49 protein-coding genes and 1 pseudogene are annotated in these 57671 nt (G+C 62.1%); 36 read left to right on the top strand and 14 right to left on the bottom strand.

Annotated features, from left to right (window positions below):
* Positions 1-36: 36 nt before the first annotated feature.
* Positions 37-1512: a TadE/TadG family type IV pilus assembly protein gene (locus tag NP503_RS15980; protein ID WP_127269219.1), complete on the top strand. Its 1476-nt coding sequence runs from the start codon at positions 37-39 to the stop codon at positions 1510-1512.
* Positions 1513-1867: 355 nt separating this feature from the next.
* On the top strand, positions 1868-3136 hold the full coding sequence (locus tag NP503_RS15975; protein ID WP_127269218.1) for a cyclopropane-fatty-acyl-phospholipid synthase family protein: 1269 nt from the start codon (positions 1868-1870) through the stop codon (positions 3134-3136).
* 1 nt (position 3137) lies between these two features.
* On the opposite strand, the gene NP503_RS15970 is transcribed toward NP503_RS15975, so the two are convergent.
* Both NP503_RS15970 and acs read right to left on the bottom strand, forming a co-directional pair.
* On the bottom strand, positions 3138-3881 hold the full coding sequence (locus tag NP503_RS15970) for an MOSC domain-containing protein (protein WP_127272273.1): 744 nt from the start codon (positions 3879-3881) through the stop codon (positions 3138-3140).
* Positions 3881-5836, bottom strand: coding sequence for an acetate--CoA ligase (acs, locus tag NP503_RS15965; protein WP_127268243.1), 1956 nt, complete (start codon positions 5834-5836; stop codon positions 3881-3883). Before acs ends, NP503_RS15970 begins: the two co-directional genes overlap by 1 nt.
* Before the next feature lie 302 nt (positions 5837-6138).
* Between acs and NP503_RS15960 the strand changes: the two genes are divergently transcribed.
* On the top strand, positions 6139-6411 hold the full coding sequence (locus tag NP503_RS15960) for an usg protein (RefSeq protein ID WP_013529022.1): 273 nt from the start codon (positions 6139-6141) through the stop codon (positions 6409-6411).
* A gap of 307 nt (positions 6412-6718) precedes the next feature.
* Here NP503_RS15960 and NP503_RS15955 read toward each other — a convergent pair whose 3' ends face one another.
* Both NP503_RS15955 and NP503_RS15950 read right to left on the bottom strand, forming a co-directional pair.
* A complete protein-coding gene (locus NP503_RS15955; RefSeq protein WP_127268244.1) occupies positions 6719-7753 on the bottom strand; it encodes an aldo/keto reductase in 1035 nt (344 codons plus the stop codon).
* A gap of 52 nt (positions 7754-7805) precedes the next feature.
* Positions 7806-8987 (bottom strand): MFS transporter, encoded by a 1182-nt coding sequence (locus NP503_RS15950; RefSeq protein ID WP_127268245.1) that lies wholly within the window; start codon positions 8985-8987, stop codon positions 7806-7808.
* Positions 8988-9106: 119 nt separating this feature from the next.
* Between NP503_RS15950 and NP503_RS15945 the strand changes: the two genes are divergently transcribed.
* Positions 9107-10015 (top strand): LysR substrate-binding domain-containing protein, encoded by a 909-nt coding sequence (locus tag NP503_RS15945; RefSeq protein ID WP_127268246.1) that lies wholly within the window; start codon positions 9107-9109, stop codon positions 10013-10015.
* A gap of 44 nt (positions 10016-10059) precedes the next feature.
* Here NP503_RS15945 and NP503_RS15940 read toward each other — a convergent pair whose 3' ends face one another.
* The 3 genes from NP503_RS15940 to NP503_RS15930 form a co-directional block, all read right to left on the bottom strand.
* Complete coding sequence (locus tag NP503_RS15940; protein ID WP_127268247.1) at positions 10060-11109, bottom strand: aldo/keto reductase; 1050 nt, start codon at positions 11107-11109, stop codon at positions 10060-10062.
* A 177-nt stretch (positions 11110-11286) separates the two neighbouring features.
* Complete coding sequence (locus NP503_RS15935; RefSeq protein WP_127268248.1) at positions 11287-11541, bottom strand: type II toxin-antitoxin system Phd/YefM family antitoxin; 255 nt, start codon at positions 11539-11541, stop codon at positions 11287-11289.
* A gap of 439 nt (positions 11542-11980) precedes the next feature.
* Positions 11981-12643: a YggS family pyridoxal phosphate-dependent enzyme gene (locus tag NP503_RS15930; RefSeq protein ID WP_127273581.1), complete on the bottom strand. Its 663-nt coding sequence runs from the start codon at positions 12641-12643 to the stop codon at positions 11981-11983.
* A 155-nt stretch (positions 12644-12798) separates the two neighbouring features.
* Between NP503_RS15930 and leuS the strand changes: the two genes are divergently transcribed.
* From leuS to NP503_RS15915, 3 genes are all read left to right on the top strand, one after another.
* A complete protein-coding gene (gene leuS / locus NP503_RS15925) occupies positions 12799-15423 on the top strand; it encodes a leucine--tRNA ligase (protein WP_127269445.1) in 2625 nt (874 codons plus the stop codon).
* Positions 15410-15988 (top strand): LPS assembly lipoprotein LptE, encoded by a 579-nt coding sequence (gene lptE / locus NP503_RS15920; RefSeq protein WP_127269446.1) that lies wholly within the window; start codon positions 15410-15412, stop codon positions 15986-15988. The genes leuS and lptE overlap by 14 nt, the downstream gene beginning before the upstream one ends.
* Before the next feature lie 310 nt (positions 15989-16298).
* Positions 16299-18983, top strand: coding sequence for a DNA translocase FtsK (locus NP503_RS15915; protein WP_127270487.1), 2685 nt, complete (start codon positions 16299-16301; stop codon positions 18981-18983).
* A gap of 71 nt (positions 18984-19054) precedes the next feature.
* Here the strand turns inward: NP503_RS15915 and fsa are convergent, their stop codons facing one another.
* The gene (gene fsa, locus NP503_RS15910) at positions 19055-19711 is read right to left on the bottom strand and encodes a fructose-6-phosphate aldolase (RefSeq protein WP_127270489.1); all 657 of its coding nucleotides are present in this window, start codon (positions 19709-19711) and stop codon (positions 19055-19057) included.
* Between the two features lie 90 nt (positions 19712-19801).
* Between fsa and NP503_RS15905 the strand changes: the two genes are divergently transcribed.
* Positions 19802-21985 (top strand): primosomal protein N', encoded by a 2184-nt coding sequence (locus NP503_RS15905; protein ID WP_127267280.1) that lies wholly within the window; start codon positions 19802-19804, stop codon positions 21983-21985.
* Positions 21986-22009: 24 nt separating this feature from the next.
* Here the strand turns inward: NP503_RS15905 and NP503_RS15900 are convergent, their stop codons facing one another.
* A complete protein-coding gene (locus tag NP503_RS15900) occupies positions 22010-22276 on the bottom strand; it encodes a type II toxin-antitoxin system Phd/YefM family antitoxin (RefSeq protein WP_236382932.1) in 267 nt (88 codons plus the stop codon).
* A 69-nt stretch (positions 22277-22345) separates the two neighbouring features.
* On the opposite strand from NP503_RS15900, the gene NP503_RS15895 reads away from it, so the two are divergent.
* From NP503_RS15895 to lepB, 8 genes are all read left to right on the top strand, one after another.
* Positions 22346-23041 (top strand): aspartate/glutamate racemase family protein, encoded by a 696-nt coding sequence (locus tag NP503_RS15895; RefSeq protein ID WP_127267281.1) that lies wholly within the window; start codon positions 22346-22348, stop codon positions 23039-23041.
* Between the two features lie 95 nt (positions 23042-23136).
* Entirely contained in the window at positions 23137-23532 is a 396-nt protein-coding gene (locus NP503_RS15890; protein WP_127267282.1) for a DUF4345 family protein, read from the top strand.
* Positions 23533-23778: 246 nt separating this feature from the next.
* Positions 23779-24339 (top strand): F0F1 ATP synthase subunit delta, encoded by a 561-nt coding sequence (locus NP503_RS15885; protein WP_023762496.1) that lies wholly within the window; start codon positions 23779-23781, stop codon positions 24337-24339.
* Positions 24339-25868 carry a F0F1 ATP synthase subunit alpha gene (gene atpA, locus NP503_RS15880; RefSeq protein ID WP_127267283.1) on the top strand — a complete coding sequence of 510 codons (1530 nt, stop codon included), beginning with the start codon at positions 24339-24341 and terminating at the stop codon, positions 25866-25868. The genes NP503_RS15885 and atpA overlap by 1 nt, the downstream gene beginning before the upstream one ends.
* 31 nt (positions 25869-25899) lie before the next feature.
* Positions 25900-26784, top strand: a complete 885-nt coding sequence (locus tag NP503_RS15875) for a F0F1 ATP synthase subunit gamma (RefSeq protein ID WP_127267284.1) — start codon at positions 25900-25902, stop codon at positions 26782-26784.
* 70 nt (positions 26785-26854) lie between these two features.
* A complete protein-coding gene (gene atpD / locus NP503_RS15870) occupies positions 26855-28450 on the top strand; it encodes a F0F1 ATP synthase subunit beta (RefSeq protein ID WP_164748765.1) in 1596 nt (531 codons plus the stop codon).
* A gap of 113 nt (positions 28451-28563) precedes the next feature.
* Positions 28564-28971: a F0F1 ATP synthase subunit epsilon gene (locus NP503_RS15865; RefSeq protein WP_127267285.1), complete on the top strand. Its 408-nt coding sequence runs from the start codon at positions 28564-28566 to the stop codon at positions 28969-28971.
* A 326-nt stretch (positions 28972-29297) separates the two neighbouring features.
* A complete protein-coding gene (gene lepB / locus NP503_RS15860) occupies positions 29298-30044 on the top strand; it encodes a signal peptidase I (protein ID WP_127270502.1) in 747 nt (248 codons plus the stop codon).
* Positions 30045-30089: 45 nt separating this feature from the next.
* Here the strand turns inward: lepB and NP503_RS15855 are convergent, their stop codons facing one another.
* On the bottom strand, positions 30090-31619 hold the full coding sequence (locus NP503_RS15855; protein WP_127267286.1) for a mannitol dehydrogenase family protein: 1530 nt from the start codon (positions 31617-31619) through the stop codon (positions 30090-30092).
* A 142-nt stretch (positions 31620-31761) separates the two neighbouring features.
* Here NP503_RS15855 and uxaC point away from each other — a divergent pair, with 142 nt between their 5' ends.
* From uxaC to NP503_RS15815, 8 genes are all read left to right on the top strand, one after another.
* Complete coding sequence (gene uxaC, locus NP503_RS15850) at positions 31762-33174, top strand: glucuronate isomerase (protein WP_164748766.1); 1413 nt, start codon at positions 31762-31764, stop codon at positions 33172-33174.
* An 87-nt stretch (positions 33175-33261) separates the two neighbouring features.
* Positions 33262-34188: a TRAP transporter substrate-binding protein gene (locus NP503_RS15845; protein ID WP_372958886.1), complete on the top strand. Its 927-nt coding sequence runs from the start codon at positions 33262-33264 to the stop codon at positions 34186-34188.
* 100 nt (positions 34189-34288) lie between these two features.
* The gene (locus NP503_RS15840) at positions 34289-34819 is read left to right on the top strand and encodes a TRAP transporter small permease (protein ID WP_127269376.1); all 531 of its coding nucleotides are present in this window, start codon (positions 34289-34291) and stop codon (positions 34817-34819) included.
* A gap of 4 nt (positions 34820-34823) precedes the next feature.
* Positions 34824-36104, top strand: a complete 1281-nt coding sequence (locus tag NP503_RS15835; RefSeq protein ID WP_127269374.1) for a TRAP transporter large permease — start codon at positions 34824-34826, stop codon at positions 36102-36104.
* 7 nt (positions 36105-36111) lie between these two features.
* Entirely contained in the window at positions 36112-36888 is a 777-nt protein-coding gene (locus NP503_RS15830; RefSeq protein ID WP_127269375.1) for a FadR/GntR family transcriptional regulator, read from the top strand.
* A gap of 22 nt (positions 36889-36910) precedes the next feature.
* The gene (gene kduI, locus NP503_RS15825) at positions 36911-37762 is read left to right on the top strand and encodes a 5-dehydro-4-deoxy-D-glucuronate isomerase (protein ID WP_127270496.1); all 852 of its coding nucleotides are present in this window, start codon (positions 36911-36913) and stop codon (positions 37760-37762) included.
* Positions 37759-38517, top strand: coding sequence for a 2-dehydro-3-deoxy-D-gluconate 5-dehydrogenase KduD (gene kduD / locus NP503_RS15820; protein ID WP_127271817.1), 759 nt, complete (start codon positions 37759-37761; stop codon positions 38515-38517). Before kduI ends, kduD begins: the two co-directional genes overlap by 4 nt.
* Before the next feature lie 67 nt (positions 38518-38584).
* Positions 38585-38920 (top strand): cupin domain-containing protein, encoded by a 336-nt coding sequence (locus NP503_RS15815; RefSeq protein WP_127270498.1) that lies wholly within the window; start codon positions 38585-38587, stop codon positions 38918-38920.
* 189 nt (positions 38921-39109) lie between these two features.
* Here the strand turns inward: NP503_RS15815 and NP503_RS15810 are convergent, their stop codons facing one another.
* Complete coding sequence (locus tag NP503_RS15810) at positions 39110-40531, bottom strand: coniferyl aldehyde dehydrogenase (protein ID WP_127266898.1); 1422 nt, start codon at positions 40529-40531, stop codon at positions 39110-39112.
* Positions 40532-40648: 117 nt separating this feature from the next.
* On the opposite strand from NP503_RS15810, the gene NP503_RS15805 reads away from it, so the two are divergent.
* Together NP503_RS15805 and NP503_RS15800 are read left to right on the top strand one after the other, a co-directional pair.
* Positions 40649-41587: a sulfotransferase gene (locus tag NP503_RS15805; protein ID WP_236382929.1), complete on the top strand. Its 939-nt coding sequence runs from the start codon at positions 40649-40651 to the stop codon at positions 41585-41587.
* A pseudogene (locus tag NP503_RS15800) lies at positions 41587-42757 on the top strand (RQC domain-containing protein). The gene NP503_RS15805 and the pseudogene NP503_RS15800 overlap by 1 nt, the downstream one beginning before the upstream one ends.
* A 260-nt stretch (positions 42758-43017) precedes the next feature.
* Here the strand turns inward: NP503_RS15800 and NP503_RS15795 are convergent.
* Positions 43018-43914 (bottom strand): LysR family transcriptional regulator, encoded by an 897-nt coding sequence (locus NP503_RS15795; RefSeq protein WP_127266896.1) that lies wholly within the window; start codon positions 43912-43914, stop codon positions 43018-43020.
* 277 nt (positions 43915-44191) lie between these two features.
* Here NP503_RS15795 and NP503_RS15790 point away from each other — a divergent pair, with 277 nt between their 5' ends.
* Both NP503_RS15790 and NP503_RS15785 read left to right on the top strand, forming a co-directional pair.
* Positions 44192-44926: an SDR family NAD(P)-dependent oxidoreductase gene (locus NP503_RS15790; protein ID WP_127266895.1), complete on the top strand. Its 735-nt coding sequence runs from the start codon at positions 44192-44194 to the stop codon at positions 44924-44926.
* A 73-nt stretch (positions 44927-44999) separates the two neighbouring features.
* Positions 45000-45599, top strand: coding sequence for an NADPH-dependent F420 reductase (locus NP503_RS15785; protein ID WP_127266894.1), 600 nt, complete (start codon positions 45000-45002; stop codon positions 45597-45599).
* 89 nt (positions 45600-45688) lie between these two features.
* Here the strand turns inward: NP503_RS15785 and NP503_RS15780 are convergent, their stop codons facing one another.
* Together NP503_RS15780 and NP503_RS15775 are read right to left on the bottom strand one after the other, a co-directional pair.
* A complete protein-coding gene (locus NP503_RS15780; protein WP_164748768.1) occupies positions 45689-45982 on the bottom strand; it encodes a hypothetical protein in 294 nt (97 codons plus the stop codon).
* Positions 45983-46317: 335 nt separating this feature from the next.
* Positions 46318-48399 carry a sensor histidine kinase gene (locus NP503_RS15775; RefSeq protein WP_127266893.1) on the bottom strand — a complete coding sequence of 694 codons (2082 nt, stop codon included), beginning with the start codon at positions 48397-48399 and terminating at the stop codon, positions 46318-46320.
* 43 nt (positions 48400-48442) lie between these two features.
* On the opposite strand from NP503_RS15775, the gene NP503_RS15770 reads away from it, so the two are divergent.
* The 8 genes from NP503_RS15770 (at position 48443) to NP503_RS15730 (ending at position 56637) form a co-directional block, all read left to right on the top strand.
* Positions 48443-49120 carry a response regulator transcription factor gene (locus tag NP503_RS15770; RefSeq protein ID WP_236382927.1) on the top strand — a complete coding sequence of 226 codons (678 nt, stop codon included), beginning with the start codon at positions 48443-48445 and terminating at the stop codon, positions 49118-49120.
* Positions 49121-49402: 282 nt separating this feature from the next.
* Positions 49403-50902, top strand: coding sequence for a collagen-like protein (locus NP503_RS33300; RefSeq protein ID WP_127266891.1), 1500 nt, complete (start codon positions 49403-49405; stop codon positions 50900-50902).
* A 41-nt stretch (positions 50903-50943) separates the two neighbouring features.
* Entirely contained in the window at positions 50944-51789 is an 846-nt protein-coding gene (locus tag NP503_RS15755; RefSeq protein ID WP_306254310.1) for a DUF6065 family protein, read from the top strand.
* Positions 51770-52504 (top strand): L,D-transpeptidase, encoded by a 735-nt coding sequence (locus tag NP503_RS15750; RefSeq protein WP_127266890.1) that lies wholly within the window; start codon positions 51770-51772, stop codon positions 52502-52504. Before NP503_RS15755 ends, NP503_RS15750 begins: the two co-directional genes overlap by 20 nt.
* A 412-nt stretch (positions 52505-52916) precedes the next feature.
* The gene (locus NP503_RS15745) at positions 52917-53351 is read left to right on the top strand and encodes a hypothetical protein (RefSeq protein WP_127266889.1); all 435 of its coding nucleotides are present in this window, start codon (positions 52917-52919) and stop codon (positions 53349-53351) included.
* A gap of 71 nt (positions 53352-53422) precedes the next feature.
* Positions 53423-54025 carry a DUF3011 domain-containing protein gene (locus tag NP503_RS15740; RefSeq protein WP_127266888.1) on the top strand — a complete coding sequence of 201 codons (603 nt, stop codon included), beginning with the start codon at positions 53423-53425 and terminating at the stop codon, positions 54023-54025.
* 990 nt (positions 54026-55015) lie between these two features.
* The gene (locus tag NP503_RS15735; protein WP_127270500.1) at positions 55016-55972 is read left to right on the top strand and encodes a DUF1403 family protein; all 957 of its coding nucleotides are present in this window, start codon (positions 55016-55018) and stop codon (positions 55970-55972) included.
* Between the two features lie 2 nt (positions 55973-55974).
* On the top strand, positions 55975-56637 hold the full coding sequence (locus NP503_RS15730; protein ID WP_063169436.1) for an SMC-Scp complex subunit ScpB: 663 nt from the start codon (positions 55975-55977) through the stop codon (positions 56635-56637).
* The last annotated feature ends 1034 nt before the right edge of the window (positions 56638-57671 follow it).

Genomic DNA, 57671 nt, shown 5'->3' with positions numbered 1-57671 from the left:
CGCGGCGACGAGGCCGAGGCGAGTGGAGGCTGTAGGATGCGGAATTACGGGGGTCTTGTTCACGCGGTCGGCGGCTTCGCCAGGGATCGCGGTGGAAATTTCGCGGTCCTGTTCGGCCTTAGCGCCTCGGTCTTGGCGCTGGCAGCGGGCTTCTCGGTCAACGTATCGCAGCTCTACAATGCCAGATCGAGCCTCCAGAGCGTGGTCGACGCCGCGGTCACGTCGACGGCACGCGACCTGACGACCGGCGCCACCAACGAAGCCGATGCCGACACATCGGTGCAGGCCTTTCTCGACGCCAACAGCCAAGCAGGCATTCTGCAGGCCGACCAGATCGTGCTCGACAGGTTGATCGTCGACAGGACTGCCAAGACGGTTCAGGCCGACGCCCATATCGATGTCGCGCTGTACTTTCCGATTTTCGGCACGGGCGACATGAAACGCGTCACCGCTTCCACAACGGCGCTCTATTCGGACAAGACCGTCGAAGTGGCGATGATGCTGGACATAACGGGATCGATGGCCAAGCGCGGCAAGGTCGACAAGATCGGCGATCTGAAAGCTGCTGCAAAAAATGCTGTTCTGACGATGCTGCAGAAGCAGGATCCGCAGAACCCCCGCATCCGCGTAGCGATTGTGCCTTATGCATCTGGCGTCAACGCCGGCAAGCTGGCGGAAAACATCTATGCCGAGAAGCAAGGCAGCTCTGAGCTCCCACCCGTCGCCGGCAGTCCGCTTCTCGTCGCCAAGACAGGCAAAAATCTGCTGCCGTCCTTCAGCGACTACATCTCCATTGTCGGCGCGGCGATGCCACGCCCCGACAATTGCGCCACCGAGCGCAAGGACAAGAACGGCAACGCAGATATGAGCGCCGACGGCCCAGGCACTGTTCGCACCGACAGGAACGGCAAGAAATACTATGCCCTGGTCAACCGGGACGATCATCTCGGCGGAGGTATGAACAGGTGCCCTGGTGCGGAGGTGATCCCGCTGACCGCCGACTCCGATGCATTGCTTGAATCGATCGAGGACTTCCAGGCCGATGGCTACACGGCCGGCGCGATCGCCATTCAGTGGACCTATTATATGCTGTCGCCGCAATGGCGCACTGCAATCAGGAACGCCGGTCTCGGCAAAGGCGCCTCGGATGCCGATCCGAAGAAGATCGCCAAGGTCGCGATCCTGATGACCGATGGCCAGTTCAATACCGCCTTCGCCGGGGCTGGGGACAGGTACAATAGCCAGGGCAACCTTGCGCGCGGCAACGCCGAAACGCTGTGCGAAAATATGAAAAATGATGGCATCGAGATTTTCACCATTGGCTTCGATCTGGACGACAAGGACATGTCGGCAACCGAGCGGGATCAGGCAAAGGCGGTGCTGAAGGACTGTTCGTCGAAGGATACCTCCGCCGCCAAGAGGCATTTCTTCGACGTGTCCACCGGAGCCGAATTGGACGACGCCTTTCAGGAGATCATTCGCAACACCGAAAAGGTCGCATTGACCCAGTAGTCCGCAAACGGAAAAGGCCGCCGCTTCTTTCGAAGCCGGCGGCCTTCCGTGTTTCCGTCCGTGGCGCGGCCTTGGCGGCGACCTATCGGGTCACCCGCCGCGCATTTCGCGCCTTAACGGGAAGACTGCTTCCCGAAAGTGCAATCCGCTGAGGCCACGTTCTGGAAAACGAAATCACTCGACATCGGATCACCTCCTTTCGATTTGTTGAACACATACTGATGATGGGGTGCATTGCAGCAAAAGACAAGGTGCAGGTCTGAAATTAGCCAACGGGGGGCTTGGTGCGAGCCGCTTGCGATTGCCAGGCCGGCCGGGCAAACTTCTGCCTGGGGCCAGCATTCGGAGGAGTCGCATGGAGGCAGCCGAAAAGGCCGCTCGCATCGTTCGAACGGTGATCGAAACATTGAAACCGGGGTTTGCCGTCAGGCTATGGACCGGGGAGCGGATCGGCCCCGCCACGGGTCCGGTGCTCACCATCAACGACCAGGACATCGTCTGGCAGATCGTGAAGCGGCCGTCCCTGTCGACGCTGATCGAGATGTGGATTTCCAAGACGATCAACATCGAAGACGGGACGATTTTCGACTTTTATGCCCTGCCGTCGCAAGGCAAGCTCAGAACCAAGCTCAAATCGCTGCCGAAAATGGCGATCCTGGGCGACCTGCCTTCCGTGCTTTTGGCGCGCAAGCAGATGACGGCGCGGACCGATCTGTCGGGGCGCAATCCCTATGTCAGCGGTTCGAGCCAGGAGGCGATCCAGCATCACTACGACATTTCGAACGCCTTCTACCGGCTCTTCCTCGACGAGCGCATGGTCTACAGCTGCGGCTACTTCAAGGATTTCGCCAACAGCATCGACCAGGCGCAGATCGACAAGCTCGACCATATCTGTCGCAAGCTCCGGCTGAAGCCTGGCGAACGACTGCTCGACATCGGCTGTGGCTGGGGAGCGATGCTCATCCATGCCGCGAAGAACTATGGTGTTATCGGCCACGGTGTCTCGCTGTCGCAGGCGCAGACCGATCTTGCCCGCGAACGCATCCGCGCCGAAGGGCTGGAGGACCGCATCACCATCGAGATCAAATCCTATGCCGAACTCACCGGCTCGTTCGACAAGATCTCGTCGATCGGCATGTTCGAACATCTTGGGCTCGCCAACCACGCCACCTATTTCAAGACCATTCATCGCCTGCTGAAGCCGGGCGGCATCTATCTGCACCACGCCATCACCCGGCGCAGCAAGGGCGACATGAAGAAGACCCTGCGCAAGGGGCCGGAGTACAAGGCGCTGCTCAAATACATCTTCCCCGGCGGCGAACTCGACACGATCGGAATGACAACAGGCAATCTCGAGGCGCATGGTTTTCTCGTCTACGATGTCGAGAACCTGCGCGAGCACTATGCCCGCACCTGCAGACTGTGGGCGGAGCGGCTGCACGAAAGGTTCGACGAGGCAATCGCCGAGGTGGGCGAAGCCAAGGCACGGCTATGGTTGCTTTACCTGACGGGCTGTTCGATCACCTTCGAACGCGCCTCGGCGCAGATTTTCCAGACCGTCGTGACCAAGCGCGCGCGTGGTCCAAGCGGCCTGCCGCCGACGCGGGCGGATCTGTATCGATAGCTTACAGGAAGCGCATCGCGTCGCCGGTTTCGACGCGCGCCGGCCGGTCGACCGTGCAATAGACGCCGAGATTGTGGGCGTTATGGCGAACCAGATTGCGCAGGATCGCCGGATCATGGTCGAAGCCATCCTGGGCGATGATGGTGAAACCGCAGCGGCGGCAGGGTTCGGAGATGGTCAGCAACAGGTCGCCGATGGCAAGCTTGCGGCCGATCCATTCCGTCTCCGGAAACGACCCTTCGAGTGCCGCCATGTCGACGACGATGTTGGGACGAAAACGGCGCGGATCGGGGGTGCCTTCCGGATGCAATGCCTTCAGGCGCGCCAGCGAAGCCGTGGTCAACAGATGGATCGGCGCCTTGCGATAACGCTCCGCCGTCAGCGGGCCGGAATAGTCAGGCGCGGCATTCTCGCGACGAAACGGCCGGATCGAGGCCTCGAAGCCGAGATAGGCCGATACCGCGCGGTCGCTCTCGATACTTGGCGCAGCCAGCCAGTTGCCCTCGGGAACGGCAATCTCGAGTTCCAGGGTCGGCGACAGCCGGGTTCGGATGCGCGGCACCTTGTGCCATTTCGGGTCGCGGTCCGGTCGCGCGATCTCATTGTCGGACGCGTCGACAAGGCCGAACATGCGGTCGCCCTTAATGCTCTCGATGTCGACCGAGATTGTCTCCCGGCGCTCGCCGGCAAGCGAACTCGCCGGATAGCGCCAAAGCTCACTGACAGTGCCAAGCGCTGCCTGCATCAGCTCTTCTTGTTTTGCCGGTTGGCGACCAAATCATCGACGACGGCCGGATCGGCGAGCGTCGAAGTATCGCCGAGCGCTGAAAAATCGTCCTCGGCAATCTTGCGCAGGATGCGGCGCATGATCTTGCCGGAACGCGTCTTCGGCAGGCCGGGCGCGAACTGGAGCTTGTCGGGCGAAGCGATGGCGCCGATCTCCTTGCGGACATGGGCGACCAGCTCCTTGCGCAGCTCCTCGCTCGGCTGCTCGCCGGCCATCAGCGTGACGTAGCAGTAGATGCCCTGTCCCTTGATGTCGTGCGGATAGCCGACGACGGCGGCTTCCGAAACCTTGTCGTGGCTGACCAGTGCGGATTCGACCTCGGCCGTGCCCATGCGATGGCCGGAGACGTTGATGACGTCGTCGACGCGGCCGGTGATCCAGTAATAGCCGTCGGCGTCACGGCGGCAGCCGTCACCGGTGAAATACTTGCCCTTGTAGGTCGAAAAATAGGTCTGCACGAAGCGGTCGTGGTCGCCATAGACGGTGCGCATCTGGCCCGGCCAGGAATCGGTGATGCACAGATTGCCGTCGGCCGCACCTTCCAGCACCTTGCCCTCGCCGTCGACCAGCTGCGGCTTGACGCCGAAGAAAGGCCGCGTCGCCGATCCCGCCTTGAGGTCGGTGGCGCCGGGCAGCGGCGTGATCAGGATGCCGCCGGTCTCGGTCTGCCACCAGGTGTCGACGATCGGCACCTTGCCGTTGCCGACGATGTTGAAATACCACTCCCAGGCTTCCGGATTGATCGGTTCGCCGACCGAACCCAGTACGCGCAGCGACTTGCGCGATGTCTTGGCGACATGCGCGTCGCCGGCGCCCATCAGCGCGCGCAGCGCCGTCGGCGCGGTGTAGAAGATGTTGACCTTGTGCTTGTCGATGACTTCCCAGAAGCGCGACTGCGACGGATAATTCGGCACGCCTTCGAACATCAGCGTGGTGGCGCCGTTGGCGAGCGGGCCGTAGACGATGTAGCTGTGGCCGGTGACCCAGCCGACATCGGCGGTGCACCAGTAGATGTCGCCGTCATGGTAATCGAAGACATATTGGTGGGTCATCGAGACGTAGACGAGATAGCCGGCGGTGGTGTGCAGCACGCCCTTCGGCTTGCCGGTCGAACCCGATGTGTAGAGGATGAACAGCGGGTCCTCGGCCTTCATCTTCTCGGGCTTGCATTCGGCTTTCACCGTCGCGACCTCGTCGTGGTACCAGACGTCGCGGCCTGAAACCCAGCCGGTCTTGCCGCCGGTGCGGCGCACGACCACCACCTTTTCGACTTTCGTTCCGGCTTTCGCGGCGATCTCGATCGCCTTGTCGGTGTTTTCCTTCAAAGGGATGGGCTTGCCGCCGCGCAGGCCTTCATCAGCCGTGATGACGAAGGTCGACTTGCAGTCGTCGATGCGGCCGGCCAGCGCATCCGGCGAGAAACCGCCGAAGACGATCGAATGGACGGCGCCGATACGCGTGCAGGCCAGCATCGCATAGGCGGCTTCCGGGATCATCGGCATGTAGATGGTAACGCGATCACCTTTCTTGACGCCGTGTTTCTTCATCACATTGGCGAGCCGGCAGACATGCTCGTAGAGCTCGTTATAGGTGACCTTCTTGTCATCGTAGGGATTGTCGCCTTCCCAGATAATGGCGGTCTGGTTGCCGCGCTTCTTCAGGTGCCGGTCGATGCAGTTGTAGGAAACGTTGGTCAGTCCGTCCTCGAACCATTTGATCGAGACCTTGCCGTCGAAGGAGGTGTTCTTGACCTTGCTGAAGGGCTTGAACCAGTCGATGCGCTTGCCGTGCTTGCCCCAGAATTTGTCCGGGTTCTTGACGCTGTCGGCATACCATTTCAGGTAGGTGTCATTGTCGATCAGCGCGTTTTTCTTCCACGCCGGCTGGACGCGATGGACATGAACCTCGGACATTCCTGACTTTCCTCCCGAACCAATCGCCGGCTTGAAATGCCGGCGGGATCGCGGCGACAGGGCCGCGAATTCGGCGGCATTATTACCAGTTCCGCCGTTACGGCAACATTAGACGTTGGATTCGCGCGGCGGGATGCCGCAGGGGGCTTCCCCGAGGCTGTCAGCACTCGGCCAAGTGCGCTGCTAACTGCATGTTTTCGCATGCTAAAGCCGGTTCAGATGAAGAAAAAATCAATAGACGATTAATCAGCGGCGCGCACAATCAGCCATGGGAGGACAGGCGAATCAACCTGGGGACCGTAATGCGCGACCATGCCGAAATGGACCTGATGCTCAAAGGCTATGGCTTGACCACGGCCAAGATTCTCTATCACTTTCCCGATCACCCGCATCTGCTGCAGAGCTTCATCTGGCAGGACTACGATCTGGCGCCGAAGTTTCCGGTGCTGATCAAGTTCATCGAATTCTGGAAGGCCAAGCTGGACGGGCCGCTGCATTCGATCAGCTACACCCACCAGAAGCTGATCGCGCCGAATGAGTGGCGCAAGGTGGATGGGGAGTTCGTGCTGCACTGAGAGCAGTAGGCAGGCATTTTGTCGACCATTAGTGGTTGGCGCAAACGCCTATCGCGTCGTCATCCACGGGCGAAGCAAGGAGCGAAGCGACGCGGCGCAGACCCGAGGATCCATGCCGGGACTCCGAAGCGTCACAACGGTGCAGAATTCTGCTCCGCTGCACTTTACGGCCAAGGTCGCGGCATGGATCCTCGGGTCTTCGCGACGCCGCTTCGCGGCTGCTCCGCCCGTGGATGACGAAGTTGAGGGGCTTCGGCTACCCCCAAATGTCTCTATGGCGGCCCCGGAACGTAAGACTGTGACTTAATCAAACAGCCGGCGGGTTCAGCCGGGCAAAGCCTTCCTGCCGCCGATACGGGAAGTACGGGTAGGGCGCGGTGACTTCGCTTGCGGCGTCGAGTTTCCCGATCTGCTCCGGCGTCAAGGTCCAGCCGACGGCGCCGAGGTTCTGGCGAAGCTGTTCCTCGTTGCGGGCGCCAATGATGACCGACGACACGGTCGGGCGCTGCAGGAGCCAGTTGATGGCGATCTGCGGCACGGTCTTGCCGGTTTCCTGCGCCACCGCATCGAGCGCATCCATCACCCGATAGAGATGCTCGTCCTCGACCGGCGGTCCGAAGCTTGCCGTGTCGTGCAGCCGGCTCTTTTCCGGCAAGGGCTGGCCACGGCGGATCTTGCCGGTCAGGCGGCCCCAGCCAAGCGGGCTCCACACGAGCGCGCCAACGCCCTGGTCGAGGCCGAGCGGCATCAGCTCCCATTCGTAGTCGCGGCCGACCAGCGAGTAGTAGACCTGGTGCGCGACATAGCGCGGATAACCGTGCTTGTCGGCTTGCGCCAGCGACTTCATCACTTGCCAGCCGGAGAAATTGGAGACGCCGACATAGCGCAGTTTGCCGGCGCGCACGAGTTCGTCCAGCGTCGACAAGACCTCCTCGATCGGCGTCCCGGCATCGAAAGCGTGCAGTTGCAACAGGTCGATATAGTCAGTGCCGAGGCGCTTCAGCGCGGCGTCCACCGACTTGATCAACCGCGACCGGGAAGAGCCATAGTCAGCCGGTCCGTCGCCCATCGGCAGCGCGGTCTTGGTCGATATCAGGACGGCATCGCGGCGGCCTTTTATGGCTTCGCCAAGCACCTCTTCCGAGGCGCCGTTCGAATAGACGTCGGCGGTGTCGAACAAATTGACGCCGGCCTCCAGGCAAATGTCGATCAGCCGCCGCGCCTCCCTGGCGTCGCTGTTGCCCCAGGCGCCGAACAGCGGGCCGGAGCCGCCAAAGGTTCCCGCGCCGAATGAGAGTGCGGGCACTTTCAGGCCCGATGCACCGAGACGTCGGTAGTCCATCTTTTTACTCCTGTGGAATGAAGGGTGTGGGAAGCGGGTTTGCAGAGGACGGTCACGACCGGATGGAGGCAGGCTCGCCGAGCGTGGCGGTGCGATCGAGACGCAGCGCCAGCCCCGCCACACCGAGTGCCGCGAGCGGCAGCAGGGCGGCGACCCAGGTAAGGGAGCCCAGGCCAAGGCCATGGGCAATCACCGCACCACCAAGCCAGGCGCCTGCCGCATTGCCGAGATTGAAGGCGGCGATGTTGAAGGACGAGGCGAGGCTCTGGCCGGCACCTTGCGCCTTGTCCAGCACCCACATCTGCAGCGGCGCCACTGTGGCGAAGGCGGCGGCACCGAGCAGGCCGACATAGATGACGGCCATGACCTGGCTGTGGATGGCGAAGCTCATGGTGGCGAGCACCAGGGCCAGCACCACGAGACTGCCCAGCACGGCCGGCACCAGCCAGCGGTCGGCGACCTTGCCGCCAAGCAAATTGCCGGCGATGAGACCGCCGCCGAAGACGAGCAGGATCGGCGACACGGCCGCTTCCTTGAAGCCGCTGATCTCGGTCAGCAGTGGTGCGATATAGGTGAAGACGGCGAAGACGCCGGCATAGCCGAGCACCGTGGTGGCGAGGCCGAGCAGGACGGGCGTGCGGCGCAGCACGGCGAGATCGGCGCGCAGATCGCTCTTTTCGGGCGCCGTCCGGCTGCGTGGCACCAGAGCCAGGATGACGGCGAAGGCCGCCACGCCGACCAATGTCACCGCCCAGAAGGTCGCTCGCCAGCCGAAGGCCTGGCCGAGCCAGGTGCCGAAGGGCACGCCGAGGATGTTGGCGATGGTCAGACCGGTGAACATCAGCGCGATCGCCGAGGCTTGTCTGTTGGGTGCGACCAGCCCGGTGGCGACGACAGAGCCGACGCCAAAGAATGTGCCGTGGGCGAAGGCGGTGATAATGCGGGCGCCCATCAGCGTCCAGTAATCGGGGGCCAGCGCACAGGCGAGATTGCCAAGCGTGAAGATCGCCATCAGTGCCAGAAGCACGGTCTTGCGTGGCCAGTTGCCGGTGGCGATGGTCAGCAGGGGCGCGCCGATGACGACGCCGAGCGCATAGCCCGAAATGAGCTGGCCGGCGGCCGTGATCGAAACGCCGAGATCCTTGCTGACATCGAGCAGCAGACCCATGATGACGAATTCGGTGACGCCGATGCCGAAGGCACCGGCGGCAAGCGCGTAAAGAGCAAGAGGCATGGCGGTTTCCACTTCGATGGCGAAGAGCGCCGTCCCGCGCCCCGACCCCTGAGATCGTGCTTCCCTGCATTGTGAACCAGACTTGCCTTGGGCACATTTTCTGTGAAATAGATTCACAAATGGCCAGGCCCGATATCAATCGCTCCGGCGAGATCGAAGTGTTCGTGCGCGTCGTCGAGGAAGGCAGTTTTTCCTCCGCGGCACGCGCGTTGCGCATGACACCGTCGGCGGTGAGCAAGCTGATCGCGCGGCTGGAGGCCCGGCTTGGCGCGCGGCTGGTCAGCCGCTCGACGCGAAAGCTGCAACTGACGCCGGAAGGTACCGCGTTCTACGAGAGCGGCCTGCGCATCCTCGCCGACATGGCGGCGGCCGAGCAGGAGGCGGCGGCGGGTGCTTCACCGCGCGGACGGTTGCGCGTCAACAGCTACGTGCCCTTCGGGGTACACCGGCTGATCCCGCTTCTGCCACGCTTCCTCGAACGCTACCCCGAGATTTCGGTCGATCTGGTGCTGACCGACAGCGTCATCGACCTGATGGCGGAACGCGCCGATGTCGCTATCCGTGCCGGGCCGCTGAGTGAGTCACGGCTGGTGGCGCGCAAGCTGGGGCAAAGCCCTGTGGTGGTCGTTGCAGCACCTTCCTACCTCGAAACGCAGGGCACGCCGCTGACGCCAGCCGATCTCGACAGGAATAACCGCATGGGCTTCGGCTTCGTCAGGCATCTCGATGGCTGGCCGTTCCTCGACGCGGACGGCCGCGCCATCATGGTTCCCATCACCGGCAACACGCTGGTCAGCGATGGTGAGGCGATGCGGCTGATGGCGCTGGCGGGCGCAGGCATCGCCCGGCTGGCGCGCTGGCATGTGGCGGAAGACATGGCGGCCGGCCGGCTGGTGTCGCTGCTGGAGGCATTCAATCCGGGCGACGAGGAGCCGACCCACGCCGTCTATGTCGGCCAGGGCCGGCATCTGCCGGCGCGGGTGCGTGCCTTTCTCGATTTTCTCGGAGAGAGCGTCCGGCTGAGCTGACATCTCCGGAGCCACGGCTCCCGGGATGTCAGCGTGGGCTGTATTTATGCTTTCGGCGTGAACGGCGCCGGGCGGCGGCCCACTGCCTGGCGCTCCAGCATCCAGCCGGGATATTCGGACGGCAGGGCGCTGACCTCGTCGAGACGAAGCAGATCGTCGGTGTCGAGCTTCACTTCAGTCGCGGCAAGGTTCTGCTCCAGCTGCTCCATGCGGCTGGCGCCGATGATGACGCTCATCACGAAGGGCTTGGCCAGGACATAGCCGAGCGCCACCGTGGCGACGCTGACATCATGCTTTTTGGCGATTTCGCGCATGACGGCCACCGCGGCCCAGGCGCGGTCTTCGTTGACCGGCGGGAAGTTGAAGGACGCGCGGCGGCCTTCGCCATTGCCGGGCGCGCCGGGGCCGTACTTGCCGGAGAGCAGGCCACCGGCCATCGGCGACCACACCATCAGGCCGAGCTTCTCTTCGTTGAGCAGCGGCACGATCTCGCGCTCGAGGTCGCGGCCGGCGATCGAATAATAGGACTGGACGGTCTCGAAACGGGCAAAGCCCTTGCGCTCGGCGATGCCGAGCGCCTTGGCGATGCGCCATGCCGCCCAGTTGGAGACGCCGACATAGCGAACCTTGCCGCTGGCAACGAGATCGTCGAGCGCCCGCAGCGTTTCGTCGATCGGCGTCACGGTGTCGGTGCCGTGCAGCTGGTAAAGATCGATATGGTCGAGCTGCAGCCGCTCTAAGCTGGCATCGACCGAGTCCATGATGTGGCCGCGTGACGAGCCGCGCTGGTTGGAGCCTTCGCCCATGGCGCCATGCGCCTTGGTGGCGATGACCACGTTCTGCCTGTTCACACCGAGATCCCTGAGCGACTGGCCGAGCAGCCGTTCGGATTCGCCAAAGGAGTAGACGTCGGCCGTATCGAAGAAATTCACGCCGGCGGCGAGCGAATGGGCAACGATCTCGTTGACACCCTTCTGGTCGAGGCTGGCGATCAGGCCCCATTGGGCATTCTGACCGGCGGCGCCGAAGGTCATGGTGCCGAGGCACAGTTCGGAGACGAACATCCCCGTATTTCCAAGCTGGTTGTAGCGCATGGTGGCGGCTCCAGAGAGTTTGTGATGACGCAAAGCAAATAGGAACGGTACGTTTCGTTTCCAATTGCTGGCTCAACGAGCCCGCCGAGTTGGCCTATAACCCCTCACCGCATCTAATGCCGCCATCAGAAAAGCGCCCGCTGCATTCACCGAACGAGGTTCGCATGAGTATGCGGATTATAAGTCTATAACTCGGATCTTCGTCTTCGGGCGGCGATTGACCTCCTCGACGAAGTCGTCATCCCACACGGGACCTGAGAGAAGATATTCCGCAAGCGAAGGTGTTGCGCCGACCAGTCGGTCGTAGTCCTCGGGGGAGAGTACGACAGCAGTTGGCTTTCCGCGCACCGTGATGGTTTGTGGCCCTTGTTCCCGCGCCTGCCGTACGAGTTTCGCCAGATTGTTCTTCGCGTCCTTAAGATGCCAGTTCAAGGGCACTACTCGCTAGATGGCTTCGCTAGTCATATACCAGATGCCGTTGAAGCATGGCAGGGTTTCCGCTCGAACAGATGTGTTCGCTAGTTCCTCGACATGGGTTGGAAGCTATTGGCAGCGAGAATCTATAGCCTCTTTCGGCGGCAGATCGCAAACCTCGGGGATTGGCCTAAACATCTCTCTCGTCGTCATCCACGGGCGGAGCAAGGAGCGCAGCGACGCAGCGCAGACCCGAGGATCCATGCCGCGACATCTGCCGAAGAATGCAGCGGAACAGAATTCTGCACCGCTGCATTTTCCTTGTCGTCACGGCATGGATCCTAGGGTCTGCGCTCCGCTTCGCGTCGCTCCGCCCTAGGATGACGAAGGTGTGGTGGCCTGCAGCCAATCGAATATGTTGGAATTTAGCGACTAGAGACCGGTCTGTGCATCGGAACTATCGGCTGCCGAAGATCGCCGAACCGACGCGGACGCTGGTGGCGCCGAAGGCGATCGCGGTCTCATAATCGCCGGACATGCCCATCGAAAGTTTGGCGACGTTGGCTTCCTTGCCGAGCTTTTCCAACAGCGCGAAGTGCGGGCCGGGATTCTCGTCGGCCGGCGGGATGCACATCAGGCCCTCGATGGCGAGGCCATGGACGTCGCGGCAGCGGGTGACGAAAGCCACGGCCTCGCGCGGCTCGATGCCGGCCTTCTGCGGCTCGGAGCCGGTGTTGACCTGGACATAGAGTTTTGGCGCGCGGCCCTGTTTGGCGATCTCCTTGGCCAGTTCGGCGGCGATCTTCTCGCGATCGATCGTCTCGATGACGTCGAACAGCGCCACAGCCTCCTTGGCCTTGTTGGATTGCAGCGGGCCGATCAGATGCAGTTCGATGCCAGGAAAAGCGTCCTTCAGATCAGGCCATTTGCCTTGCGCCTCCTGCACACGGTTCTCGCCGAAGACGCGCTGGCCGGCTTCGATGACCGGGCCGATGTCGGCAGCGTCAAAGGTCTTGGAGACCGCGACCAGCGTCACGGCGCCGGCTTCGCGGCCGGCCTCGCGCTCGGCGGCGTCGATCTTCGCCTTGACCGCGAAAAACTGCTGAACGGCATCGCCCATATGCAAATCCTGCTGTTTTGACCGGCGTTTTTGTCAGACGCGATACCCATATGGTTGACGGGTTTGCCAAACCATGGTGAACACCCGGACCACATTCCCTGAACTGCCGAGCCGTCGCCCGCAGTTCGCGCATGCTTTTAAGTGAAAAACGTCCCATGGCAACCGAACGATACAATCCGCGCGCGTCAGAGCCCAAATGGCAGAAGGCCTGGGACGCCAAGAAGCTGTTCGAAGCGCACAATGACGATCCGCGCCCGAAATACTATGTGCTGGAGATGTTCCCCTATCCGTCGGGGCGCATCCATATCGGTCATACCCGCAATTACACGATGGGCGACGTGGTGGCGCGCTACAAGCGGGCCAAGGGTTTCAACGTGCTGCACCCGATGGGCTGGGACGCCTTCGGCATGCCGGCCGAAAACGCGGCGATGCAGAACAAGGTCCATCCCAAGGAGTGGACCTACCAGAACATCGCCACCATGCGCGAGCAGCTCAAGGTCATGGGGCTGTCGCTGGACTGGGCGCGCGAATTCGCCACCTGTGACGTCGACTATTACCACCGCCAGCAGATGCTGTTCCTCGATTTTGTCGAGAAGGGGCTGGTGACGCGCAAATCCTCCAAGGTCAACTGGGATCCGGAGGACATGACGGTGCTCGCCAACGAGCAGGTCATCGACGGGCGCGGCTGGCGCTCGGGCGCGCTGGTCGAACAGCGCGAGCTGACGCAGTGGTTCTTCAAGATCACCGATTTCGCGCAGGATCTGCTGGATTCGCTCGACGGCCTCGACGAATGGCCGGAAAAAGTGAAGCTGATGCAGCAGAACTGGATCGGCCGCTCGGAAGGCCTGCTGATCCGTTGGCCTCTGGCCGACGCCTCTGGTGGCGAGCATGAGCTGGAAGTCTATACGACAAGGCCCGACACCATCTTCGGCGCTTCCTTCATGGCTGTCGCCGCCGATCATCCGTTGGCCAAGAAGGCCGCTGCGCACAATCCGGCGCTGGCGAAGTTCATTGAGGATATCGGCCATATGGGCACCTCGGTGGCGGCGCTGGAGACAGCTGAGAAGAAGGGTTTCGACACCGGCCTCCGCGTCGTCCATCCGTTTGACGACAACTGGACGCTGCCGGTCTATGTCGCCAATTTCGTTTTGATGGAATACGGCACCGGCGCCATTTTCGGCTGTCCGTCCGGCGACCAGCGCGACCTCGACTTCGCCAACAAATACGGCCTGCCGGTGATTCCGGTGGTGATGCCGGAAGGCGAGAATCCGGCGACGTTCCAGATCATCGACGAAGCCTATGTCGATGACGGCGTGATGATCAATTCGCGCTTTCTCGACGGCATGAAGCCGGATCAGGCTTTCGACGAAGTCACCAAACTGCTGGAGCAGAAGACCATCGGCAACCGGCCGATGGCCGAGCGCAAGGTGAATTTCCGCCTGCGCGACTGGGGCATTTCGCGCCAGCGCTACTGGGGCTGCCCGATCCCGATGATCCATTGCGAGGCTTGCGGCGTGGTGCCGGTGCCGAAGGTGGACCTGCCGGTGAAGCTGCCCGACGATGTCGATTTCGATCGCCCGGGCAATCCGCTCGACCGGCATCCGACATGGCGCCATGTGAAATGTCCGCAATGCGGCAGGGATGCGCGGCGCGAAACCGACACGATGGACACGTTCGTCGATTCGTCGTGGTACTTTGCCCGCTTCACCGCGCCGTGGGCGCATGAACCGACCGATCCCAAGGCGGCCAACGAATGGCTGCCGGTCGACCAGTATATTGGCGGGATCGAGCACGCGATCCTGCATCTGCTCTATTCGCGCTTCTTCACCCGCGCCATGCGCGAGGCCGGCCATGTCGATCTGGCCGAGCCGTTCAAGGGCCTGTTCACGCAAGGCATGGTGGTGCACGAAACCTATCGCGTCGGCTCGGCATCGAATGGCCGCTGGCTGGCGCCCACCGAAGTTCGGCTGGAGGACGTCGACGGCAAGCGCAGCGCCATCGACATCGCCACCGGCGAGGCCGTCACCATCGGCCCGCTGGAAAAGATGTCGAAATCGAAAAAGAACACGGTGAGCCCGGAAGACATCACCGATGGCTACGGCGCCGATACGGCGCGCTGGTTCATGCTGTCCGATTCTCCTCCCGAGCGCGATGTCGAGTGGACCGACGATGGCGCTGCCGGTGCGCATCGCTTCATCCAGCGCATCTGGCGCCTGGTGTCGACGGCGGCCGAAACACTGGCCGGCATCAAGCCCTTAGCGGCCAGCAGCGGCGAGGCCGCGGTGGTTTCCAAGGCCGCGCACAAGATCCTGAAGGCGGTCGGAGAGGATATCGAGAAGCTCGCTTTCAACCGCGCCATCGCCCGCATCTACGAACTGGCCAACGCGCTGACCACGCCGCTCAACGAGGTGGCCGAAGGCAAGGCCGATGCAGCGCTGAAAGGCGCCTGTCGGCAGGCGGTGGAGATTCTCGTGCATCTGATCGCGCCGATCATGCCGCATCTGGCCGAGGAGTGCTGGGCAACGCTTGGCGGCACCGATCTCGTTGCCGAACGGCCCTGGCCGGTCTTCGATCCGGCGCTGGTGGTCGACAACGAAGTCACCTATCCGGTACAGGTCAACGGCAAGAAGCGGGGGGATTTGACAATTGCCCGCGACGCGGACCAAGGTGCGGTCGAAAAAGCGGTATTGGCTCTCGACTTCGTGCAGAAAGCACTTGAAGGTAAGGCTCCGCGCAAGGTGATCATCGTGCCGCAGAGGATCGTCAATGTCGTTGCCTGATCGGGAAAAGACAGAGTTGAACCATTTGCTGCGCCGCATTGCGCTTGCCGGCCTGATAGGTTCGCTCGCGCTTGTCTCGGCCTGCACGGTGCGGCCGCTCTATTCGAGCGCGCCACTGTCGGGTTCGCAGGCCAGTGCCAGTGCCGAACTGGCGTTGATCGGCATCAAGCCGGTCAATACGCGTTACGGCCAACAGGTGCGCAACAATCTGATTTTCGGGTTTGGACGAGGCGCCGGCGAGCCGGCCTCGCCGGTCTATTCGCTCAATCTCGGCGTGACCGAAGCGGTCGAGTCCGCGGCACTCGTGCAGGTCGGAACGGATGAAGACGAACCGACCGCCGGTTCCGTGACGCTGACCGGCAGCTATACGCTGGCCGATGCGAAGACCGGCGTGGTGATCGCATCCGGCAAGCGTTCGATCACCTCGTCCTTCGACAGGCCGCGTCAGGAATTCGCCGCATACCGGGCGCAGATCGACGCCGAGAATCGCGCTGCGCGAGAGTTGGCGGAAGCGCTGCAGCTGTCCATTGCCCAGGACCTTGTCCGGCACGGCAAGACCGGCTAGCGCACCTCATCGCTTCACGGAAACGGTCCGGCGCCCCAGGCATGATGGGGTGATCGCGGGATCATGACCAGATTCTCGAACAGAGCCAGATTCCGAACAGGGATTGTCCGAAGATACCCATCGAGCTGCTGCGGCACGGCGAGTAGATCGCGCCACCGGCGTGGATGCGGCGAGACGACGATCGTGCCGTGTCGCTCGCCGATTACCACGAAGATTTTGGTGCCCAGGATGGTCGGCGATCCATCCGGGAAGCAACTGTTAACCACTCGCTCCCTATTGCTCGGCAGACATTTCAGAGTGAGTCTTGAGAATGGAAGCCAAGCGTTTTTCCCGGGTCAATTTATCGACGGCCGCATCGCCTGATGATCCCGAGGGGAAGCGCTCCGAGAGCATCGGCGACAGGGGTGGTCAGCGAGGTTCTTCTGCGGCAGGCGACCTTGATCGTCCGGCTCGCAAGGAGCCGGGCGGCCGGCAGCCCGCCACACGCCAGGCCGGCTATTCAGCGCCGGTGGTCGATCTCGGTGGCAACAAGCGGCCCTATATGGAGCCGCGGGGTGGCTCGGACGACACGCTTTCGAAAATCGGCGATATCGAGAGCCCTGCCTGGCAGGAATATTTCTTCCTTGCACCCAACGTGCGTTTTACACGCACGCCGGACTATGAGGCCAGGAAGCATCGTCCGCAGCACGAGCGTGTTGTCGAACACGCCGCGACTCGCCCAGCAGAGCAAGCCGTTGCGCAATCCATGATCAAAGGGGCGTCCTCCGCGCCTTCGCTCCTGGCATTGCCGGCTTCGGTGAAAAGCCCTGCTTCCCAGCCGCTGGCCGGCCACGCCACGCAAGGGCCACTGCCGCCGGCTGCTGCTTTTGTTGCCGCGGGGCGCGCCAGGGAGAAGGTGCCAGCCGTTGCGCCGATGCCGCCGAGGACGGCCGCGACGGGGCAGGCATCCGCGCGTGCGTCCGTTGCTCCGGGCGGCCCGATCAAAACGACCACTTCCGAAAGGCTGCGCTGGCCGTATCTTTCGGATCATGCCTTCTTCGAGGCCATGGCCCCCTATCTGGTCGACGTTTCGTCGCCGGCCCGGCAGACCGGTCCAGCGTCGCCTGCATCGCTCGCCGTGGCGCCAGTCACCGCTACGCCGATCGATATTCGCCCAGGGACCGATGCCACCGCATTGTTTCGTGTCATCGACTGCCTTCCGGGCCAGGCCTTGAAGCCGTTGCCGGATGCTTGGCCGGCCAATTCGAACCAGGCCGTCGCCCAACCCGGCGTGCCGGCGAGCGATGCGCCGTCGCCGGTCCAGCCTGTCGCAATCCCAGCCGCCAAAAGCGACGCCGTTTCCGCGTCGGCCGCGCCAAGTGTGAACGTCCCTGCCAGGGCCGTTGCCGCCCGCTCCGCGCGCTTGCCTGGGGCTGGAAAGGTCGTGCTGTCAACCGCGGGCGATCCCTATGAGCTTCCCTCGGAAGAGCTGTTGCAGCAGCCACCGGAGGGACAAGGCTTCTACATGTCGCAGGAGCGGCTCGAGCAGAACGCCGATCTGCTGGAAAGCGTGCTCGAGGACTTCGGCGTGCGCGGCGAGATCATTCATGTTCGCCCAGGCCCGGTGGTCACGCTCTATGAGTTCGAGCCGGCGCCGGGCGTCAAATCTTCTCGCGTCATCGGGCTTGCCGACGATATCGCCCGCTCCATGTCGGCGATTTCGGCGCGCGTCGCCGTCGTGCCTGGCCGCAACGTCATCGGCATCGAGCTCCCGAACGAGACGCGCGAAACCGTCTATTTCCGGGAGCTGATCGAATCGGAAGGCTTCCGCAAGACCAGCTGCAAGCTGGCGCTTTGTCTCGGCAAGACGATCGGCGGCGAGCCTGTTATCGCCGAGCTGGCGAAGATGCCGCATTTGCTCGTGGCCGGAACCACCGGCTCCGGCAAGTCGGTCGCCATCAACACCATGATCCTGTCGTTGCTCTACCGGCTGAAGCCGGAAGAATGCCGGCTGATCATGGTCGATCCCAAGATGCTCGAACTCTCTGTCTATGACGGCATCCCGCATCTTCTGACGCCCGTCGTCACGGATCCCAAGAAAGCCGTCACGGCGCTCAAATGGGCCGTGCGCGAAATGGAAGACCGGTATCGCAAGATGGCGCGGCTCGGTGTGCGCAACATCGACGGCTACAACGAGCGTGCCGCTCAAGCCCGCGACAAGGGCGAAACCGTCGTCATGACCGTGCAGACCGGCTTCGAAAAGGGCACCGGCGAACCGCTTTTCGAACAGCAGGAAATCGACCTCGCGCCGATGCCCTACATCGTCGTCATCGTCGACGAGATGGCCGACCTGATGATGGTCGCCGGCAAGGAGATCGAAGGCGCGATCCAGCGACTGGCGCAGATGGCGCGCGCTGCCGGCATTCACCTGATCATGGCAACGCAGCGCCCCTCGGTCGACGTCATCACCGGCACGATCAAGGCCAACTTCCCGACCCGGATTTCCTTCCAGGTGACATCGAAGATCGACAGCCGCACCATCCTGGGCGAGCAGGGCGCCGAACAATTGCTTGGCCAGGGCGACATGCTGCACATGATGGGCGGCGGGCGCATTTCGCGCGTGCATGGGCCGTTTGTTTCCGACGCCGAGGTCGAGCATGTGGTCGCGCATCTCAAGGCGCAAGGGCGCCCTGAATATCTGGAAACCGTGACGGCCGACGAGGACGAGGAAGAAATCGAAGAAGACCAGGGCGCGGTCTTCGACAAGGGATCCGTCGCAGCCGAAGACAGTGATGCGATCTACGACGAGGCGGTGAAGGTGGTGGTGCGCGACAAGAAGTGCTCGACGTCCTACATCCAGCGCCGCCTCGGCATCGGCTACAACCGCGCCGCGTCCCTGGTCGAGCGTATGGAAAAGGAAGGCCTGGTCGGCGCACCCAACCATGTCGGCAAACGCGAAATCATCATGGGCCGGCGCCCGCCGGCGAGCGCGCCCGAGGATGACGGCGCGGACTGATCGGCAGCCCGCTTGAAGCGCACATAAAAAAGGCCGGTTACCCGGCCTTTTTCACCACAAGCGCATTGGCCTCAGCCGATCTTCTGGCCGGTCTTTGCCCAGTCGGCGAGGAACTGTTCCAGGCCCTTGTCGGTCAGCGGGTGCTTGACCAGCGCCTTCAGGGTCGCCGGGGGGGCGGTCACGACATCGGCGCCGATGAGGGCCGCCTGCTTGACGTGGTTCACGGTGCGCACCGAAGCGACGAGGATCTCAGTCTGGAAATCGTAATTGTCGTAGATCTGCCTGATCTCCTGGATCAGCTCCATGCCGTCGATGCCGATGTCGTCGACGCGGCCGACGAAGGGCGAGATGAACGAGGCACCGGCCTTGGCCGCCAGCAGCGCCTGGTTGGCCGAAAAGCACAGCGTGACGTTGACCAGGCGGTTCATCTCGGTGCGGATCGTCTTGCAGGCCTTGAGACCGTCCAGCGTCAGCGGCACCTTGATGCAGACATTGTCGGCGATCTTGGCCAGAACCTTGGCCTGCTGCATCATCTCGGAATATTCAGTGGCGGTGACTTCAGCCGAGACCGGACCCTTGACGATGTCGCAGATCTCTTTGGTCACGTCGGCGATCTTGCCGCCGGATTTGAGGATCAGCGACGGATTGGTGGTGACGCCGTCGAGCAGCCCCAGATCGTTCAGCTCACGGATATCCTTGACGTCGGCGGTGTCGACAAAAAATTTCATGGCGGGTCTCCTGAAGATTTTCATGTGCATGTCATGCACATTCGGGGTCGGCCTTTGATCTAGACCAAAGTCAGGGCAAGGTCACGCCTCATGATCGAAGATTCGCCCTTTGTCGCAGCCGCACCGGTGCTGGTGCCGATGCCCGCCGAACGCCCCTACACCTATGCCGTGCCGGCCGGCATGCGCGTGGTGCCGGGCTCGATCGTGCGCGTGCCGCTCGGGCCGCGGCAGGTCGCCGGCATCGTCTGGGATGGCGCGGTCGAGAAGGTCGACGCGAAAAAGCTGCGCCCCATCGAACAGGTCTTCGACTGCCCGCCGATCGACCGAGCGATGCGCCGTTTCGTCGACTGGGTGGCGCAGTACACGCTGTCGCCTCCGGGCATGGTGGCGCGCATGCTGCTCAGGGCGCCGGAGGCTTTCGACCCCGAACCCTGGATCGAAGGGCTGCAGCGCACGCTCCTCGCACCCGACCGGATGACGGGCGCCAGGCAGCGTGTGCTGGAGACGGCCGAAGGCGGCCTTGCCTGGACGCGCTCCGGCCTCGCTCACGCCGCCGGCGTGTCATCGACGGTGATTGACGGCCTGAGGGCGCAAGGCGTGTTCGAGACTGTGATGATCCCGCCGCGCCCGGTGGTGGCCGCGCCCGATACCGGCTACGCCATTCCGGAACTGATGCCGGACCAGAGCGACGCGGCGCAGATGCTGCGCGCCAATGTCGCAGCCGGCGTGTTCAACGTTGCGCTGCTCGACGGCGTCACCGGATCCGGTAAGACCGAGGTCTATTTCGAGGCGGTGGCGGCTGCGCTCGACCAGGGCAGGCAGGTGCTGATCCTGCTGCCGGAAATCGCGCTGACGCATGCCTTTCTCGAGCGCTTCCAGCAGCGCTTCGGCGCCAAGCCGGGCGAATGGCATTCCGACCTGCCGCCGCGGATGCGCGAGCGGGTTTGGCGGCAAGTGGCGGAAGGCGGCGTGCGGGTCGTCGCCGGCGCGCGCTCGGCGCTGTTCCTGCCGTTCAAGGAGCTCGGCCTGATCGTCGTCGATGAGGAGCACGACCCTGCCTACAAGCAAGAGGACCGCGTCTTCTACAATGCGCGTGATATGGCCGTGGTGCGCGGCCATATCGGCAGCTTTCCGGTGGTGCTGGCGTCGGCGACGCCATCGGTCGAAAGCCGGGTCAATGCGAGCCAAGGTAAATACAACAGAGCCGTTCTTTCCGCTCGCTTCGCCGAGGCAGCACTTCCTCATCTGAAGGCGGTCGACATGCGGCGCGCGCCGCCGGCGCGTGGCGGCTTCCTGTCGCCGGTGCTGCTCGACCAGATGCGCCAGACGCTGGAGAGGAAGGAGCAGTCGCTATTGTTCCTCAACCGGCGCGGCTATGCGCCGCTGACGCTGTGCCGGGTCTGCGGCCACCGCTTCGGCTGCCCGGTCTGCTCGGCCTGGCTGGTCGAGCACCGTTTTCGCGGCCAGTTGGTCTGCCATCATTGCGGGCACAATGAGCGCCGCCCCGAAGCCTGCCCGGAATGCGGCACGCTCGATCATCTGGTCGCCTGCGGGCCGGGCGTCGAGCGGATCGCCGAGGAGGTCGTTACGCATTTTCCCGACGCGCGCACCATCGTCTTGTCGTCCGACCTGATGGGCGGCGTGCGGCGGCTGCGGCTGGAGCTGGAGGCGATCGCCGATGGCGAGGCCGACATCGTCATCGGCACGCAGCTCGTCGCCAAGGGCCACAACTTTCCCAACATGACCCTGGTTGGCGTTGTCGATGCCGACCTCGGCCTTGCCAATGGCGATCCGCGCGCCGCCGAGCGGACGTTCCAGCTGCTCAGCCAGGTCACCGGCCGCGCCGGCCGCACCGGCAAGAAGAGCCTTGGCCTGCTGCAGACTTTTCAGCCCGAGCATCCGGTGATGCGGGCAATCGTCTCCGGCGACGCCGAGGCGTTTTACGAACGTGAGATCGCCGAGCGCGAACGGGCCGCACTGCCGCCCTTCGGTCGGCTCGCCGGCGTCATCGTCAGTGCGGTGACGCGGGCGGAAGCCGAGGGCCATGCACGCGGCCTGCGCCGCGCCGCGCCCGAGGCGTCAGATCTGTTCGTGCTGGGTCCAGCCGAGGCGCCGTTGTCCCTGCTCGGCGGCCGCCACCGCTTCCGTCTGCTGATCCAGGGCGAACGGCGCGCCGACATGCAAGGTTTTATTCGCGCGATGCTTGCCAATGGGCCGAAGCAGCGCGGCTCGGTCAGGGTGCAGGTGGATATCGATCCGCAGAGTTTTTTGTAGTTGCCGGGCGCTTGGTAGGTGGATTCAAATAGGTACGTCGGGCGGCTCAAAACTCGGCATCTCGTGACGGCGATTCGTTTCGCTCAAATTCGATGCCGCCGGGATACCGAGTAACCAATCAGCCAAATTTCTCCGACTGTCTTGCGGATAGAGCTTTCGCCCTTCATCGTCCGGGACGATCATGGCAGCCGGCCTGCCGTTTTCTGTGATGATGGTTGGCTCGCCATTTCCCGCGGCCTCCACAATTGCCGAGAGTGTCGCCTTGGCCTGCTGAAGCTGAACGGTTTTCACTGCGACCTCCTTGTGGTCTCATGTGTTTATAGTATCGAGGATCGCCTAGGAAAAGGAACAGCTCGCGCAATGAAAACCCTTGGCCTTCTGGGCGGCATGAGCTGGGAATCGACGGCCATCTACTATCGGCTGCTCAACGAGATCGTGCGCGAGCGGCTGGGCGGCTTGCATTCGGCCAGGCTTCTGCTCTGGTCATTCGACTTCGCCGAAATCGCCGAGCGGCAGCATCATGGCGACTGGGATGGCGCCGGTGTGCTTCTCGTCGAAGCCGCACGCAAGCTCGAGGCCGGCGGCGCGGAGGGTCTGCTTTTGTGCACCAACACCATGCACAGACTGGCCGACCAAGTGCAGGCGTCGGTGTCGATCCCGCTGATCCACATCGCCGATGCCACCGCGGTGGCGGTCAAGCGCGCCGGCATGCAGCGTCCGGCACTGCTGGCGACGCGCTTCACCATGGAGCAGGATTTCTACAAGGGCCGGCTCGCCGACAGATTTGGCTTGAACCCTGTCGTACCCGATAGTGCCGGGCGCGACATGGTCCATCGCGTCATCTACGACGAGTTGTGCCAGGGCATCGTCAAGGAGACTTCAAAGGCGGCCTATATCGCCGAGACCGAGCGCCTGCGCCGCGAAGAGGCGGCCGACAGCGTCATCATGGGCTGCACCGAGATCACCATGCTCATAGGCGAGCAGGATTTCGACATCCCGGTCTTCGACACGACGCGCATCCATGCCGAGGCGGCTGTGGAATTCGCGCTCGGTTGATGCGCGCCGCCTAAAGTGCGTGGATCCATCTGGCGCGCTTCTTTTCCTCCGCTAGAATGCCCGGAATTTCAAAACAGGCATTTCGAGGGGACAAGATGGATTTTGCGCTTCCATGGCCGACGAGCCAGGGCGAATGGCTGGCCTGGTCGAGCGCCGTCGTCACCGTGCTGCTCGGTCTTTTGTTTTTTCTGGCCCCTGGCCTCGCCTTCCATGCCCTGCGCTTGCAGGTCAAACCAGAGAAGGCTGCGGCGATCGCCGAGGGGCGCGGCAGGATGTCGGGCTTCTATCTCGGCGTCGGCCTGTGCTGTATCCTGCTGGCGCAGCCGCTGATCTACATGGCGCTTGGCTTCTCCTGGCTGTTCACCGCCTTCGGCCGGCTGCTGTCGATGATGTCGGATGGCGCCAACACGCCTTTCAATTGGGTTTCCATTGTGGTGGAATTGGTGCTGGCGGCGTTGCCGCTCGCCTTTGCCTTCGGCTTTCTGCCTTGAATCGTTGGGTATTCCGCGATGGAAGACGGGTGACTTTCGCCGGATGCGACAATAGTGCCTGAAAACCATGCGGAACGACGCATTGCGGTCTTAAAATGCCTGTGCTAGACGGCAATCGACTTTCGGCCGGGGATAGCGGAAGCCGCGTCTCCGTGCTTGAAAAAATGCAGTAAGGTCAAAGATTTAGCCAGAGTTTTTGCTCGCGCCAACAATCTACGGCCTGTCAGACAAGAGAAAAGACGGTCCGTGGCTCAATCGTCATCGCCAATCTCAGGTGTCGCAGAACGCTATGCGGGTTCGCTGTTCGAACTCGCCCTGCAGGCAAATTCCGTGGCCAAGGTCGAAGCTGACCTCAACAGCTTCGAAGCCATGCTCGCGGGCAGCGCTGATCTCACCCGGCTGATCAACAGCCCGGTGTTCTCCAGCGAGGACCAGGCGAAGGCCATCGCGGCAATCGCCGACAAGGCCGGGATTGCCGGCCTCACCGGCAATTTCCTGCGCGTCGTCGCCCGTAACCGCCGGCTGTTCGCCATTCCCGGCATGATCAGGGCGTTCCGCCAGATATCAGCCGAACATCGTGGCGAGACCGCTGCTGAAGTGACGTCGGCTCACGAACTGACGGCTGCCCAGCAGACCGAACTCAAGGCGGCGCTGAAGAGCGTTGCCGGCAAGGACGTGGCTATCTCCGTCACCGTCGATCCGTCGCTGCTCGGCGGGCTGGTGGTCAAGATGGGCTCGCGCCAGATCGATACGTCGCTCAAAACCAAACTCAATTCGCTCAAGCTTGCACTGAAAGAGGTCGGCTGATGGACATCCGCGCCGCGGAAATTTCCGCAATTCTGAAAGACCAGATCAAGAATTTCGGCAAGGAGGCCGAGGTCTCCGAAGTCGGACAGGTGTTGTCCGTCGGTGACGGTATCGCCCGCGTCTACGGCCTCGACAATGTCCAGGCCGGCGAAATGGTCGAATTCCCCGGCGGCATCCGCGGCATGGCGCTCAACCTCGAAGCCGACAATGTCGGCGTCGTCATCTTCGGCGCCGACCGCGACATCAAGGAAGGCGACATCGTCAAGCGCACTGGCGCCATCGTCGACGTCCCCGTCGGCCCAGGCCTGCTCGGCCGCGTCGTCGACGCGCTCGGTAATCCGATCGACGGCAAGGGTCCGATCAAGGCGGTCGAGCGCAAGCGCGTCGACGTCAAGGCGCCCGGCATCATTCCGCGCAAGTCGGTGAACGAGCCGATGTCGACCGGCCTCAAGGCCATCGATGCGCTGATCCCGGTCGGCCGCGGCCAGCGCGAGCTGGTCATCGGCGATCGCCAGACCGGCAAGACCGCCATCATCCTCGACACGATGCTCAACCAGAAGTCGGTGCACGACAACGGCCCCGAGAAGGAAAAGCTCTACTGCGTCTACGTCGCCGTCGGCCAGAAGCGCTCGACCGTCGCGCAGTTCGTCAAGGTGCTGGAAGAGCGCGGCGCGCTCGAATATTCGATCATCGTCGCCGCCACCGCTTCCGATCCGGCACCGATGCAGTTCCTGGCGCCGTTCGCCGGCGCCACCATGGGCGAATATTTCCGCGACAATGGCATGCACGCGCTGATCAGCTACGACGATCTGTCGAAGCAGGCCGTCGCCTATCGCCAGATGTCGCTGCTGCTGCGTCGCCCGCCGGGCCGCGAAGCCTATCCGGGCGACGTCTTCTACCTGCACTCGCGCCTGCTCGAGCGCGCGGCCAAGCTCAACGACGATCTGGGCGGTGGTTCGCTGACCGCGCTGCCGATCATCGAAACGCAGGCCAACGACGTGTCGGCCTATATCCCGACCAACGTGATCTCGATCACCGACGGCCAGATCTTCCTCGAGACCAACCTGTTCTTCCAGGGCATTCGTCCTGCGGTGAACGTCGGTCTGTCGGTCAGCCGCGTCGGTTCGGCCGCGCAGATCAAGGCGATGAAGCAGGTTGCCGGTTCGATCAAGGGCGAGCTTGCGCAGTACCGCGAAATGGCGGCCTTCGCGCAGTTCGGCTCGGATCTCGATGCCGCCACCCAGCGCCTGCTCAACCGCGGATCGCGCCTCACCGAACTCCTGAAGCAGCCGCAGTTCTCGCCGCTGAAGACGGAAGAGCAGGTCGCGGTGATCTTCGCCGGCGTCAACGGCTATCTCGACAAGCTGCCGGTCAACCAGGTCGGCAAGTTCGAGCATGGCCTGCTCAGCCACATGCGTTCGGCCGGCAAGGACGTCCTCGAAGCCATCCGCAAGGAAAAGGCGCTGTCGGACGATCTGCGCGCCAAGCTGAAGGCCGAGATCGACGCTTTCGCCAAGACCTTCGCCTGAGCGAATTGCAAGACGGGATCAGGTTTGAAGCATGCCTTCATTAAAAGACCTTCGTAACCGTATCGCCTCGGTCAAGGCGACGCAGAAGATCACCAAGGCGATGCAGATGGTCGCCGCGGCGAAGCTGCGCCGTGCGCAAGAGGCTGCGGAAGCGGCGCGCCCCTATTCGGAGCGCATGGGTTCCGTGCTGGCCAACATAACCCAGGCAATCGGCGGCGGCGGCGATGCCCCGGCGCTGATGACCGGCACCGGCAAGGATGACGTGCATCTGCTCGTCGTCTGCACCGCCGAGCGCGGCCTGTGCGGCGGCTTCAATTCGCAGATCGCCCGCCTTGCCCGCGACCATATCCGCAAGCTTTTGGCCGACGGCAAGCAGGTCAAGATCATCTGCGTCGGCAAGAAGGGTTTCGACATCCTGCGCCGCGACTACGCGTCGATGATCATCGACCGAGTCGACCTGCGCGAGGTCAAGACACTCGGCTTCGTCAATGCCGATGCCATCGCCAAGAAGGTCATCCACCTCTTCAACGAAGGCGGCTTCGACATCTGCACGCTGTTCTATTCGCAGTTCAAGTCGGTGATCAGCCAGATCCCGACCGCGCAGCAGATCATTCCGGCCGGCATTGCTTCGGCTCCTGCCGAGGCGATTGATGGCGGCAACGCCGTCTACGAATATGAGCCGGAGCCGGGCGAAATCCTCTCCGACCTCATTCCGCGCAACATCTCCGTGCAGGTTTTCCGGGCGCTGCTCGAAAACGTGGCCGGCGAAATGGGCGCCAAGATGAGCGCCATGGACAATGCGACGCGCAACGCCGGCGACATGATCAACAAGCTGTCGATCACCTACAATCGCCAGCGGCAGGCGCAGATCACCAAGGAACTGATCGAAATCATTTCGGGCGCCGAGGCGCTCTAGGCGTGGTTCGCGGGTCATCGACCCGCGACTGGACCGCGTGAGAAACAAAGGACGAAAAAGGGTAAAGACGATGGCGAAAGCAGCGACCCCCCAGAAGGCAGCCCCCAAGGCCGCAGCCGCGAAAACCGCAGCCCCCGCGAAGGCGGCGGCAAAGGCTCCAGTAGCAGCCGCGAAGGCCGCCCCGGCCAAGGCGGCAGCACCGGCGAAGGCCGCCGCTGCCAAGACATCGGCAGTGGCCAGCAAGGCAACCGGCGTTGTCGGCAAGGTTCGCCAGGTCATCGGCGCCGTTGTCGACGTGCAGTTCGGCGATCACCTGCCGGCGATCCTGAACGCGCTCGAGACGACCAATGTCGGCAACCGCCTGGTGCTCGAAGTTGCCCAGCATCTGGGTGAAAACACCGTGCGCTGCATCGCCATGGACTCGACCGAAGGTCTGGTTCGCGGCCAGGAAGTGCGTGACACCGGCGCGCCGATCACCGTGCCGGTCGGCCCGGGCATGCTCGGCCGCATCATCAACGTCATCGGCGAGCCGGTCGACGAAGAAGGCCCGGTCGACGCGACCGAAATGCGCTCCATCCACCAGCCGGCTCCCACCTATGTCGAGCAGTCGACGGAAGCACAGATCCTGATCACGGGCATCAAGGTGCTCGACCTCTTGGCCCCCTACGCCAAGGGCGGCAAGATCGGCCTGTTCGGCGGCGCCGGCGTCGGCAAGACCGTGCTGATCCAGGAACTGATCAACAACATCGCCAAGGCGCATGGCGGCTATTCGGTGTTCGCCGGCGTCGGCGAGCGCACCCGCGAAGGCAACGATCTGTATCACGAGTTCATCGAATCCGGCGTCAACAAGAAGGGCGGCGGCGAAGGCTCCAAGGCCGCACTCGTCTATGGCCAGATGAACGAGCCGCCGGGCGCGCGCGCCCGCGTCGGCCTGACCGGCCTGACGGTTGCGGAATACTTCCGCGACCAGGGCCAGGACGTGCTGTTCTTCGTCGACAACATCTTCCGCTTCACGCAGGCTGGTTCGGAAGTGTCGGCTCTGCTCGGCCGTATTCCTTCGGCCGTGGGCTATCAGCCGACGCTCGCCACCGACATGGGCGCGCTGCAGGAACGTATCACCACCACCACCAAGGGCTCGATCACGTCCGTGCAAGCCATCTACGTGCCCGCCGACGATCTGACTGATCCGGCGCCGGCGACCTCGTTCGCCCACCTTGACGCGACCACGACGTTGAACCGCGCCATCGCCGAAAAGGGCATTTATCCGGCGGTCGATCCGCTGGATTCGACCTCGCGCATGCTCGACCCGCTGGTCGTCGGCGACGAACACTATGGCGTCGCCCGCCAGGTGCAGTCGATCCTCCAGCGCTACAAGTCGCTGCAGGACATCATCGCCATTCTGGGCATGGACGAGCTGTCGGAAGAGGACAAGCAGACCGTGGCCCGCGCCCGCAAGATCGAGCGCTTCCTGTCGCAGCCGTTCTTCGTCGCCGAAGTGTTCACCGGCGCGCCGGGCAAGCTGGTCGACCTCGCCGACACCATCAAGGGCTTCAAGGGCCTCTGCAACGGCGACTACGATCACCTGCCGGAAGCCGCCTTCTACATGGTCGGCGGCATCGAGGAAGCAGTCGAGAAGGCACAGCGCCTCGCGGCTGAAGCGGCATAATTCAGGGAATAGGGAGTAGTCAGTAGTGAGTAGGGAATAGCAGCTGCGTGATGTGGGCCGGTTAGGGCCACTTACTACTGACTAGTTCCTATTCCCTACTCACTAAATTGATCATGGCTGAAGCTTTCAAGTTCGAACTGGTCTCGCCGGAACGCCTGCTGGTTTCTGAGCAGGTCGAATCCGTCGTCATTCCGGGCGCCGAAGGCGAGATGACCGTCATGGCGCATCACGCCCCGGTCATGACCACGATCAAGCCGGGCGTCGTCACCGTGAAGACCGCGGCGGGCGGCGAAGAACGCTATGTGGTGTTCGGCGGCTTCGCCGACATCGTTCCGGCCGGCTGCACGCTGCTGGCGGAATCGGCTGTCGCCGTGAAGGATGTCGACCGCGCCGATCTCGCGCGCCGCATCCAGGAAGCCAAAGAAGACGCTGCCGACGCCAAGGACGACGAGGCTCGCAGCAAGGCGGAGCAGTTCCTTAGCCAACTCACCACGCTGGAAGGCGCCATCCTGCCGGCTTGAAATTCGGTTTCGATGAAAGAGTAAAAAGCGGGGCCTTGCCTCGCTTTTTTGTTTGTTGGACAGTCGCGCTGCCTTGGGATGGGGGTGGGCCGGTGACGGAAGAAACAGCGCAACGAGAAACAGCCTCACGCTCCTGGTGGTCGACGGCCCTGGTGTCGGCCTTTGGCGGTCCATTCGGCGGATTTCTGTGGATCGGCAGCGGCAAGCCGGCGGTTGCCAGCCTGGTGGTGATCAGCGCCATCGTTTTCGCACTCGCCTACACCGGATTTCCGGTGCTGCCGGGAACCGATCTTGCCTGGCTGGCCAATTTTTCAGGTATCGGTTCGATGATCCTGGGGGCAGCGCTCGTCCTGCCCTTCGCCCATCGGTTCAAGCCGGTGAGATGGTATGCGCACGGATTTTGGGTGCTGGTGCTTGTCTTTCTGACTACCTATCCGGCTGCATTTGCGATCCGTTCGTTTCTGTTCCAGCCGTTTTCGATACCATCCAGCAGTATGGTGCCGACATTGCAAGGCGGCGACTATCTCTTCGTCTCCAAATTCGCATATGGCTACAGCCGCTACAGCGTGCCGTTCAATCTGTTGCCGATAGAAGGCCGCATGTTCGGCGCGGAGCCCAAGCGAGGGGATGTGGTGGTGTTCAAATTCCCGCCCGACCCCAGCGTGGATTACATCCAGCGGATCGTCGGTCTACCCGGGGACAAGATCCAGATGGTCAATGGCGTGCTGCACATCAACGATGTGGCCGTCGGCCTCAAGGATGCAGGCACTTTCTCCTACGAGGAACGCGAGCAACCTGCCAGGCTTGAACGGGAGACCCTGCCGGGTGGTGTCACCCATTTCGTTCTCGACCTGACGGACAGTTCCATCGGCGACAACACGCGGGAATTTGAGGTGCCCGAAGGCCACTATTTCATGCTGGGCGACAATCGCGACAATGCCTCCGACAGCCGATTCATGGTCGGCTTCGTTCCCTACGAAAACCTCGTCGGCAAGGCCGTGCGATTGTTCTGGAATTCAAAAGGCACGGAGTATTCTTCCCGGCAAACGCTGGACGGTTCGGTCGGCAAATAAGCCTGAATCGAGTTGGTTCGGACCCGCACCAAGTCTGGTTGATGACTACTTCATATCTATGCCGAGCGCGGCGAAGGCCAAGGTCGGACCGTCGCGTCGCAGGTGGACGAGATGCACAGCCACAAGTTCGATCAACGTCTGGCGTTCGGCGTGATCCCCAGCGAAGCCGGCCAGGTCGAACACCGCGGTCACGGTTTCATTCGCCGGCAGTTGCTCACTCAAAAGTTCCGTCAACGCCGCGTCGAGCGGATCGGTGAAATGGCCCTCCGGCAAGGTTTTCCCTCGCGCGGCGCAGGCGGCGATCCAGGCAGCCACCACCAGGGTCAGATGGACCAGTTCGGTACCGGCTTCCAGGCATTCGATGGCGGAAGCGATGATGCGCTGCGGCAGTTTCTGGCTGCCGTCATTGGCGATCTGCGCCGTGCGATGGGCAAGTGCAGTGTTGGAAAAACGCTCCGCGAGCTCCGCAATATAGGCGCTCGTGTCCAATCCGGCATCCTCGGGCAGGGTCGGGATCGCTTCGGCCCACAAGGCATCGACGAATTGGCGGATCGCCGGGTCGGCGAAGGCGCGGTCGACGGTGGCATGACCGCTGAGCAGGCCAAGATAGGCGATGGCCGAATGCGAGCCGTTGAGCAGCCTGAGCTTCATGTCCTCGAACGGGCCGACGTCGCGAACCATGGTGACGCCGAATTGTTCCCACGCGGGCCGGCCAGTCGGGAACTTATCTTCGACCACCCACTGACAAAACGGCTCGGTCATCACGGGCCAGGCGTCCTCGACGCCGAGTTCTTCAGCGATCCGCGCCCGATCGGCGTCGGTGGTTGCCGGCACGATGCGATCGACCATGCTGGAGGGAAACGCGACCTGGTGTGCGATGTGGTCGGCAATTCCGACATCACTCGATTGAGCGAGCCCGGCATCTCGCAACTGGGCGAATTCGACCAACAGCCGGTGCAGCGTGGCTCCGTTGGCCGGCAAATTGTCGCAACACAGGACAGTGAAGGGCGGCGTGCCGGCGGCGCGTCGCAGGGCAAGCGCCTCGGTCAGGAAACCATGCGCTGTCTTCGGCATCCGGGGATTGGCCAGATCATGGACGATATCGGGATGGGCGGCATCCAATCCCCCGCCTGCCGCCCTCAGATAGGCTTTTTCGGTGATCGTCAGCGTGACGATGCGGGTGTGCGGATCGGTCAGCGTGGCCAGCACCGCGCCCGGATTCTCCGGCGCCACCAGCATCGCACCGATCGAGCCGATGACCTGAAGCTTTTCGGTTCCACTGCTTCTGATCGCCAGCGTGTAGAGCCCGTCCTGCGGCGTGAGAGCGTCGCGCGTGTCGGTGCTGCGCAGCGAAACGCCTGTTATGCCCCAATCCGCCTCGCCTGCCGCCAGGCAATCGTCGACATAGGCTGCCTGATGGGCGCGGTGGAAGGCGCCGACACCAAGGTGCACGATGCCCGGGACGACGCGGCTGCGATCATACGCAGGTGTCGCGATCGAAGCCGGCAGTGCGCGCACGGTCTTCGTGGAAAGGCGTTCGGTCGTCGTGGTGCGACTGGTCTGGTCGGATGACATGAGTGGCCTCGGCAGGGATCGGCAAAGCGGCGTAACATTCGATTTCCTGCCACACAATGGGTCGAAAAGTCATCATACAACAATCGCAATTTTGTATGTTGACATTATTTCTTGCCGCCCCTACCGATAGTGGCTTGGGAGGATGATCGTGGCACTGACCCATGCGGATTTGCTGTTTCCCGCCGAGGCGCATTCGCGCGCGATTGCCCGTGATCTCTATGCCGGGATCAAGGACCTGCCCCTTGTCAGCCCGCATGGTCACACCGATCCGCGCTGGTATGCGCTGAACGAGCCATTCCCGGATCCGGCGCAACTGCTCATCGTCCCGGATCACTACATCTTCCGCATGCTGTTCAGCCAAGGCGTCCGCCTTGAGGATCTCGGCGTGGCGACGCTCGACGGCGCGCCGGTCGAGACCGACGGCAGGGCGATCTGGCGGCTTTTTGCCGAGCACTATCATCTGTTTCGCGGCACGCCGACCCGGCTGTGGTTCGATCATGTGCTCGCCGATCTGTTCGGCATCGACGAACCGCTGACCGCGGCGACTGCCGACCGCCACTACGACACCATCGCGACGCTGCTGCAGTGGGAGAATTTTCGCCCGCGCGCGCTGTTCGAGCGTTTCAACATCGAGGTCATCGCGACCACGGAAGGCGCGCTCGACGATCTCCAATGGCACCAGATGATTCGCGACAGCGGCTGGCAGGGCCGCGTTATCACCGCCTATCGGCCGGACGCGGTCGTCGACCCAGATTTCGAAGGGTTTTCAACCAATCTCGACCGGCTCGGTGAGATCACCGGCTGCGACACCGGCAATTGGGCCGGCTATCTCGATGCGCATCGCCAGCGGCGTGCCTTCTTCAAAAGCTTCGGCGCGACTTCGTCGGATCATGGCCATCCGACGGCCGAGACCGCCAATCTTTCGGATGCGGCGGCGCAAGAGCTGTTCAATCGGATTCGCCGTGGTTCCGACGATGAGCGCGAGCGAAAACTGTTCCGCGCCCAGATGCTGACCGAGATGGCCAAGATGAGCCTCGACGATGGACTGGTCCTGCAGATCCATCCCGGCTCCTGGCGCAATCATTCGCCCGCGATCTTCCAGAAATTCGGCCGCGACAAGGGTTTCGATATCCCGACCAGGACCGATTATGTGACGGCGCTGAAGCCGCTGCTCGACTGCGTCGGGCTGGAGCGCGACCTCACCGTCATCCTGTTCACGCTCGACGAGACCAGTTATGCGCGCGAGCTGGCGCCGCTGGCCGGTGTCTACCCGGCGCTGAAGCTCGGGCCGGCATGGTGGTTCCACGACAGCCCGGAAGGCATGCGGCGCTTCCGCGAGATGACCACCGAGACGGCCGGCTTCTACAACACCGTCGGTTTCAACGACGACACCCGTGCCTTTCCATCGATCCCGGCGCGTCACGATGTGGCGCGGCGAGTCGACTGCGCGTTCCTGGCGCGTCTCGTCGCCGAGCATCGGCTGCGCGAGGACGAGGCGCATGAGCTGGCGCGGGAACTGACCTATACGCTGGCGAAAAAGGCGTATCGGCTCTGAAGGGGCAACTCGCCCGCAATGCAAAGGGAGGAAACCATGTTGCATTTTTCAAGACTGACGGGAGTTGCGCTACTCGCCGCCGCACTGATGGCCGGAACGGCAAGCGCCCAGACGGTTCTGCGCTCGTCCGACACCCACCCGGACGGCTATCCGACGGTCGAGGCAGTCAAATATTTCGGCGAGCTTGTAAAGGAGCGTACGGCCGGCCGCTATGCGGTCGAGCTCTATCATTCCGCGCAGCTCGGCGAAGAAAAGGACACGATCGAGCAGGTTCGCACCGGCGTGATCGACCTCAACCGCATCTCGATGGCGCCGTTCAACGGGCTCATTCCCGAAACCACGGTGCCCTCGCTGCCCTACATCTTCCGCTCGGAAGACCATATGCACAAGGTCATGGACGGGGCGGTCGGCGACCAGATCGCGGCGGCGTTCGAACAGGTCGGGCTGGTGCTGCTCGCCTTTTACGACAGCGGCGCGCGCTCCTTCTACAATTCGAAGAAACCGATCAACTCATTAGCCGATCTGTCCGGCATGAAGTTCCGCGTCATCCAGTCCGACATCTTCGTCGACATGGTGGCGGCACTCGGCGCCAACGCGACGCCGATGCCGTATGGCGAGGTGTATTCGGCGATCGAGACCGGGGTCATCGACGGCGCGGAAAACAATTTTCCGAGCTACGACACCGCCAAGCATGCGGAAGTCGCCAAGTTCTATTCGCTCGACGAGCACACTATGGTGCCGGAAGCCTTCGTCATGGCGAAGTCGAGCTGGGACAAGCTGACGCCGGAGGATCAGGCGATCTTCAAGGCGGCCGCCAAGGAGAGCGTCGCCAGGCAGCGCGAGCTGTGGACCGCCAAGGTCAAGGAATCGCGCGCCAAGGTCGAGGCGGCCGGTTCGCAGATCACGACGCCGGACAAGCAGCCCTTCATCGACGCCATGGGTCCGGTCTACGAGAAGCATGTCAAGGACGACAAGCTGAAGGCCATGGTCGAAGCCATCAAGGCCGTGCAGTGATCAAGCGGCGGCGCGGGCATTCCGCGCCGCCGTCCTCTTGCGGAGAGAACCGGTGACCTCCAGCCCAGAACACAGACCGCCCCTGTCCGGCGTCGCGCGCATGATGTCGCGCGTCAGCACAGCGGCGCTATGGGTCGCAGGCATCGGGCTGGTGCTGATGACCGCCTTCGTCGCCTGGCAGGTGTTCGGTCGTTATGTCCTGAACCGCTCGCCAAGCTGGACCGAGCAGGGCTCGGTGATGCTGATGAGCTGGTTCATTTTCCTCGGCGCTGCCGTCGGCGTGCGCGAGAACTATCACCTCGGCTTCGACGTCCTGCTCTACGTACTGCCCAAAGGCGGCAAGCGTTGGCTGCGGATGATCTCGGACCTCGTCGCGCTCGCCTTCGGCATCGGTATGATCTGGTATGGTAGCCAACTGGTCGCATTGACCTGGGGCGCTACCTTGCCGTCGCTCGGCATATCGGGGGGCTGGGACTACGTCCCGCTGGTCGCGGGAGGCGTGCTCGTCGTGCTCTTCACGCTGGAGCGCATCGTGCTTCGCCTCTCCGGTGCGCCGATCGACGATGTGCTCGATGAACTGCCGCCGGCGGAAGTCGCAACCGAGCTCGACACGGCGAACGTGAAGGTCTGACGCCATGGAACTCTGGATTCTCTTCGGCGTCTTCACCCTTCTGATGCTTATCGGCACGCCGATCGCTTTCTGCCTCGGCGTCGCAAGCTTTGCCACCGTCCTCTATATGGGCCTGCCGCCGCTCATCGTGTTCCAGCGCCTGAATTCCGGCATGAGCGTCTTTTCGCTGCTGGCCATTCCCTTCTTCATCTATGCCGGCGACTTGATGGTGCGCGGCGGCATCGCCAGCAAGATCGTTGCCTTCGCCGGCTCGCTCGTCGGCCATTTGCGAGGAGGCCTCGGGCAGGTCAACATTGCGACCGCTACACTGTTCGGCGGCATTTCGGGGTCCGCGGTGGCCGAGGCAGCGGCGGTCGGCGGCTTGATGATCCCGCAGATGAAGGCGCGTGGATATGGAGCGGATTACGCCGTCAACGTCACGTCGATGGCAGCGCTGATCGCGCTGCTCCTGCCGCCGTCGCACAACATGATCATCTACTCGATCTCGGCAGGTGGAAAGATCTCCATCGCCGACCTGTTCACGGCCGGCATCATTCCGGGCCTGCTGTTGGCCCTGTCGCTGATGATCACCGCCTATTTCGTGGCGCGCTCCCGCGGCTATCCGACCGAGCCGTTTCCGGGCTTCACCGCCGTCGCGCATCTCTTCGCTGTCGCGGTGCCCGGCCTGCTGCTGATCGCGATCATCTTCGGTGGCGTACGATCGGGCGTTTTCACGGCGACCGAGAGTTCCTGTGTCGCGGTCATCTATGCGTTGCTCGTCACTGTCTTCGTTTACCGGCAGATGACTTGGGAAGGTTTCGTTCATGCCACCCATGGTGCCGTGCGCACCACGGCCATGGTGCTGCTCATCATCGGCATGGCGGCGGCGTTCTCGTGGTTGATGGCCTTCCTGAAAGTGCCGGCAGCGCTCATAGCCTCCATGAACGCGATCTCGGACGATCCGCTGGTCGTGCTTCTCCTGCTCAACGTCTTGATGCTGTTCCTCGGCACCTTCATGGACATGGGGCCGACGATCATCATCTGCACGCCGATCTTCCTGCCCGTGGCGCAAGCCTACGGCGTCGACCCGGTACATTTTGGCGTTATCATGATCCTCAACTTCGGCATCGGGCTGAATACGCCGCCGGTGGGCGCTGTGCAGTTCGTGGCGTGCGCAGTGGGCAAGATATCCGTCTGGGAGGCGATGCGCTCGATCTGGCCGTTCTATGGGGCCGGGCTCGTGGTACTGGGGCTCGTCACTTATATTCCGGCCATTTCGCTCTGGCTACCGAGCGTCTTCAAATAGGGGCGACATGGCATCGGACACCGCAACCGACCTCAGGGTCGAGAGAAAACCCAAACTGTCGGAGACAGTAGTCACGACGATCCGCAAGCAGTTGCAGGCGGGTGAGATCCTGCCCGGCCATAAATTGCCGACCGAAGGCCAACTGACCGAAACCTTCGGCGTCAGCCGCACCGTCATCCGCGAGGCGCTGGCCAAGCTTGCCGCCGACGGGCTGGTCGAACCGCGCCAGGGCGCCGGTGTCTTCGTCACAGAGCACATCTCGACAATGTTCGGCGCGCTGGCCGCGGACATGGGCAGCAAGGATTCGATCGCGCTCAACGTGCTCGAAGTGCGGCTGGCGATCGAGATTGAATCGGCCGGGATCGCCGCCGTCCGCCGCAATGCCGCGCAGGAGGCGGCGATCCAGGAAGCCTTCTTCGAATTCGAGCGGCTGCTGCTTGCCAGCGAGCCGACCGGTCCGGCCGACCTCGCCTTCCATCGCGCGATCGCCAGCGCCACCAGCAACCCATTCTATGTCGAGATGCTCGACGTGCTCGGCCGGCGCGCCATCCCGTGCGACGTGACTTCGCCCTGGTCGACCGAATTGGCGCAATCCGATAGCTACCAGCGCGGACTGCAGCGCGAGCACCTGGTGATCCTCAACGCCATTACCTCTGGCGATGCCGAGGCCGCGCGAGAGGCGATGCGCGCGCACCTCACCGCCAGCCAGCAGCGTTACCGCGAACGCCTGCATGCGCGTCAGGCTTTTTATTCCAGTTCGGTCAAGGCCGCCGCCGGCGAATGACCCATCTCAAGTCAGGATTGAAATGAACCAGAGCCACACCGACTATACATCCCGCTTTGCCATCGACCCGGTCGCCGCCGCGGCGATGGGAACCGATGAGCTGCGCCACAACTTTCACATTGACGGCCTGTTCCAGCCCGGCCGCATCAGCCTGACCTACACACATTACGACCGCATGATCGTCGGCGGCGCCGTGCCGACGGACGCCGCGCTTCAACTGGAAACGATCAAGCCGACCGGCACCAAGAACTTTCTCGACCGTCGCGAGCTGATCGCCGTCAACATCGGCGGTGCAGGCGTCATCAAGGCCGGCGGCCAGTCCTTCGAATTGCAGGCGCGCGACATGCTCTATCTCGGCATGGGCATCGCTGATGTGTCGTTCGCGTCGGCCGATGCAGATGCGCCGGCCAAATTCTATCTGCTCAGCGCGCCGGCGCATCAGGCCTGGCCCAGCCGGCTGATCCGCATCGGCGACGCCAAGCGCCTCGATCTCGGCAGCAAGGACACCTGCAACGAGCGTTCGATCTTCCAGTTCATCCATGCCGACGGCGTGAAGACCTGCCAGCTGGTGGTCGGCATGACTCAGCTGGCGCCGGGCTCGGTGTGGAACACCATGCCGTGCCATGTGCATGACCGGCGCATGGAGGCCTATCTCTATTTCGACCTGGCGGAGACGGCACGCGTCTTCCACTTCATGGGCGAGCCGGACGAGACGCGCCATATCGTCATGGGCAACGAGGAAGCGGTGCTGTCGCCGGGCTGGTCGATCCATTCGGGCGCCGGCACTTCCAATTATGCTTTCATCTGGGCGATGGCTGGCGACAATGTCGACTATACCGATGTCGACCCGGTGGCGTTGAGCGATCTGCGGTGAGCGACCCCTTCAGCCTTGCCGGAAAACGTTTCCTGGTCACCGGCGCCAACACCGGCATCGGCCAGGGCATCGCCGTATCGATCGTACGCGCCGGGGGCGCGGTGGTCGGCGTCGGCCGCTCGTCGATGGACGATACGGCAGACAAGGTCGCCGCGCTGGGAGGGCAATTCGAGGCGGTCAGCGCCGACCTTGCCGACATTTCGGCCGCCGGCCCGTTGCACGACCGGATCTGGGACGAAAGCGGTCCGCTCGACGGGCTGGTCAACAATGCCGGCATCATCCGCCGCGCCGATGCCGTCGATCTCAGCGAGGCCGATTGGGACGACGTCATGGACGTCAACCTGAAAACGGTTTTTTTGCTCTGCCAAAGCTTTGCAAGGCGTGCCTTGGCAGCTGAGCGGAAGGGCAAGATCGTCAACATTGCCTCCGTGCTGAGTTTCCAGGGTGGCATCCGCGTTGCGTCCTACACTGCCTCGAAGCACGGTGTGCTCGGCATCACGCGTCTGCTCGCCTGCGAATGGGCGGCAAAGGGCATCAACGTCAACGCCATCGCGCCGGGCTATATCGAGACCAACAACACGCAGGCGCTGCGCGCCGATCCCGACCGCAGCGCCGCCATCCTGGCGCGTATCCCGGCCGGCCGCTGGGGCGAGGCGGGCGACATTGGCGACGCCGCCGTCTTCCTGCTGGCGCCGGCGTCGAACTACATGCATGGGGCGGTGGTGCCGGTGGATGGCGGCTGGCTGGCGCGCTAGGTTTTGACGCAATTCCGGGCGGAAAACCGTTTCACACTTTTCTTGGAATTGCTCTGAGGAGACAACGATGACCGCAAAGATTTTCGCGCAAGCCGGCGAGGGCGCCTGGACGAAGACGCCAGACGGCAACAGGCGGCGCGTTCTCCTGCACACCGACGAGTTGATGCTGGTCGAATTCGGCTTCGACAAGGGTGGCGTCGGCGCCCTGCATTCGCACCCGCATGTCCAGGCAAGCTATGTCGCCGAAGGCCGCTTCGAGGTGACCATCGACGGTAGGACCGAAACCATCGAGACCGGCGGCAGCTTCATTGTGCCGTCCGGTCTGGTGCACGGCGTCAAGGCCCTGGAAGCAGGGCGGCTGGTCGACAGCTTCACGCCGCACCGGGCCGATTTCCTCGGCTAGCCAAGGGTAAGAGATCGAGCGGGAATGACCCGCACCCCGAAAGAGGCGCGGGTCTGTTGCCTGGGCGCTTGTGGCGCCGCGGTACTCAAGACATCACCGCAGGATGAGGACCCTGCCGCACCGTGGTGAAGATAGTCTTAATGCGCCGGCGCTGCATGGCACGACGAACCGGAGGCTGCGCTCGCTCGATCAGGTGATGTGACGCAGGAGGCTGAAGAGCCGCTCGAACGTCTTGCCGTAGGGCGGGCGCAACAAGGCTCCGGCGCTCAGCCGCGACTGTGTGAAAACCGGCTTCTCCTTGCTGAACGTCCGAAATCCCCACTCGCCGTGATAGGCGCCCATGCCGCTGGCGCCGACCCCGCCGAAAGGCTGGTTTTCCTGTACCAGATGCAGCATGCAGTCGTTGATGGTGACACCGCCGGCAATAGTCTCGTGCAGGATGCGTTGACGATTGCCGCTGTCGCGGCCGAACCAGTAGAGCGCCAGCGGGCGCTCCGCTCCGTTCACATCGGCAATCGCCTCGTCGATCCCGGTGTATTCTACGATGGGCAGCACCGGCCCAAAAATCTCCTCGCGCATCAGCCGCAGGTTTGCGCCGGCGTTGCGGACCAGAGTCGGCAGCAGCTTCCGGCTTTTGGCACCCAGCTCTTCGCCGGCCGGGTTGATTTCGGTGACATCGGCGCCTGCGTCACGCGCTTCAGTGATCATGTCGCGCAGGCGCTGGTGGTGCCGGTCGCTGATGATGGCGGTATAATCGGGGTTGTCGCGCAAGGTCGGGTAGAGCTTCGCGATCGCCGTTGCGAGCTTGACAGCGACCGTGCCTGCCTGCCCCTTCGGCACCAGCAGATAATCCGGCGCGATGCAGGTCTGCCCGGCATTCAAGAGCTTGCCATAGGCAATGCTGGATACCGCCGCATCGAGATCGCAGGACGGATCGAAGATTGCCGGCGACTTGCCGCCGAGTTCGAGCGTGACCGGGGTCAGGTTGGCGGCCGCGGCGATCGCGACCTGGCGTCCGACCGCGGTCGAGCCGGTGAACAGCAAATGATCGAAAGGCATCGACACGAAGGCCTTTCCCATCTCGGCATCGCCGGTGATGACGCTGAGCTCATCGGGTGCGAAATGCTCGGCAACGAGTTTGGCCAGCAGCACTGAGAATGCCGGGGTCAATTCGGAAGGTTTTATAAGCACGCGATTGCCGGCCGCGAGTGCCGCCGTGACCGGCGCGACAGCGAGTTGGAAAGGATAATTCCAGGGCGACACGATGCCGACGACGCCGAGCGGCTGCGGGACGAGGCGATTTCGGCCGGGCAGGAACGGCATGGTGGTGACAACGCGGCGTTCGCGCATCCAGCCCCTGACATGCGACAGCGCGTGGCGGATGCCGGCGCGCACGACGAACAGTTCCGCAAGGCGCGTCTCATGCGCGGAACGGCCGCCGAAGTCGGTGTCGATGGCGGTGCAGATGTCGGCTTCATGCCGCTCGGTCAGCGCCAGCAGGCGTTTCAGGCGATCCTTGCGGATGCCAAAGTTGGGGAAAGGCTGCGCCTCGAAGGCGGCGCGCTGCAGGTGGAACCGCTCGCCGAGAACATCCTGTCTGGTCTGCAGCATCGCATCCTCCCTGGCTAGCGGAGCCGAGCTTACATTGCTGGGTGAAGGAATCCAGCGAGGTAAAGGTGTTGCAAGGGAAGGCGCAGGCTGCAGGCGACCTGTTCCTGTTGTGGCACGATGACAGCTGCGCTAAGGCATGGTGCCCATGCAGAGAGTCGTTTTGACCGATTTCCCATCCTCTCCCATCCAGGAATTCCAGTCCGGTGTCTGCCTGATGCTGATATCGGCGACGAGTATCTTGGCCATGGACCCCAAGCGGCGCGTTTCGTGCCGGGCGGCCCTGCGGAATTGCGGATGAAGGGCGCTCACAGGCTTGAGGCTGCGTTTGGAGCGGCTGCGCGAAGGGTTGTGCGGGAGTTTCTGCGGTTCGTGCCGCTGTCTCTGAAACAGCGCATGCAAAAACGCACATACGCACGCGCGGCGCCCGCCAACAGAATTTTCATTTCGGGTTGCGCGCGCAGCGGCACGACGCTGACACAGCGGCTGATGAGGTGTTTCGAGGACATTTTCGTCCATCCGCCCGAAGCGCGATACACAATGCTGGACATGTTGGACCGGCCGGAATCGAACCTCGTCGTCAAGCGCGATGCGCGCGGTTTTGCGCATCTGGCGAAGCTCCCTCCCTCCATCGGCTTGATCTATTGCGTGCGCCATCCGTTCGACACGCTGACAAGTTCGCATCCGCAAACACGCAACGAGCGTCGGTTCCACGTCACGCCGCATCGCTGGCTGGCCGAATACGACGCGCTGACCCGGCTGAAGAAGGCACAACCGCACCGGCAGATACTCTTTGTCCGCTACGAAGACATGATCGGCGCGCCCGATGCGCAGCAGGACAGAATCGCGCAATCGTTCGGACTGACACCGCGCATTCGTTTCAGCGAGGATCCGAACAATCCGATCCGGGTGGCTTCGTTGAGAAAATGGGAACGGAATGAAGAATTCAGGACCTATCTCGGCGGTCTGCCCCCGGCATTTCTCGTCGGCGTCCGGCGTTTCTGCGCCGAGTTCGGCTATGACATGCCAATAAGCACGCCGACCGTGGACGCGCGGTAATGCGGGCACCGGCGGCCGTCGCGACAGAAGAGCGAGATCCCAAGCGGCGCGTGCTGAAGGACGTGTTCGGCTTCGATGATTTTCGCCCCGGCCAGGCCGATGTCATGGACGCGCTGCTGGCCGGGCGGCATGTCCTGGCCGTCATGCCGACGGGTGCGGGCAAATCGCTCTGCTACCAGGTCCCGGCACTTGTCCTGGGCGGGCTCACCATTGTCGTTTCGCCGTTGGTGGCGCTGATGCAGGATCAGGTCGCCGCCTTGCGGCTTGCCGGCGTGGCTGCCGATACGATCAATTCCTCGATCGACCGCGATGCCAATATCGCCGCATGGCGTCGCGTCGCCTCAGGCCAGACGCGCCTGCTCTATCTCGCGCCGGAGCGGCTGATGACCGAGCGGATGCTCGAGGCGCTGGCCAGGCTCGATGTCAGCCTGATCGCCGTCGACGAGGCGCATCGGCTATTGCGAGACGGCGCAGTGCCGTCGCCAGGTGCTGCTCGGCTATTTCGGCGAAGAAGCGCAGCCTTGCGGCAATTGCGACACCTGCCTCGACCAGGCGCCGCGCGCCGATGGCGGAGCGGAGGCGCGGATAATCCTGGCAGCCATCGCCCAGAGTGGCGAACGCTTCGGTGCCGGCCATGTCATCGACATCCTGCTCGGCCATGAAACCGAGAAGGTGCTTGCCAGGAACCACCAGAGGCTCACGAGTTTCGGCAGCGGTCTGGCGCACAAGAAGGATTTCTGGCTGTCGCTGATCCGGCAGCTCGTCGCAGGCGGGTTCCTGATGCCGGATCCGGCCGGTCATGGCGGCCTCGCCATCGCCGAAAAAGGCCATGCGCTTGGGCGTGGCGAGATGCCGTTCCATTATCGTGTCGAGGTGCGCAGCCGCGCCTTGCGCGGCAAGACGCGCTCCGGGCAGGATTTCGGGCAATCGGATGTGGACACCGGGCTGCTGGCCGCGCTGAAGACCTTGCGACTGCGGCTCGCCAAGGAGCGTCAGGTGCCGGCCTATGTGGTGTTTTCCGATCGCACCCTGATCGACATGGCCGAGCGCCGCCCGCACGACCTCGACGCCTTCGCTGAAGTGAATGGAGTTGGGGCGGCAAAGCTGAAGGAGTTCGGCCAGGTTTTTCTGAGTGCGATTGCCGAGCACCAATCCGATGGCTCGGCCTGAGGTCAGATCAGCGACTGGTCACGCGCTCTGAAGCATAGGGATCTTCGGAGAAGGCATCCGTTCCGAGAGCTTCTGTTCCGTCGCCGCCCATTCCTACATCGCCTATGCCCCCGACGAGACCGATCAGTTCAATGTTCTCTGGCCGGCCAGTCGACAGATCAGGTTGAGACCGAGGCGTTCATCGACTTCATGGCTGAGCATCTGCAACCGCAATAGGTGCCGCTGTCCGCTCATTCACCGCAGCGTCGACCCGCTGGGCGTCAGTCGCGCGATATGGATAGTCCCGTGAGAAGCGGAGCGTAGGCGGCGAGCCTGCGGGATATGAACTCCGTGAAGAGCCGCACGCGCTTCGTCTTGCGTGTCTCACCCTGGGTGAGAAGCCAGAGCGTTCCGTACATGTGCAGATCGGTGCCCGGCACCCTCACCAGCACGGGGTCGGCATCTCCGACGAAGCACGGCAGTGTCGTGATCCCGAGACCTTGCCGTACGGCAACGATCTGCGCCTCGGCGTCCGTGGTCCTGAATGGAACCCCCGTGGTGCGAACCTCACCCGCGTTGGCCCATTCCGGAATCCCATGAGCGCTTATGACGATCCACCGGATGGGATCAGCTGCGCCCGCACGCCACGCGGCCAGGCGATCGCGGGACATGTAAACGCCGCCGAACACCTCCGGTCCCTTCAGGCCGTGAAGATTGAGCGGCAGGGTTTTGCGGTCGTAGACGACGCGGATCGCCACGTCGGCCTCTCGGTTGGTCAGATTTGCCAGTTCGCCGGACGACAGGATTTCCATCTCGATGTCGCGATGCAGACTCGCGAAATCGGCGAAGTCCGGCATGAGCAGGTGTGTCGCGAGGGGGGGTGCCAGCGTCACCCGCAGAAGCCCGCGCACGCTCTGGTCGCGCCCGAAGACGCGCGTCTCCAGCTGGTGAGACGACGCTTCCATCTGGTTCGCGAGCTCGAGGACCTCCTCGCCCGCAGCCGTCAGGCGGTAGCCCGAAGGCAGCTTTTCGAACATTTGCGCCCCGAGGCGTTCCTCAAGCTGTGCGATGCGTCGCAGCACGGTCGAGTGATTCACCCCGAGCTGCGCGCCGGCAGCCCGCACCGAGCCTCCGCGTGCGACGGCTAGAAAGTAGCGAATGTCATCCCAGTCGATCATGGTGCAATCCGGCACCGCGCGGTGCGCCTTCCAAAGCCCGTATCTAGCACATCCTACAGCGGTAGGGGCGGGACATCATAGCTTATGTCGACAGGGGCGGCGCAATTCCGAATGGCGGACACGGATCGTCGCGGCGGGCGTCAGCCCTGAAAGCGGATCGATTTTGCACCACCGATGTGCGCGCTTCCGCACTCACCACCTGACCCCGACGGGCCCATCTAGAGGTCCTCGGGGCGTACCCCGAACGAGCAAAGACAGAAGCTGGAAGGATTGAGTCATGGGAAAACTGGACGGTAAGGTTGCGGTTATTACGGGTGGCGCCACCGGCATCGGCCGCGCCGCAGCGAAGCGCTTCATCGAGGAGGGCGCCTTCGTCTTCATCTTCGGCCGCCGGCAGGACGCGCTAGACGCCGCTGTGGCCGAACTCGGGCCCAATGCCCGCGCGGTGAAGGGCTCGGTCTCGGATGAGGCCGACCTCGATCGGCTCTATGCGGCGGTGAAGGCCGAGCGCGGAACCCTCGACATCATCTTCGCCAACGCCGGGGTGGGAAGCCTGCTTCCGCTCGGCAAGCTCACCGCCGAGCACATTGACGAAACCTTCAACACCAATGTGAAGGGTACGATTTTCACGGTCCAGAAGGCGCTGCCGCTGATGGGCGAGGGCGGTTCGATTATCCTGACCGGATCGAGCGCCGGCACCACGGGCGCGCCCGCATTCAGCGTCTATAGCGCGAGCAAGGCGGCCGTGCGCAACCTCGCGCGGACCTGGGCGGAAGACTTGAAAGGCACCGGCATCCGGGTAAACGTGCTGTCGCCCGGGCCGACGGCGACCGAACTCGCGAAGGCAGCGATAGGCGAGGAGGGCTTGAAGGCCTTCGCCTCGATGAATCCGCTTCAGCGGATGGCCGATCCAGCGGAGATCGGGGCGGCGGCTGCGTTTCTCGCGTCGCCCGACAGCAGCTTCATGACCGCCAGCGAGGTCGCCGTCGACGGGGGCTTGGCGCAAATCTGACCCGCTACGCCCCGCCGTTCATCCATTCGATATCCCGAGCCCGCAGGGCCTGGTAAACTGAAGGAGAATATACATGAGCTATGCAATTATCGGCTTCGGCAAGATCGGCCAGGCTCTTGCCAAGGCGTTTGCCCGCAACGGCATCGAAGTGTCCGTGGCAACCACGCGCGACCCGGAAAGCTTTGCATCAGCCGCGGCCGCGATCGGACCCACGATCATCCCGAAAACGCTGGCGGACGCGGTCAAGGCGGACATCATCTTTTTGGCTGTCCGCTTCGAATCGCACCCAGATGTCGCGAAGGCGCTGTCAAGCTGGGAAGGCAAGACGATCATCGACGCGACGAACGTGTTTCCAGTCTCCGAAGAACTGGACGGTCTGCCGTCCTCGGCCTTCGTCGCAAAGGCGTTCACCGGCGCCAAGCTCGTCAAAGGCTTCAATCACCTGATTGCGGCCACCCTGGCTGCCGATCCGATCGTCGAGGGCGGCCACCGGGTCGTCTTTCTTTCGAGCGACGACGAGGACGCGATCGCTCCCGTGGCGGTCTTGGCCAAACAACTCGGGTTCGCACCGGTCAAGCTGGGGAAGCTCAACGAGGGCGGCGCACTGGTGCACGCACGCGGCCGCACTTGGGGCCAGCTGATCTTCCAGGATCAGTTCAAGAAGGAGCAATAACGGATTTACCGTGCGCCGTCAGAGTGGCCGGTGTTCGACGCCGGCCACATCGTCAGCCGAGCGCGCAAAGCGACGCGCTTGAAAGCGGCTTACATTTGCCTGGGATCCTTCGGCCGGCAGGTGCCTGCCGCCCATGAATCGTAGTTGCAATAGCTGATGTCCCAGCCGGCATCGCGTCTTTTGGAAGTTACCTCACGACCGCCCGCGCGGATGGGTCCGAAGCCACCCCAACTGCCATCCGAGCCTTTGTAATTTCCCATGACGCGATAATTGCAGTTGTTTACGACGAAGTTGCCGTCCATCGACACGCATGCCGATGCGACAGTGGAAAGACCGAAGAAGGCCGTGCCGGCGACTGTGATGGCGAGAGAGGCTTTGCGCATAGTGGTCTCCTAACTGGCTGGGCGAACCAACCATTACGAGACCTTGGGCCGGGCCTCTTCCCCCATTTGGGCTAAACCGGCTGGCAAATTCACAGCGGCTGGCTGCGCTTGCGGACGCCATGTGCGGAGATGCCGAATGGCCTGCCCATCGCCGAAGCTTTACGGCCTCCGCGAAGGCCAGAGTGTCCTGGGTCGGGCGGCTCTTCCGCCGCCTCTCTACCAGATCCGCAAGGTTTACCGGAGGTTAACGGTAGACAATGAGCGGCCGCAACTGTGTCTCTTTCCGACCATTTCTTCAGTCCTGGTTCGGCCCAAAAGCCATACGTCAGGGAGGGTCACTTTTCAGGGGCAGGCCAGTTCCCCTCGACGGGCAGTGAGAGGCGGAATGTCGACCCGTTGATGTCGCTGGCGGCCAGTATGAGACCGCCGCCGTGCTGCCGGGCGATCTCGCGTGAAATGTAGAGCCCTAAACCGGAGCCGTTTACCAATTGGCCCGCGGCGCGATAGTACCTCATGAATATGAACTCGTGGTCGTCGGGCGCTACGCCAGAGCCCTGATCCACCACGTGTACAAACGCCACGCCCTGCTCAGTCGACAGCCGGATCGTCACAGAGCTGGTCACCGATGAGTATTTCAGGGCGTTCTGGATCAGATTTTGTATTACAATCTCCAGCAGGTTGCGGTCACCTTTCACAATCACTTCGTCGCCGTGAGTGAAGCTAACACGTCCGGCCGCAGCATCATCCAACCCCGCTTCGGCGGCGTGCAAAACCTCATTCAGGTCGAACATCTTGATCGTGGGAAGAGTTTTCTGCCCACCATTGAGCCGGTCGAAGGCTAGGACGTTTTCAATCAGCGATGACATCCTTTTGACGGTCTGGCGGATCCTTGTGGTGCGCAACTTGATATTGTCGGCGCTTTCACCTGCAGAAGATGACAGATTGTCGGCGGCGGCAGAGATGACGGCCAAGGGGCCGCGAAACTCATGAGATACCAAGGCCACAAAGTCCCGCTGCTGAGCCAGAGCATCGTTGGCGGTGTCCAGAGCCTGCCTGAGCTTGAGTTCAAGCTGGTGACGTCGATCCACTTCCACCTTGAGCGAGGCGTTTCTTTCCCCAAGCTCTGCGGTCCTTTCGCGCACCTTGACAGTCAGCTCCTGCTCGGCCAACCGCGACACTGCGATGACGCGATCCTTCTCCTCGCTCAAGCTGCGCTCGGCAAGCCGCGTTCTCTTTGCGACGGCTGCGCTGAGCAACGCCAGGTGAATCACGGTCCCGCCGGCCAAGAATCTGGACAAAGAGCCGTCCAGCTGGAACGGGTTGGCCCCAGTATACATCACCTGCATCACCAGCAGGACAGAGATTACGCCCAAAAATGCAATCGCCGACAGTAGGTATTGATACCGTCGCCGCACAATGAGCAGATAGAGCACTAGCAGCGAAATGAAGATGAGAGACAGCTGCTGCAGTCGCGATACGAAAAACCCGACGTCGCCGTAGCGTCCCGCAATCGCAAAAGCCAAGGCGATGCCATTGAGCAGTACAACACCCTGGGAGACGCGCCACGCCCAGATCAAATGACGGTGAAACTCAAATAGTCTAGCCAAAAATAACATCATGACTATACTGTATAAGCAAACGATAATACCCCAAATTAGGTGTATGATTTTCGGCTCTAGGGACATCAGAACTTCGGATGCATATCCCATGTGGAAGAGACTTATTAGCCCAGACTCTATGATAACTGCGATGTATAGAAGATATAAAGAATCCCTGAGCCATACGGCATACAGAAAATTGGTGAAGACCATGACGAAAATAGCGCCAACCACCATGCCCATGATCCAATCGTCGAATCGGCGATACTCTTCATAGCCTTGACTCTGCCAAAGGTTCAGCGAAGTGGTGATCGAGGTCGACGATTGGAGTCGGATGTAATAATCGGTTCGAGTGGACGGCACGGAGATCGGGAAGACGGCCGGATATGCGTCGGCGTCTGCTCCATCCCCTAGGTTGAGTTGGCTAGGGGGCAAGACCGAATAACCTCCCGCCCCGTCAGAGACATACAGCGTGATGTGTTCGATCAAGGGCCGTTCTACCTGCAGCAGCCATTGCCTTGGAGCCGTTGAGGCAGACAGGGAGAACCGGGCCCAGATTGCGCCCTTTTGGTAGCCCCGCGTGAGCATCGAAGGGATGGGTTCGAACTGGATGTTGGAGCGCTTGGAAACGATATCGTTGATCGTGAGCGCGCCGGTGGGATCATGAAAGATTGCGAGGTGACCGCTGAGTGAAACCGGAGCCTTGAGGCCGTCCGTCGGTTTCAGCGGAAGCGCCCATAACGTTTGCGGCACAAGACACACAAACAATATAGACAATGCGGCGAATAAATGAAATCGAATGCTATCAGATTGCTGCATGGGGTCCGTAGATGGTCGGAGAAGGCTACAAGCGGGCGATCTCGTGATCGCCCCCCTTGTTTATCTTGTTGATGACGACAGGGATTTCCGCGAGGAGATGGTCTTCGGACTATCCAGATTGGGCCTGAACGTACATGGATTTCACAACGCTGCCGCCCTCTACCGAGCCTGCGCCGCCAAGCCGGCTGAAATCGTCATTCTCGACATTGGCCTGGAGGGCGAAGACGGCCTTTCCATAGCTTCCCATTTGCGGGCCTTGCAATCGGTCGGGATCGTCATGGCGACGGCCCGGAGTTCCATCGACGACCGGCTCAATGGTCTTGAAGCGGGCGCTGACGCTTACCTCGTCAAACCCATTGATGTTCGGGAGCTTGCTGCCACGGTGATGACGCTCAATGAACGTCTCAACAGGCGCCGCGCCCCTTCGTCTCCGGCCCCACGATGGACCCTGGAGGAAGGCTGCTGGGTGCTTACCGACGGCATGGGCCATCGCCTTCGCTTGACCACCTCGGAACGGCACTTTTTGGAACGCTTGTTCAGTGAGCGCGGCAAGACCGTCGATCGCCGCGCGCTCGTCGAAGCCATGGGCGCAGACATCTATGACTTCAACTATGCCCACCTGGACACCATCGTGAGCCGGTTGCGTCGAAGAGCCAAGAAATCCGACATGCTTCTCCCCTTGCACGCAATTCGAGGGTCAGGCTTCGCCTTCACCGATTAGAATGATCGTGCGGACCCTGTCCAGAGAGAAGATTGCCGATCTCATCAATTTGGGAGAGGACAGGGAGGAATTCGAGGAGCATCCTCAAACGACTGACAGTAAGTGTAATGATATGACAGTTACTGCGATTGTGAGGAATCACGAGATTAATTACTTCAAGGAAAGGATTGGATAAATCCGCATTCGTTAGATAGTTCGCATTCTATGCGCAATCGAACAGGAATGTGTCGTGCGCGTGGCGAGGTAGATAACGAGGGCGGCGGTGCGCAGAAGGGGTGCGGGATGCGGCAGCATAAGAGAGTTTTATTTGCCAGTTGTTCTATTCTAACCTTCGCATCCATCTATGTCGGGATTACCCCCGCGCTAGCGGGGGCGCCAAGCAACGAACAACTCTATCAGATGATTTTGGACCTGCAGCGAAATCAGAAGCAGATGGCGCGCAAACTTGAGGCCGCCTACGCCGAGACTGCCCAGGTTAAAGGAGAACTGGCCACCCTGAGGGGTTCGGTGGCCCAGAGTCGCGAGATGGCTGCGCTATCCTCGGTTGAGAGGCGCATGTACCTGTCAAGTCCGCAATCCGACACTCGTGCCGTTGCTGCGCCCAACGTGCGTGTCGGATTCGGCGCGGGAACCAATGGTCACGACCCGTATGCCTTTACCGACGGTTCCGTGGCGCTCCCGCTCGGTGAAAAATACGGCTTCCAGGTGGATGCGATTGGTGGCGTGACGCCAAACAGTAACTTCACAGGTGCCGCCGCGCATCTATTCCGCCGTGATCCGAAAGTTGGGGCGCTGGGTCTGTATGGAAGCTACCTTCATGGCGGAGGTGGTTACGATGATGGTGGAGTTCTTGAAAACGGCTATGTCGAAGGCAAGCTCGGCGTTGAAGGCCAGTACTATCTGGGCCGGGCCACGCTTGAGGGACTTGCCGGCATAGAATGGAACTCACTTGAAGAGGACGTCAGTCCGTTCGCCGAAGGCAGGGTCGGGTACTATCCTACGGATAACTTCAAGGTTAATGGCGGCCTGCGTCATCGCGACGCCTTTGGTGGTAGAACGCAACTTGTTGGCGGCGCCGAGTACCTGACCGAGTTCGGAAGCGGAATAGCGACTTCTATCTACAGTGATTTCAGCTTCGATCTGACGAACAGCGACGTCTCCTCAAGCGGCGATTTTTCTGCGATGGCCGGTTTGAGATTCCACTTCGGCACCAATGGCGATCGAAGCGCCCCGAAGACAGTTTTCTGCAAGGATCCGGACCAGAATTTCGAGTGCGCGGTCACGGATGGTCAGAACGATTATTATGCCGACAAGCCAGGTCGTTCCTTGATTCAGCGTGATCGTGGCGACTTCCTTCCATCGCACATCGTAAGAGACGTTGGCAACTTGCCGACGCCTTCCACCAATGTTTGGGGACAGCCAGGGGCGCCTGGCGCACCCGGCGAGGCTGGTGCGCCTGGAGTGCCCGGCGCGGAGGGGCCTGCCGGACCCACTGGGCCTGTCGGACTGCCCGGATCGGATGGGACACCTGGAGCGCCCGGCGATACCGGCGCGTCTGGACCTCCCGGCGCGCCCGGCGCGGAGGGACCTGGCGGACCTGCTGGGCCTGTCGGACTGCCCGGATCGGACGGGACACCTGGAGCGCCCGGCGATACCGGCGCGTCTGGACCTCCCGGCGCGCCCGGCGCGGAGGGACCCACTGGGCCTGCCGGACCGGTGGGACCTGCCGGACCGGAGGGGCCTGTGGGACCGGAGGGACCTACCGGACCGGCAGGCCCATAGTACCCCCTTCTGTCCTGGTCATGCCGCTACGGTTTGGCGGCATGATCAGCAACTTAGAATCGAATCGTTTGAGGATAGCGGAGAGTATGACCGGCCCGCGTCTTGACTGTATGATCCAGGCTCCGAACCCCCCTGAGCTTGTCGCCGCGGAGGGGACGCGAGATTGGATGGATGCGACCGACCAGCATTTCGCCTATCGTTGCACGCCGCTTTCAATCGCCAATGCCAGCGGATGGGAATTGTTGAACCCCATAAATGTGACTGTTACTTGGAACGGATACAACACCACAAAAGACATCGCCTTCCATGTAAACGAACCGAACGTCACGCACCGATTCATCAGCTCGACCTTCGGGCACGGCATAGTAACCTTTCATCCGGGTTACGTGTTTCGCACCGAGCCGGGCTGGATGGTGTGGGCTCGCGGCTCCCCCAACCGGATGAAGGACGGAATCGCGCCCCTGGACGGCTTGGTGGAAACCAACTGGCTGCCGTTCAGTTTCACCATGAATTGGCGCTTCACCCGCCCTGGGTCTGTCACTTTTGCCAAGGGCGAGCCTTTCTGTTTCATCACCATGATGCCAAGTGTCGCTATCGAGCAGGTGCAGCCGGTCATTCGTCCGATGGAGGACGATCCTGAGTTCCATAAAGAACATAAGGTTTGGAATAGCGAACGTCGACGGTTTTCGGCCGGGCTGCAGATGAACGACGAGCTTACCAAGGAGATGAAGTGGCAGAAGCACTATCTGCAGGGTGTTTCGCCGACGGGGAAATCGGTCGCGGATGACACTCACCGAGTAAAGCGAACTCTGAAGCGGCCGATCCACATCGACCAGTTGCGGGCCCAGGAAAAAGGTTCGCCAGTAGATGAAGCTAGCCAAGAGTAAGCGGCCTGTGCGCATTCCTCCAGTTGGATCGCTAGCATTTGGCCGTTCGATTAACGGGTCGGTTTCGAGCAGAGACGAAAGACCGGAATGCATCCGCCAGTTCGTGCGGTCGGGCTTTGTATTGGCGCTGGCGGCGCTCCTTGTCGGTTGCCTGGCGGATGGAAAAGGTAGCCCGAATACGGCTACAGAGTTAGTTCGCGTGAAAGCCGCTTACGCGAGGGAGCCGCATGAGGTCTTCATCGTCGATCGCAGCAAGTTTGACCAACGCTTTCTGCCTGTCGATGTGACGCCCCCGGAACGCTTGCCTGCCGGTACGGTGTTGATCGATACACAGCAGAGGTTCCTCTATCTATACCGCCTCGATGGAACGGCGCGGCGCTATGGCATCGCCGTCGGGGCTAGCGGTTACAGTTGGTCGGGCATTGCCAGCGTAGGGCGCAAAGCGGAGTGGCCCGCATGGTATCCGACTGACGACATGCGTAACCAGTCGCCCGACCTGCCGCGCATGGTCAGGCCCGGCACGCACAATCCGCTCGGCGCGCGAGCTCTCTATCTGTACAAGAACGGCGTGGATACGCTTTATCGTATCCACGGCACCTCAGAGCCCTGGACCATAGGAACTGAAGCGTCCTCAGGGTGCATTCGCATGCTCAACGAGGATGTGATCGAACTCTACAGTCTGGTGCCGCGGGGAGCAAAGGTCATCGTGAAGTGAGGCGAATTGAACAGGCGCAGGCAAACGCTTGCTGTCGGATGCCGCTGGACCATACCCACGCCGGCGGCACAGGTGACGGCAGATTTCTGCTTCTATCGATATTGCGTCATAGAGGGAGAATTTAAGACATAGGCGTCGCTGCTCGTATCGATAGCACTCGCGAATAAGGTTTTGGATACCTTAACCGTCATCTCTGTCCGTCATAATCGACGTTTAGGTATTCTTTTTTACACCTTTTGCGTGTACTGAAATAAAAAAAATCAATGGACGCGCCTATATATCAGTTCACGTCAGTGACGGCATGCCGTTCGTCTTCCCGTTCGCCGTCGGCATCAGTCAGGGCGCGAACGTCCGAAGGACAAATCCAGGCTGATGGGTTGGCAATTGAACGCACCGAGTGAAAGGACCTATGATGAGGCACTCTCTATTCATGCTGGTTTCCGCCGCGCTATTGAGTACCGCCGTTGCGGGTCCAGCGGCAGCGCAGACCGCCGCTGAAACAAACCAGGCCCTTGACGCGCTGTTCGGCAGTCACACAACCTATCAGCAGTTCTTCGACAAGCTGCAGAAGGCTGTCAGTGCCGGTGACAAGCAGACCGTCGCGTCGATGATCGATTATCCCTTCCGCGCCCGGATCGGCGGCAAGGCGATCAAGATAAACGACGCCGCGCATTTCGTGACGGATTACGACAAGATCGTTACCGCCAAGGTCAAACAGACCGTCCTCAAGCAGACCTATCCGACGCTGTTCGCCAATTGGCAAGGCGTCTCAATCGGTGATGGCGAGGTCTGGTTCTCCGGCGTCGGAGACGGCAACACCATCAAGATCACCGCGATCAACGACTGACACCTGGCGGAAGAAATTCCATTTTCGATGATACCGACGCAACCGATCGTTGACCACTCCGGAGGGTTCACATGCTACGTTACCTGTTCATTGCTTTGCTCGCGCTCGGCTCATCGTGGATGATCTCTGATGCCCGCGCACAATCGACCGTCGAATGCCAATCGAGGCACTATCAGTATGGCGAATGCTGGGCGGGCCCGCTGAGCAAGCCGCAACTCATTCATCAGACTTCCGGAAGTCCTTGTATTTTGAACCGGACCTGGGGCTACAATCCACGCAGCAAATATATTTGGGTCGCGCAAGGCTGCTCCGGAATTTTCGCCGATGTCGGCGGCTACCACCATGGACGTGGCGACAGCTTTGATCCCAATGCCCGCATGTATGACCATCGCGGTCATGACGTCGGCGCGGTGGTTGGCGGAGCTATTCTCGGCGCTCTGATCGAGGGGATGGCGGACGATCATCACAATCGACGGCACACGACGAGTAACTACCGCTCCGATAGCAGCTACAATGGTTGTCATGGCATCGGATGCAAAGTCGACAATCCGGACAAGGCAATCGATACCCGACCGCAATTTGACAGGCAGGGAGAGCCAAACTTTGATGTGCATGGCAACTACCAAGGATGCCATGGTGCAGGCTGCCTTGTCGACAATCCTGACGCGGAGTGAATTGAAGGGCGAAGGAAGCCGGTCACGATTGTCAAAGCGGGGCTCTTAAATCTTTGCCGCAGCATCAATCTTGATCTTCATCGTGGCATCACCACGGCAGACTTCGTTCACCTGCTTCTTGGTTTCTCCTCGAAGCGGTGGAGGCAGCCGAACATGTTCTCTATCTCCTCCTCCATCGTGGCGGCGGCTGAGACGATAAGATCGAGGTTCTTATGCCGTCGATCCATGGGGGCTTGTGCGGAAGCCTCTTTGTACCAAGAATGTACCAAAAGAGAGCCGCTATCCAGAAAAATCGTTGCGAATCAGTCTGTTACGGGAAATTGATGGCGGAGAGGGAGGGATTCCCTTTCACCTCTATGATACTGAAAATACTAGTCTTTTCGCGCTTTTTGTTACACAGTTTGTTACACAGCTACAACTACGATTTATAACCGCTCTAAGCTCGCAGCTTTTGGGCTCGCCTGCCCAATCCATCCGATCTGTCGAAACCGATGGCTTGTAGGACACTCCCGCGTGTGTACGTTGGGGCTTGGGTCAGAAGGTGACCCACAGCAAAGACGGGAGCGCCGCAGCGCAAAAGATCTCATCGGTCAAGGAACAGATAGTGAAGTAGCCTGTGACAATCGGCGCCAGCATCACCTCCAAAGCCGACCAGGAAAAACCCGCAAAAAACGTCGCCCTCAGATACCCCGTCGGCAATGAATATGGGACCGAAGTTGCGCGGCAGATCGGGCGTTAGATGCCTTCATGACATCTGAACCTGAGCAGGCTCCTACGCCGCGAGCCGGCACATTTCCGAACGGAGTTTCGTCCGGCTGCGCAAAAAGGTGCCCTGTCGAGACTTACTTGTTGGCCAAATGGCTTAGCAGGGACGAACTCGTGAAGAGATTGATAATGCAACACTATCAGTCGTTGTGCTGATCCGACAGGCTGTGCGTTTTGGCACGAAAATCATGGCGAAAAGCGCACCGGCACTTTACTCTCCAAATTATGATTCGCCTCGATCCCGCGACCGCCAGCTCCTCTGCGCCGCCCTCCGTTCCCGCGTGGGCGATCACAAGCGCCGGCGCGCCGAGTGACGGCGACGCCGCCTTCCGGGCCGGCGCCGCCCTGGGTGCCCTCGACACGCTCGCCCGCGCGCAGGCAGCCTGGGCCGGCGCTTGGCGGCAGCGGCTGGCGGTTCGCTGCGCCGCCTCCAGCATGCGGCTCGCCGGCCGCGCCGAGGATGCGGCCGCCTTGCGCGATGCCTGGCATTTGCGTCCCCTACGTGCTGACCCCGGTCCCGCAGGCGCCGTCTTTGGCGCCTGGCGGCAGTTGGCCAGGCAGCCGCCCGCCGCTACGCCCGGCCGGCTCGGGAAGATACTCGACCAGCTTGGCCTCCATTGGGACGGCGCCGCGCTCGCCGACCTTTGCACGCAGATCGAAAAACTCGGGGTATCCCAGCGGTCGGCGCCATTCGACGCCGCGGCGATCGCCGCTGAGGTCGTCGCCATGCGTCCCGATGCCGAACTCTTTGGCTGGTGGCTCGCCGACCTGGTACTGGCGCAACGCCTGGGCTGGCCGCAGCCCCTGCCGCTCCTAATGGCGCAGGGTTTTGGACCATCTTTCCGCACCGAGGCCGGCGGTGGCCGGCGCATCCGGCCCGGGGACAAGAATTTTGAGCGGGCGGTTTGCATCGCGCTCGTCGCGGCCGCCGCGGACGCTTGTCGGTTGGCCGCCGAGCTGTCGCGCCGGGCCGAAAAACTCCTGGCGGTGGCGCCGAAACTGCGCGCCAAAGGCGCCGGCGACGTAATCTTTCTGCTGCTCAGTGAAGACGCCGTGTCCGGATCGCTGACGACGGACAATCTGTCGCGCTTTGCATCGCGACGGCTGTTCGAACGGCTGCAGCAACTGGAGGTCGTGCGCGAGCTCTCCGGCCGCCCCACATTCCGGCTGTTCGGGCTGTAGCGATGAGCGAAGCGTCCGCCCGCCGCAAGCCAAACGATCAGCCGGCGCTGCTCGACACCGAACTGGAACATCTGCCGCCGGAGCTGCGCTGGTGCGAATGGATGGCCCGCGTCGAAGCGGTGATCTTTGCGGCAAATGAACCGGTGACACGTAGTGTCCTCGCGCGGGTGGTGGGAAAAAACTGCAATATCGAGCTGATCATCGACGACATTCGCGCCGAACTCGCCGGCCGCCCTTACGAGCTGGTCGCGGTCGCCGGCGGCTGGCAGCACCGGACCAAAAAGGTTTTTGGCGACGCCATTCACGCAGCCTTCGGCACGGCAGCGGGCGAGGGAGCAAAAGAACTGTCGCAGGCGGAGGCGCTTGTCTTGATGTGCATTGCCTATTTCCAGCCGATCACCCGTGGCGAGCTGTCGAGCTTTTTCGGCAAGGAGGTGTCACGTGACCTGATCGGCGTGCTGCGCGCTGAGCAGCTGGTCGCCTCGGGGCCGCGCAGCCCGCAGCCGGGCGCGCCCTACACCTATGTGACGACCAAAACTTTTCTGTCGCAGTTCGGGCTCGACACGCTGCGCCAGCTGCCGGATTTCGAGGCGCTCGAGGACGCCGGGCTGCTGTCGAAGGAGAAGCTGCTGGATCATCCCAGGGTTTGCAGATATCGACGATGATGGCGCCAGCGCCGCGCTCGACGAATAGATGATCCCATCACGGCGGGACACACGCGATCTCGCCGCTCGTCACATAGAAGATTGCGCCACGCACGCCGTCTGGTCTCGCCGGCTGGGTCCTTCGCGTGACGGAAGGGAGGTGGCGGCACGCGTCCGCTTGTCGATGAAGGATAAGCGAACAGGCAATTGATCGAGCCTGGTCGCACATGTCGATCACCATTGAGAGCTCTCGAAGGGAGAAAGTTCAATTGAACCACGTCTACCTTGAGCTTCTCGCGACGATTGAGGCGTTAAGATCCAGCCCATCGGGGCGACCATTCAGACGCTGATGGACAAGGTTCGCGACCTTTCACAGACGATCAAAGCCCTGAAAGACGATCTCCACCAGACAGCCGGCTATGGCCTGCTAAGAACCTAGCCAGCCGGCGAGTGCCCATCCCGGCCATTGTCAGCGAGGCGGCCATCCCAACAAGATCGCCTTGCCGCCACCGCCAATGGCGGATGCTGACAGCAGCGCCATAAGAACGCCAACGTAGATGGGGAAGATCATCCTCGGGCTATTCGTCCTTCCAAATGACAGTCTTCCCCCGAAAATCCCAATGAAATTTGAGGTTGGCTTTCAGTACCTCGGTGGGGATCCTCGGCTCGATCGCTGTGTGGAGAGCGTTATACGTTTCTCGGCAGAAGCTCGGCGGCGGGACATTCAGCTTGTACCCCGACGGGTACCTAAAATCTTGCTGAGAATTCATCAGGTCAAGGTTGTTGGCAATCATCTTCACGTTCCCAATCGGCGGCATTCCTAGGGCCACTGCGGCTTCGTAAATGTCCTCGATCTTGTGACCGAAGCCGAGCCGGAGACCGCGTTTCGACACGCCCTTTGAAGCTAGATACGCTTTCAAGAGGAGTTCTAGGTGTGAGCTTTCGAGAGGTTGTCCATTCGGACCGGACCGAGGAGACTGGAGTTACCACGCTTCAGCATCCATCGGAGGGTCCGAATGAACATCCACAAGAATGCCCGTCTCACACCGCTGCGT

It is taken from the genome of Mesorhizobium sp. SEMIA396 (assembly GCF_024518615.1).
Lineage (GTDB): Bacteria > Pseudomonadota > Alphaproteobacteria > Rhizobiales > Rhizobiaceae > Mesorhizobium.
Note: the sequence above shows the minus strand (reverse complement) of the source record. Positions and strands in the feature narration are given on the sequence as shown.

Excerpts from the sequence above, each read along its gene's own strand:
- NP503_RS15960 (WP_013529022.1), top strand. The coding sequence starts at position 6,139 with ATGCGCGACCATGCCGAAATGGACCTGATGCTCAAAGGCTATGGCTTG.
- NP503_RS15795 (WP_127266896.1), bottom strand. The coding sequence starts at position 43,914 with ATGATCGACTGGGATGACATTCGCTACTTTCTAGCCGTCGCACGCGGA.
- NP503_RS15940 (WP_127268247.1), bottom strand. The coding sequence starts at position 11,109 with ATGCGCTACAACCAGCTTGGAAATACGGGGATGTTCGTCTCCGAACTG.
- NP503_RS15830 (WP_127269375.1), top strand. The coding sequence starts at position 36,112 with ATGGCATCGGACACCGCAACCGACCTCAGGGTCGAGAGAAAACCCAAA.
- NP503_RS15805 (WP_236382929.1), top strand. The coding sequence starts at position 40,649 with ATGACAGCTGCGCTAAGGCATGGTGCCCATGCAGAGAGTCGTTTTGAC.
- NP503_RS15950 (WP_127268245.1), bottom strand. The coding sequence starts at position 8,987 with ATGCCTCTTGCTCTTTACGCGCTTGCCGCCGGTGCCTTCGGCATCGGC.
- kduI (WP_127270496.1), top strand. The coding sequence starts at position 36,911 with ATGAACCAGAGCCACACCGACTATACATCCCGCTTTGCCATCGACCCG.
- NP503_RS15840 (WP_127269376.1), top strand. The coding sequence starts at position 34,289 with ATGATGTCGCGCGTCAGCACAGCGGCGCTATGGGTCGCAGGCATCGGG.
- NP503_RS15875 (WP_127267284.1), top strand. The coding sequence starts at position 25,900 with ATGCCTTCATTAAAAGACCTTCGTAACCGTATCGCCTCGGTCAAGGCG.
- NP503_RS15970 (WP_127272273.1), bottom strand. The coding sequence starts at position 3,881 with ATGCAGGCAGCGCTTGGCACTGTCAGTGAGCTTTGGCGCTATCCGGCG.
- NP503_RS15955 (WP_127268244.1), bottom strand. The coding sequence starts at position 7,753 with ATGGACTACCGACGTCTCGGTGCATCGGGCCTGAAAGTGCCCGCACTC.
- NP503_RS15790 (WP_127266895.1), top strand. The coding sequence starts at position 44,192 with ATGGGAAAACTGGACGGTAAGGTTGCGGTTATTACGGGTGGCGCCACC.
- NP503_RS15750 (WP_127266890.1), top strand. The coding sequence starts at position 51,770 with ATGAAGCTAGCCAAGAGTAAGCGGCCTGTGCGCATTCCTCCAGTTGGA.
- NP503_RS15815 (WP_127270498.1), top strand. The coding sequence starts at position 38,585 with ATGACCGCAAAGATTTTCGCGCAAGCCGGCGAGGGCGCCTGGACGAAG.
- NP503_RS15865 (WP_127267285.1), top strand. The coding sequence starts at position 28,564 with ATGGCTGAAGCTTTCAAGTTCGAACTGGTCTCGCCGGAACGCCTGCTG.
- NP503_RS15835 (WP_127269374.1), top strand. The coding sequence starts at position 34,824 with ATGGAACTCTGGATTCTCTTCGGCGTCTTCACCCTTCTGATGCTTATC.
- NP503_RS15845 (WP_372958886.1), top strand. The coding sequence starts at position 33,262 with ATGGCCGGAACGGCAAGCGCCCAGACGGTTCTGCGCTCGTCCGACACC.
- NP503_RS15730 (WP_063169436.1), top strand. The coding sequence starts at position 55,975 with ATGAGCGAAGCGTCCGCCCGCCGCAAGCCAAACGATCAGCCGGCGCTG.
- NP503_RS15980 (WP_127269219.1), top strand. The coding sequence starts at position 37 with ATGCGGAATTACGGGGGTCTTGTTCACGCGGTCGGCGGCTTCGCCAGG.
- NP503_RS15895 (WP_127267281.1), top strand. The coding sequence starts at position 22,346 with ATGAAAACCCTTGGCCTTCTGGGCGGCATGAGCTGGGAATCGACGGCC.
- NP503_RS33300 (WP_127266891.1), top strand. The coding sequence starts at position 49,403 with ATGCGGCAGCATAAGAGAGTTTTATTTGCCAGTTGTTCTATTCTAACC.
- acs (WP_127268243.1), bottom strand. The coding sequence starts at position 5,836 with ATGTCCGAGGTTCATGTCCATCGCGTCCAGCCGGCGTGGAAGAAAAAC.
- NP503_RS15855 (WP_127267286.1), bottom strand. The coding sequence starts at position 31,619 with ATGTCATCCGACCAGACCAGTCGCACCACGACGACCGAACGCCTTTCC.
- atpA (WP_127267283.1), top strand. The coding sequence starts at position 24,339 with ATGGACATCCGCGCCGCGGAAATTTCCGCAATTCTGAAAGACCAGATC.
- NP503_RS15945 (WP_127268246.1), top strand. The coding sequence starts at position 9,107 with ATGGCCAGGCCCGATATCAATCGCTCCGGCGAGATCGAAGTGTTCGTG.
- NP503_RS15905 (WP_127267280.1), top strand. The coding sequence starts at position 19,802 with ATGATCGAAGATTCGCCCTTTGTCGCAGCCGCACCGGTGCTGGTGCCG.
- NP503_RS15915 (WP_127270487.1), top strand. The coding sequence starts at position 16,299 with ATGGAAGCCAAGCGTTTTTCCCGGGTCAATTTATCGACGGCCGCATCG.
- NP503_RS15975 (WP_127269218.1), top strand. The coding sequence starts at position 1,868 with ATGGAGGCAGCCGAAAAGGCCGCTCGCATCGTTCGAACGGTGATCGAA.
- atpD (WP_164748765.1), top strand. The coding sequence starts at position 26,855 with ATGGCGAAAGCAGCGACCCCCCAGAAGGCAGCCCCCAAGGCCGCAGCC.
- NP503_RS15780 (WP_164748768.1), bottom strand. The coding sequence starts at position 45,982 with ATGCGCAAAGCCTCTCTCGCCATCACAGTCGCCGGCACGGCCTTCTTC.
- NP503_RS15775 (WP_127266893.1), bottom strand. The coding sequence starts at position 48,399 with ATGCAGCAATCTGATAGCATTCGATTTCATTTATTCGCCGCATTGTCT.
- NP503_RS15810 (WP_127266898.1), bottom strand. The coding sequence starts at position 40,531 with ATGCTGCAGACCAGACAGGATGTTCTCGGCGAGCGGTTCCACCTGCAG.
- NP503_RS15745 (WP_127266889.1), top strand. The coding sequence starts at position 52,917 with ATGAGGCACTCTCTATTCATGCTGGTTTCCGCCGCGCTATTGAGTACC.
- uxaC (WP_164748766.1), top strand. The coding sequence starts at position 31,762 with ATGATCGTGGCACTGACCCATGCGGATTTGCTGTTTCCCGCCGAGGCG.
- NP503_RS15930 (WP_127273581.1), bottom strand. The coding sequence starts at position 12,643 with ATGGGCGATGCCGTTCAGCAGTTTTTCGCGGTCAAGGCGAAGATCGAC.
- NP503_RS15890 (WP_127267282.1), top strand. The coding sequence starts at position 23,137 with ATGGATTTTGCGCTTCCATGGCCGACGAGCCAGGGCGAATGGCTGGCC.
- leuS (WP_127269445.1), top strand. The coding sequence starts at position 12,799 with ATGGCAACCGAACGATACAATCCGCGCGCGTCAGAGCCCAAATGGCAG.
- NP503_RS15740 (WP_127266888.1), top strand. The coding sequence starts at position 53,423 with ATGCTACGTTACCTGTTCATTGCTTTGCTCGCGCTCGGCTCATCGTGG.
- NP503_RS15755 (WP_306254310.1), top strand. The coding sequence starts at position 50,944 with ATGATCAGCAACTTAGAATCGAATCGTTTGAGGATAGCGGAGAGTATG.
- NP503_RS15785 (WP_127266894.1), top strand. The coding sequence starts at position 45,000 with ATGAGCTATGCAATTATCGGCTTCGGCAAGATCGGCCAGGCTCTTGCC.
- lepB (WP_127270502.1), top strand. The coding sequence starts at position 29,298 with ATGATCCTGGGGGCAGCGCTCGTCCTGCCCTTCGCCCATCGGTTCAAG.
- NP503_RS15735 (WP_127270500.1), top strand. The coding sequence starts at position 55,016 with ATGATTCGCCTCGATCCCGCGACCGCCAGCTCCTCTGCGCCGCCCTCC.
- lptE (WP_127269446.1), top strand. The coding sequence starts at position 15,410 with ATGTCGTTGCCTGATCGGGAAAAGACAGAGTTGAACCATTTGCTGCGC.
- fsa (WP_127270489.1), bottom strand. The coding sequence starts at position 19,711 with ATGAAATTTTTTGTCGACACCGCCGACGTCAAGGATATCCGTGAGCTG.